The organism is uncultured Sneathiella sp. (genome assembly GCF_963976355.1).
Taxonomy (GTDB): Bacteria; Pseudomonadota; Alphaproteobacteria; order Sneathiellales; family Sneathiellaceae; genus Sneathiella.
In genome coordinates this window covers 1-57671 of record NZ_CAXBKA010000011.1, presented here as the reverse complement: position 1 = coordinate 57671, position 57671 = coordinate 1, and the positions used below count along the sequence as shown (strand labels likewise).

The window sequence follows — 57671 nt, the reverse complement described above, 5'->3', positions numbered from 1 at the left end:
TGGTTTCACCCTCGTCAAAGGTGACTTGAGCGGGATTGTTAGAGCCCGAGAACTCTCGGAAGCAACGATGCGCAATATCCGGCAAAACCTCTTCTTTGCGATGGTCTATAACGCAGCCGGTGTGCCTGTTGCTGCGGGTCTGCTCTATCCGTTCTTTGGCATTCTCATCTCACCAATGTTTGCAGCTGCAGCCATGAGCTTATCCTCGGTATCAGTCATTGCGAATGCACTGAGGTTACGTCGAGCAAGTTACTAGCATCCCAATATTGACTGATTGGGCGAGGGGTGAACCAGACAAGGCTGACTTTAATACAAGACAGTTCACCCCTCGCCCATTTTAAATGACATACCAGCCAGCACTCAGAACTTTAAATCTCTTCTGATCCGTTCCCAAAATTCATCTGTCGACTTTTTACACTTGGTAGCCAGAAATCTATTTTCATCGAATTAGTGTTGATGCACTTATCTTCTAACCACCTATACAATTTGACTGAACAGTTTTTGCGTGAACAAAAATAATAATACATTTGTATTTACTCTTTTGAATCAGAGCTCTGAATAATAACGAACTATATCAAATGTAATATAAACAATGACGGGTGCGCCATTGCACGGAGCAATGAGGCCAAGGCTCTTGGCATCAAAATGGGACAACCGTTGTTCCAGATCCGCGATCTGGTCGAACAACACGGCGTTATCGTAAAGTCGAGCAACTATGCTTTGTATGGCGACATTAGCCGGCGCGTTATGGCGGTCGTGGCATCCGAGGTTGCCGAGAGTGAAATATACTCGATTGACGAGATATTCATCGATCTTGCCGGCATGAGCTTCAACCCAGTTGCCTGGGCGCGCAATCTCAAAGCAAGGATACTGCGTGAGACCGGAATCCCGGTGGGTATTGGTATATCGAAAACAAAAACCCTGGCGAAGATTGCAAACAAGCTGGCAAAGAAGTCCACCAAAGCAAACGGGGTTCTGGTTCTCGATGACCAGAGATGGATAGACATTGCGCTTGAGCGCACAGAAGTTGGTGATGTTTGGGGTGTCGGCCGTAAATATGCCCGGAAGCTGTCGGGCATGGGCATTGTGACGGCCCGGTATCTGCGTGATATGCCCGATCAGGTCGCCCGCAAGATAATGACTGTTGACGGGCTGAAAACCGTTCGTGAATTGAAGGGCGTTATCTGCATTGATCTTGATGATAGCCCCGCTCCACGCAAAACGATATGCGTCTCACGATCCTTCGGAACGGAGATAACAGACAGGGAAGTGCTTCGAGATGCCGTTTTTAGCTTTGTGAGCAGGGCATGCTCAAAATTGCGACGTCAGGATCTGGTTGCCTGCGGACTTGAGCTTTTCATTTTAAGCAACAGGTTCCGCACAGATCAGCCCCAATTTTCTCTTGGATGTGAGATCGATTTAACACCAGCCACCAATGATACACGGCTCATCGGTGCAGCCATCTCGAAGAAACTGGACACACTCTGGCGAGACGGATTGTCGGTAAAAAAGGCAGGTATTTTGCTTTTGGATTTGTGTCCGCCTGCGGATGCTCCAAGAGATTTGTTTACGGCTTCCTGCCTTTGCGAAAACCCGCTCATGGAGGCCCTTGATCAACTCGACAAGAGGTTTGGCAAGGAAACAGTAACCGTTGGCCGTGTCGCGCACGCAGACGGACTGGACTGGTTCACGACATCGAGCAAGCGATCACCTTGCTACACCACAAGATGGTCTGACCTGAAATCTGTCCGCTAAATCTGTTTTAGGCAGGACGGTTGACAGCCGACACAGCGTCATTGGGTTGTTTCTGTTTTTCTTATATGGGGCGCATTGCCTCATTATCTTGTCATAAGGGAGACGATCATGAAACGACCCGAGACTGAAATTGTCGTGCTGTTACGTCGCGTTCACTCTCTGATGAAAGAGGATCCTGTCAGATACCGCTTTGCGGTCCTGTATCTCGCAGCATGCCTTGAAACCGTGCGAGAAGACGAGAAGTAGAGCGTTGATGCGGGATCGGCTACCGGTCCCGCATTCGTGTCGTGTTGTGCTGTCTAGCCTGCTTTGCAATCAACATCCCACTCAGCGGGAAAAGCTTCATCAACGGGTCACGCCTCGAACCATTGAACCCCCTGCTTGCCATCGGGCTCTACGACAAAGCAGTTAACACTCTGTTCGCTCAATGCATTCCTGTTTATTCAGAAGCGATAAAAAAACCGGCGAAAGCCGGCCTTTTTATTTACTATTAATTCCTAGGATACCTAGCGTTTAGGTCCCCCCTTGCGCGCGCGTTGTTGGCCCGGCTGCTCATTGGATGAATGTAACTCAATTCCCTTGTTACGCATCACTTCCTGAAGAGCGGTCCTGCCTTGGGTCAAGTGCTGACGTTCCCTAAGATCGCGAGGTGTGGCATTGCCCCCTTTTGGCAATGTTTCGAGCGCATTTTGCGTCTTCTTATACATCCCTTTCAAGTCTTTGGCAGACAGCCCTTCAAGACGTTTCCGCTCATCCCCCAACAGCTTGTCTGTCGTTACCTTGTATGCAACAGACACACTTGGATTGGTTGCAGGTTGGGCCGATACGTTGACACCGGCCGTCTTGGATTTCAACACGTCCGCAACCATTAACTTGCCACGCATTAAACCATCGCGCTCAGCAGGTGTACTGGCAGAACGAAGGGCTTGTTCCGTCGCCTTGTGAATTTCTGACAGGTTTGAGACCGAGATGTCCGAAAGATCCCGTCTGGCAGCATCCTTCAGCCCGTCGTCGTTTGTATCGAGCACATAAGGCTTTGCCATACCGACTGAAGCCGCCATCTTGTCCAGACTGGCCGCTGGTGCTGTCGGCCGTGGTTCAGGGACATCCATACGTGCTGCGCTTGAGGATGATGGCGAAGGCGAGGGGGTGTTGCCGTCACGGGTCCGCTCAAACGGAAGAACCTTGCCTGTGCTTTTGACAAGTTCATCGGCAGCTGCACGCATATGCTGATCACCAGTCTGTTTAGCCACAGCAATAAACTCTTCGCGTTTGCCTGCATGCCAACTGCCATCCGACATCTGGAAAATCACGTCACCGGTTTTGAGCGGATAAACAAAAGCCTTGAGATCTCGGCGTCCGATAGCTGCATCAAGATCCTTGTCGATAAGGTCGCTGCTCCGCAGAAGATTAATATCGGCATTGTTCAGCGCGCCTGCACGATTGATTTCCCCGACAAGCCGTTCTGCCATCGGGCTTTTGGGACCAGAAGTGACACTTTGAAACGACTGGATCATCGCAAACGCTCCTGCTTCGTTGGCATCTCCCGCCAGAGGAAAGCCTTTGCCGGTGTCCGGATCATGCCACTTTACATCAAAGCGGCCGTTCTGTTCTTGTGACGCTGAAACCGCGACATGACCCTCATGTGCAGGCATCTGAGCACTTTGTTGGCGGTTCATTTGATTGGCGAACTCCTCGCGCGGTGAAGACATCACATTACGCGCGCCAGGATCTGGCATCTTGAACTCCCCGGCAACATTGTGAGAAGCACGTTTACGGTGTTCAGCCATCAAGGCGGTAAGTGCCCGGGTTAATTGCTTAACCTCGGCCCGGTCGCGCCGCTTGTGCTTGTTGCCTTTGGTTTGGCTGTGGGTGGTCTCGGCCGTCCCGCTGACATCCCGATATCGGAAGATGCGGTTTACCAGCGAATACTGTGCCCTTCGTTTATCCGCGAGTACTTCTTTTTGATGTCCGATGGCCAGCGCCAGCTCTTGAGAGGTCATTTTGGCGATCGCGGTGCGCACGCCATCGGCCCCTCCAGGATTGTCCTTTGGAAGAGGCATGCGAATGCCCGGTTTTGCCGCAATCCGCGCCGCGCGCGCGCCTACAGTGCCGTCCTGAGCCCGTTTCAGGACATCCTCAACTGACTGGAAGCCGCGGCCGTGCAAAAGGTTGGCGCTGCGTTCGAAGAAGGTACGGAAGGGCTTGAGGGCCTGCTCGGCCAAAGGCGCTGGTTTGCGCTTGTCGGCGACCAGGGCACTAAAGGCATCCGCAGCACGCGTTATCGTCTTATCTCGGTCAAAGGATTCCGTGCGGATACGGATCCCTGCCTGAATAACGACACCGTCTTCATCGGTCAGAGTGCCAACAGACGGATCTTCCGAATCTGGTGTTACCTGACCACCTTCAGGCACTTCTTCCCAGGTCTTGCCAGCATCTCGTGAAATCCGGGTGGCCAACCCAAAAGCCTGATCGAGCACTTTGCGTTGTTTCTCAGTCAGACCTTCCGCAACACTGCGAAACAGTTCTTTGTGAACCGCCTTCTTCTGGTCGAACTGGGAGGGGTCAAGCGAAAGCGCAATGGTTTGGCTCAGGGGATCAATGGACGGGTCCTGCTCTGCCATAAAGCCGCGCTCAACACCTGCCAGAGACATGGCCGGGTTAATCTGGCGCACCATGTTGGCAAGATCGTTGCGATATCCTTCAAGATCGGTGGTCTGGGCTTCAAGTTTAGCAAACCGCTCAGGGGGAACAAAACGGGCAAGTTGATCGGTCAGCTGCTGATCTTGATGCTCACGCACCCGAAAGTCCCGCAATGAAGAAACAAACAAGTTAAACTGTTCCGGCCCGACTTCCTTGCGAATAGCTTCGAGATACTCCGCATTCGGAGAGGTCTGCATGGAAGGGCCCCGGGCGGAAAACGTATCGAAACCCGGCAGCCACATTGCTTCAGCACTTTCCACAAGACGTTCGGCATTTTCCTTTGGAAAGCGACCGGCTTTGGTCAGCTCGTTCAACAAGCCGGCACGTTTGGCCACATAGTTTCGGCGGGTTTCACCAAACAGCATGCGTGACTGCAAATGGGCCTTCTCTAAGCGATCAATGTCCTGGGGCAGCATCGGCCAATCCTCGCGTTTAAAGTAATAACCTTCTTAAAACTATTATATCACAAGAAAAATCCCGGGGCATTTGAAAACGATGCAGGCACAAGAAAAAGGGCGAACCCTGAGGTTCGCCCTTGTTTGGGGGAAATCCGCTTGAATCGTATTAGCGGGAGGGCCCTTTGCGACGCGAGCTCTTGGTGCGCTGTTGAGTGCTCACCTGCTGCTGTTCCGCGCTTTGGGAAAGGAATTGTCCTGCAGCCTGAAGGTTGCGGCGGTTCAATTCAGAACTGATAAGGGCGGTTCCCGCTTTGAAAGCCTTCTTGCGTTCCGGATCCGCAGCCAGCTCTTCGGACTGTTGCGTTTTTAACGCTGCTGAAGCCAGAACAGATATTGGAAGCTTGGCCAACTGTTCAGCAGTCTGGCGATCATTTGTGCCAGACATGACAGCGGGTACCTTGGATACGTATTGCGACAGCATTTCCTGACCTATATGGTCATTAACAGTTGTTGGCTGCGCTTTGCCAAAGCCCTGACCAGCGTCTCGCTTCGCGGACTCAAGAACACTTATCTTCACGGCATCCGGTACAGGCAGGTTGCTGGAGATCGCTTTATCAACAAGCGAAGCATGGGCAGCCGCAACAGCTTCGCGGGCAGAAAGCTTGCCACCAATTGGTGCGGCAGCCTCATATACCTTCTGGCCATCGCTTTTCCGCGTGATACTGATCCGGTCGATACCGTCGGTTTCGGAGCGCGCAATGCTGTAATGCTTCTTGGCAACCTGGCCGAACTGTTTGGATGTCAGCTTCCAGGGCATATCCCTGGAGTCTTCAGCCCAGATTTTTCGGCGTTCGTTGCGACGCGCCATGTAGACGGAAGCCGCCACACCGGCGCCAACCGCACCTGCAGATGCCGCTGCACCCGCAATTGCTGTTAGCCCAGCTGTCCCACCAATCGCAGAAACGGCCGCTGTTACTTTTGGACCAATCGCTTCGCGCATCACATCGACGGCAGGCTTGCTCACTTCTTTTGCCGTCTGAACCCATCCGTCAAATGTTGACGCAATCTGCGCCTTCATATGAGGCAGGGCGCTTTCAACAGTCGAGGTCCGCAATTCAGAAAGACCTGGAGCAAATTCTTGCACGTCGGGAAAATCACCTGAAGTGATCGACCCCAAGCTGTCAGAAGCCCAATCCTTAATTGAGTTTCCGGTGTTATATGCGACGGCCTTCAGGGTCTCAAGGCGCTCAATCGGTTCTTCGCTCTGGATCAAGGCTTCAAAGAAGTTGCCAGCGTCGATATTCTGCTGGCCATTGGCGAAGAACGAAACAATATGTGCCCGTGCTTCATCCAGTGAACCCGAAGAGGTAACCCGTTCAGTAAGCGTCGAATATTGTGCCAGACTATTGCCAATGTCGGCAAAGGCCTCAGCGAACTGATGGCTTGCCCGCTCGCCTGCAATGCCTGCCCGGCTAAGCGCCTCTTGAGTTGTCGATGACAGTGAGGACCAAACCTCCGCAGCAGAGTTTGCAAGTGAACTCTTATCAATGATTTCACGCCACTCAGCCGTTCCCAGACGCTCAAACATCATTTCGATTGAGCCTTCTTCAGGCGCAGTTGCACTGAGGACAGATGCTGAAGGGGTTGGCGTGCTGGCAGCGACCTGAGTTGATGCAGCAATTGCACCCCCCAAGCCGGCGCTGAACACAGCTGAACGCCCGATCTGTTTAACCGCCTCGTGCCCCAATTCACCGTCCATAGCGGCACTGTCTGAAATGGCAACAGAACGACGCTGGATATTCTCGCCGAATTGTTCCTTGCGCCAATCCTTGTAACGGTCTATCCGCTCGCCAGTCGGGCCAAAACGGTCGATAAGGTTCTGGGCGTTTTCGGAATTGCGGTCAATGTAATAGATCCGAAAATCTGGACGGTCATCAAATTGAGCCCCCTTGGATCGCGCCATCTGGACTTCGCTGGGCCCGATTGGAAAGACATATACACGTTCAGTTTCGGGCACTGGATAGGCGATCGTTGAGAATTCTTTGGCGACCTGCGAAAAAACTTCTGCCTGATCTTGCTTATGTCTGGACCACAGCTGCTGGGCTTGGACCGTGCCAAAATTCTCGAGCAGATGATCAATCGAAGGATGGCTCAGGGCAACATAATATGCCCCTGATGTCGCATCAAAAAGAAGGCCTTTATCACCTTCACCGACAATTCCAGCATCAACGAGACGATCCATATCGTCCGGCAGGATGTACACCGGACGTGCTGTCTCATCGATAATATCGGCAGAGCCACGTGTTGCCATTGGAATCTGGATTTCCTGTCCTGCTACCTGTTCACTCATTCCAGTGTCACCGTATCTAGCAATAAAAGGGTTACGTTGCAAATATTCTGATGACTTCAATGTGGGAAGTCCATATCTCTCTTGCAACACAATGTCTTTTATCATGGATCGAACTGGAGCGTTACTAGATGTACGCGCTGGAATGTTGTTTTGCAAGATTTCGCCATCCACAGCCTTGTAACGAATAACATGAGGGCGGTCCGCACGGCGTTGAATTGAAGGTGAAGGATGCACGGATGCATTTACACGTCGCGCTTGAGCTTGCGTGGTCTGGGAGATGCGACGAGCAATGTGAGGGTCGTTTGAGCCGATATCGATCGGTGTTAACTTGCGGTGTCTTGCCAGATCCATTTCGATGGTCGCATGGCGTGTAGCAGGAATTGTCGAAATACTCTGATCGTCATTGATCCGATGGAACCCGGCTTTTCTCACAGCCTGGGTGATTTCAAGATCATCCAGATGACCGGCCAGCAACTGGTAAAGCGTCTCCATTGGAATCGTTTTACCCTCAAGTCTTGCTCCATACCGTGATACGGCTTCACCCAGCGCAGGCAGGTTCGCGGCATTCGCCAACTTTTGAGCCGTTGCAATCTCGATATCTGACGACATTTCAAGAACTTTTGCCCGGCCAGCAACTTCTCCCACCCGCGCGGCCTGAAATACATCCTGCCAGGAGCGGAAGCCGTTTCCGTGCAAAATGTTATTCATCCTTTGATACAGATTTTGGATTGGGCCAAGACGACGCCCTTCCGCAGTTCCCATAGCCCAGTGAGCAAATGCCTCCGCAGCTTTCTCTTCCCCGCCAAAGCCAGCGGACACTACTCTGTGCTCCTCAGGGTTCAGCAATGGAGAAAGGGAGTGATAGAGCTCATGCAGGCCCGTAACCCTGGGATCACCTTTGCTGATGTCAGTTGAAATAGGCATGGCATCTGTGTGTCGGAAGTAAAGGCCGAGCACTGGCCTGCGGTCAGGGCTGCCTTCTACCGTACCATCGGCAAAAAGGCGTTCGACGAAACGCAAATCAACATCCGGATTAATTTCCGATACCATATCGGTCAGCTCTTCCTTAACCCGGGCAAGTTGAGGCTCAAAAGCTGCATCAAGCTGGTTCAGATAAAAAGCTGCATAGTCAGAAATCTGATCCGACATTTCAGGTGCCCAGCGACCATATAGATTTCCCGTTGGTCCTGTGGCTGAAACAAAGTCTCTCACCGAGGCATAGACCCACTTACCATTGTCACCCGGATAGATCACATAGCCTGGTAAAATTGGATAGATATCTTCCGTATAGCGACTTATCCGCCCGGCAAGACTGACATTAAGCAAACCCGCCTCACGAAGGTAAGCTGCACGCTTGTCAGCGGTACCGCCGTCGGTGTCAAACGCACGGGTGATCTCATCAAGCGCACTTTTAAGTTCCTCGCGACTTTGCGGTGCGGCTTGTACCGAAACTTGTAACCCCTCAAGCCCAAAGCGGTTTGGTGTGAAGGGAGCCGCAGACTGTCCAATTGTGTTAGGCATGCCGGCAGACTGAGCGCTACGCGGGATGTTCGCCGTCTGCTGCTGTGTCACCGAGACAGCTTGGACCGTCTGGGCGGGGAGGATTGCCTCAGGATCAAATGCGTAATTCACTTCATAGCCATCGGGATCAATCATAATCGCCCCGTCATGGCCTAGTTTGCGCAATTCATTAAAGACACTGCGTTGCAGATCCATCGGATCCCCACCGATGGCCATTTCGCTTAAGCGATCAGTCCACCAGCTGACCATCCGTCCATCTGATAGGATTTGCTTCAGCTGTTCGGCACTCTCAATGCCATAGGCTTGTTTCAGGTTGTCGACCATCTTCTGAAGAGGCGCCCGCCAGCCAAAGCTGTTCAAATCCGTACTGTTCAGGCGTGCCGGGTTCTTGACCCGTGTATGGACTTCAATCTGATTGCTGCCCGCAGCAATCGGATCTGAATAAAAAGCAACGCCATCAACAAGGGGCTTGCCCATGAACGCTCCGGAACCGCTGACAGGGGCATAGGATTTCTTTGAAAGATCGAAACCACGTCTCGCCGCGGCGTCTTTCTGGACCGCAGGGTATTCCGGTTGGTGGCGTGTTGCCCCATGTGCCTCAGCAAGAAATCCGTCACCCCCCCGTTTCATGACAACCAGGTCGACAGAGCGATTGCGCAGCTGCTCAATCGCTCGCTCCAGTACATTCGCGCTGAGGTGCCCAACAATGCGGGTTCGCTCCATGCTGTCGGTAAAATATTCCAGACGATTGCGAACGGGTTCAAAGTGACGGGCGACCAAACGGGCATCGCCATCAAACAGCACATATCCATCGCCGTGCTCAATCAGATGCACGGCTTCGCGGTTAATGCTTTTCTGTTCATCAAAACTCCGAACGACATCGTGCAGGGCGTTTGCGGTAGCAGTCGAGCTGGCCGCTTCGCGGTCCTGTTCTGTTAAGGTATGCTTGCGCTCGGATGTTACAGCTTCCTTATTTTGGCCGCTAATTGCACTCGTAACGTCGCTTTCGTTTACAACTTCTGTCATAGGGTCAAAGTTGCGAAGGGAAACAGAACCGTCCTGAGCCCGTTCAGCAATCGTGACATGCAACCCACGTTGAGACATTTGCTTGGCTTGGTAGTCCATCTCGTCACGCGTAAGCGCGATAGAGGGCGTGTCATGCACCTTCTCGAACTTGCTGGTCAGATGCGGATCAATCTTGGCGATTGTCTGCACATTGTCCGAGAAAGTTCGAAAGCCTTCACCATCCTCAACAAAGACCACCCGGTCGGGATGACGATTTGCGAGCTCGGCATGCTGTTCAATAGCGCTTTGAGCCGTCACTTCTTCACGTGTCTGGCTTTCCTGTGCCGCCCCGACACGCGATTGGCGCCATGTCGCACGGCTCAGGCCTTCAGCCAGCATTAATCGCTTATCAAGAGCTGCCAGTGAGGATGTGACCGTCGCCAGATCCTTTTGGCTAAACCAGGTCAGTTCTCCGTCGCTTTGAAGGTTCTCTTTGAGAAGAGGGACTTCATCACTGAGTTGGCGCGCGAGCAGCCCGGCGATCACATATCGATCGCCATCAACAAGGGCCGGAACTTCGCGATTACGTGCTGCAAGATGAACATCGGCATATCGATCAGCAATTGGTTTTTCCGCCCAAGTGCCGGCACGTTGACGGGCGCGCTTTTTCTCGCGTTCTGCCCGGATAGTTGGATCGTCGGCATCTTCGGCTGTGAGTGTTTCGAGCTCCACATGGTTGCCGACAAAGTTTTCCAGAACGATCTGGCCGTTTTCGTCGAGCCTGGCAATGACCACCCGATGTTTTGGTGCGAGCTGTTCTGCAACAGAATTTGCGTCACGTGCCGGCAACTCCATTTCGGCAATGTCGCCAATCTCGACGAGCGGCAATCCGTCGATCATCTGGTGCGCGCGCTTGGCATCGCGATCGAACAGTTGAGCTGTGTCGTTCTCAACAAAGATCAGTAAAGCGTCATTTCCGGCCAAGCGGCGGACTTCATCTGCCTGGAGGAAAATGCTGGTCGACCGCGCGGCCATTTCGGCATCTGCCCGACCTTCAGGTCCTGTCAGCAGCAAGCGAGGGGCAGCCAGTGCCGCAGCCTGCTTGGCTGCTGCAAGTGCAGGGCCGACCATCGTGTCACTTGAACGACGGTGAATGCTTTTGCGTTCGATCGCATCCCAGGCTACTGAAATGTCTGACGTATCGCTCAACACAGACCGCTTGGTACCTTCATCAAGGAACTGGATGTAATCCAGACCTTTGGCCCGAGCGAGATCGGTGGCAGCCTGGGCAAGCGGTCCGATGTCGCCGCCCGGAAGATTTGCTAGACCAGCCGTATCTAAACCCGGGATTTGTGAAAGCTGCTCGATAAAGGCCCGCGCACTGGCGTTGTCGCTTGTTAGATCAACACCTTGACCGCGGCGCAGATAGACCGGGATTGCTTCATCAAAGCGACCAAGACTTTCTGCGTCGGTCCTACGGGTGAACAGGACAGGGTTCGCCCCGGCGTAGGCTTGATCAAGTTCCGGATACTCTTTGTTTGGAACAGAGAGCCAATGGATATCATTGACGTTAAACCCGCGTTCTTGAAGAACCGCCAGGTCAAAGCTTTCGGTTTCATCCAGGCGCCATTGCGCAAGCCGCGCAACTTCATCTTCACTGCGCTGTTTTTGCCATTCTTCGCGCCGGGCTTCCTGTTCTGCCTTTTGGGCGCGAGCCAGTTCAATAGAGGTAGCAAGTTGATCCCAGGCCAGTTCGACATCGCGGGCATTGAAGATGACAAGTTCCGTCTGATCGTATTCAAACGGTTCCCAAAGTTTAACACCGTCGAATTTGTCTGACAGCCAGCCCATGAGGGCATCTTTGAGATCTCCATCATAAGCGCCGGCTGAGGTATAGTCTTGCCGACGGATCGCTTCTTCGAAGGCAGCGTAGTCAAATTCACTTAAGCGGCGTTCAACAAACTCGTTCAGGACCGCATCTTCATCTTCACCGGCCTCAACGCGCCGCTCTACTTCCTCGAATTCCGACCCGCGCTCGAAATAGGTCGTCGACAGACCCATCTTAAGCATGTCGTCGTGTTGATCGAAAAAGGCCCTAGTTATCTCCTGAACATCCGCTGACCATGGTTCTTGCGTAAGATCTGCAATGTTGCGCAATTTCGCCCGAACAGGTGCTGCATCTTCCATGCCGATATCGATCGCCGTGTCGCGATCCGGGTAGAGATAAAAACACCCGGACGTCTGCGACATCTCAGCGGCAAGATCGATGTCAGGATCAGCTGCGTTATCGACAACTAGCCAGTAGAGGTCGGACTCTCGAAACTCCGCTGTGACACCCTGGTTGAGATTGAACTCAATGTAAGCGTCCCGGTCAGTGCTCCTTGCGTTCTCGTAGCTGTCGTCAACGACTTTATTGGCATGTGCCCGCTCAGCCCGGCTCATATCGTCCGGAGCTTGAAGATTTTTAAAATCAAAGGCGTTTGCCATCGTCAGCGCGGCTTTTGCCGCACCATTGGCAGTGTACATGAACCGGTTGCCTGGGAGCAGCGCTTGCCCGCTCTCCTTATGAAGAACAACAAACCGTAAGGCATCCCTCTCATAAGTCCCTGGACGCAGCCCCGGGCGAGGGAAGGGGACAACTGCCAAACCTGGTGCTTCGGGATGGACAAAGCCCGGATACCTGACCGGCCCATTGGGCGACAGCAAGGGAACGTCAACGGTGTCCCAGCCATTCGGCGCCGCACCCCGACGCATTTGCCATGTCTCATAGTCGTGGTGTGGGGGAAGATCTTTGACTTCGTCGTCGTTATAGACGGTCAGACCGGTGTCATTGCTGCCGGTTGAATAGAAGACATTGCTGAAGCGATGGACATATTTTCCCTGTTCTCCATCCAGATGCATTTTTGCAAGCAGTTGATCTGCTGAAACATAATCTGGAACATCAAGCACGCGATGAATACGTGAGCCATCCGCCTGAGGTCCTGGTGCGCCCTGATGGTTGACAGGAACCAAAGCCCCAGCCTCCTCTTCGCGTAATGCGACAGGACGCCCGGTAGAGAATTGAATACCGGCAGCAAAGGGGGCAGCTTCCTCGCCGCGGAGTTCCCATGGCATGACAAACCGATCCATCGGTTTGGCAGATGAATGTTTTGGAGGACCTCGTTTGACCATTTCAGGAACCTGAGCGCCAACAATTTCTCGCGCATCATCAAGTATATCAGACGCCTTGAGGGTCATTCTCTTGCCTTCCATGAGGGAAAGAAGAGATGACAATTGGGCAGGCTTTATCTCAGCGACCATTGATGTTCCGCTTGAGACAAAATCTCCTGTAAGGCCACGGATGTCCTTATCAAGCCAGTATTTCCCGCCCGCTGATCTGGCTCGACTGGCGCGAAGTTCGATAGTGTCCTTTCGCTTGACGATTGACAGCGCATTGTCGGCCGTGACGGCCGTGCCCTTGGCGTCAAGGTATTTTTGGACATGCTCGGGTTTGCTTAGGATGACTTCGGCCCGTCCAAGAACCTCTTGAAGTGTTGCATCACGGGGCAGCAATAAACCTGCCTCGATGGTGCCCTGGGTTGTCGTGAAATACATGACATTGGCTTTTCGGAACTGGTCCGCTGCAGCCAGAATGTTGCCTGTGGCAACAAGACGTTCTTCACGATCGTTTTTTGAGGGCCGGTCAAAGGCTTCTGCAATCGGGCGCACTTCCAGTGTGCCCTCTACATCAATTGCGGCTTTGTCAGCCTTGATCAAAGTATAGTCCTTTGACATTGGCTTTTCGCCGGGCAACGCCAGTTCATTGAGCCTCAGTTCAATTTCCTTGGCACCATCGGCGACAAACATTTTGATTGTCCAGGCGGCCGGCGCTACCGGATTGACGGAACCGCCACGTTTGGACAGTCCGGCGACAACCCCGTATATATCTTTGCCGTCAGGTGTTTTGAGAAGGACTGAACGGCCAACAGGGAAGTTATCGACAAGTTTGGTAAATCTCTCAAAGTCACCCGTCAATCGCGTGTCAACTGATTGCTTGTTTCTAGAGCTGGCCCGTTCTACCGAGGCGGACCTGTAGCGTTCAAACTGTTCCTTGGCCCGCTCCTTGAGTGCTTTGGCGTGCTCCCGACCGTTGCTCTGCGTGTCAGAAAGAACGGTTCCGTCACCCAATCCTAGGCTCTTGTTGATCTCGGCAAGAACCCGGGCGAACGGATAGGGCTTTTCGGTGTTGCGGACATTCATCTGCTTGATGTGGACAGGTCCGCCGAAGGGTGATTCGGCCCTTACCGACTTTGTCAGCTGTGCGCGCGAAAGTTCCCTCGCATCCAAATCATGCACCCGCGCTTCATCACGGATGAGACCCATACGCTCGGCTTTTTCCTGCTCGGCACGAAATTCGGTTTCGAATTCGCCATAGAGTTTCTCTTGCAGCGCGACAGGCAACATGATCATTCGGCCCGTCACTTTGCGGGCAGCCCCATCGGTCTCGAGGCCGCGGGCGCCAGAGGCCAGTTTAAGGGGAAAACCAAACCGACGATGGATCGCTGGATTATTTTCCATCACGGTTGCCGCAGCCCGATCGCCGATGGCATTGAGCATGTCGATCCCGCCAGACTGGAATAGCCCTTTCTGGTTTGCTGTTGTATTGGCATTCAAGGAGCGTAACTTGCGCTCAAGGCGAGCTGCATTACGCCGTGATGCAGGGATATCGGTCATCAAATGGAGGTAGCTTGGTGTATGCACCTGACCAGTCCGATTAACCCGGCCTTTCATTTGAACGTGCTTGGTCACATCCGGGTGAGGCTGCCATGTGATGTCAAGTCGAGGTCGTTGATCTGCAAAATTCGCGTTGGCCGATAGCGTAATTCCGCTTGCGACACTTTCATTGCCAACGGCGACATCGATCGATCCATCATTGAAGGCAGTTTCGGTGCGCACATCAGCTGCTTTTGATCGTTCTGCTGCAGTGCGACGATAGTAAACTGGGCGATCACCGCTATAATCGATCCCTTCAGAGCGCCCCGTAAACTCACCAAACTTATAACCAGCCTGCTCGAGGCGCCCTTTTACATGGTCAATCGGGCTAACAGGCATTCCGGACCAGTCGGCATCTTCGATCAGCTTTTCAACCCGGTCGAACAGTGCTTTGGCGCGTGAACCGAGTTGTTCATCGGTTAAATGAATACGTTCCTTTTCGGAAAAAGGCGTTCCGATCGTGACATCCCGAGATCGCTCAAGATAGCGCTTAAGAACGTCGCCAAAGTTCGCATCGATCGCGTCGCCAGGCTGCAATTCATTGGCCGAGACAAACTCGGACATAAAAGCACCCATGGTGTTGGCAAGAGTAATGAATGGCTTTTGGCCGTTTTCAAGCGATTGAATTGCTTTGTCTGCGACCGTATCGGCCATGAGTGACAATTCAGCCTGTTGGGCGATATTATGGAGCAAAGAGGTGAAGATGATAGAGTTGATCCCAACTTCGCCGGTCGCCCCATCACTCATGGCTTTCTCGCCGGATTTTTTAAGCTCTTTGCCAAGTGGCCCTTTTAACAGTCCTTGTTTTGCGTCGTCAAAGGCGGCGATCGCTTCAAGGATCTCTGCGAACTTGTCGAATCTCTTCGGATCGATATTGACCACAGAGAACTCATAATCAATACCCTCCATTGATCGTTCGAGACGCATGTACTGGCCGGACTCCGAAAGCATCGAAGCCACCATTTGTTGCATCGGCAATCCATGTTGGGCGATGATTGATCCGATCTCTTTAGGATCGCGAACAGCGTAGCGCAGATCCGTGCGGCCAAACAAATCCATAGTATGTGGTGCTTTTGCCCAGGTTGCTGAGCTATCGTAGACACCTTTGGCATCCCACATAAGTTCCCGGGCAAACTCAGCGCGGTTGGGGGGGCCTGGTTGCGAGAAGAGCTGATCCTGTCCGCCGGCATTGTGGCTTTCATCCCGCACCAGCAGTGCGTTCTTGCTGAGCCGCTCAAGCAACATGCGCCGAAGGGTTTCTTGCCCCTGAACTGTTTGGGTCTGCGCCCAACTGGTCATGACAAAGTCGTAGTCTTTGCCCAGATGCCCCTGATCACGGATACGGATCAGTTCAGCATCATGCTTGGCTTTGTTGGGTGTGGAGAGAACCCGGCCGTCTGGCAACTCCAGCGCTTGAGCACCTGTCAATCCGTCGTTTGTGATCAACGGTCGCAGATGGCCATAGCCGATATCGGCAAGATCACGCATGATTGCAGGGTAAAGGTTCGGACGCTCGGTGATGAAAATCGGGGTTAACCCATTGAGATGGGCATACACCAGCATGGCTGAAGCAACCCGGCCTTTTCCGATCCCCATCAAGTGACCATTGATAAAGGATCCACCGGTTTCGTGCTGATGAATTGCGAACGCTGTCGCATCAATCTGTTCACCCGCCAAGGCGTTGTAAAGCGCCTCCTTTGTTTTGTAACCAAGCTTTTCCTGAACAAAGTTATCAACATTACCTACCGCAGACACCAAGCGCGCTTTTGCGGCATCGAAGCTGGACACAAGGTTTGCGGGCATTAATGTTTCAAGCGGCTTGGCCCCCGAAAGAGGCTCGTAAGGGACAAGGCTTTCGTTCATGCTCCGATCTCCAGCATCAGGGCGTCCAGATCCAGCAGTTTCTGTTCCACCGGGATTTCCGTCTGAGGGGAGGCGGGAAGTGTCCAGGTCAGTGGGTGCAGCCAGGTCAGAAAATCGATGTTGTGGATCATTGCCACCGGATCCGGACTCAGGTGATCCACTGGCAGACAGGCGATAATCCGCTCCAGCGCCCCCGGTTGAGCTTTCTCGATCGCTGCCAGTTTGTACTGGATCGCGGTCTGATAAATTCGCGGTGTCAGTGACTTTGTCTCGCTCGGAAATACCGTCGTTCCGAACAGCGGTTTTTCCGCTGGCGTAAAGCTTTGCACTGGCTGAAAGGGAAGTTCGTGGAGCCAGTTGATTCCGGTTGGCATCGAAGACATGACAAATCTCCTTGAGCTCTTCAAGCGAGGTGATAACAGGCGGCGTCGAAAGCGTGGGCAGAGGCATTGAAGAGCGGCCCTTGCCATCGATCACAATGAGATCGATGGGCCAGCCCGCCCCTTGTTGTCGATAAAGGTCGCCAGAAAGGGTGATGTGATCGACAACATTGAAGCTGTCGTAGAGCTTCCAGTGGAAACGACGCAGTCCAGCCTGGTCGTAGCCTTGTTCGCGCGCTTCATCTGAATGGGCCCGCACAGAAGGCAAGATCAGCACGGCACGGCCATCATCGGGCAAACCCGTGAGACCGTTCCAGACAATGGCGTGATGCAAGCGCGATGTCGCGACAGCTCGCGGATTGGTTCGTTTTTCAGCCGACACCCCCTCAGACGCAAGAAACAGGGTTTTTCCTTGCTCTTCGCTCAAGGCCCCAAACGGGGGATTGGCAATAAGGTGCTGATGTGCGCCGGGTGGACGCCCCTGCGCGGCATCAAGTGTCGTTACATACTTGGCATCCAGCCCGCGGGCTCTTGAGTTGTCGAGTTCATTGGCTTTGCGGTCCTCACGGTCCTGTCCGATAAGAAGCGCACCATTTCCTGCCGTTGGATCGTAGGTTACTTCACCAGGCTTTGCGCCCAAAAGGCGGGCGGCAAGTCCCGCGATCGGAAGCGGGGTAGAATAGGCCTGAAGTTCCGCAGACCGGGACGTTCTTGTTGAAAAGTTGGGTAACTGGTCTTGCAACTTGGCAAGCTTGTCGATCAGTTCGCCAGAAGATCCGGTATGACTTTTGTAGATGCCAGCGGCCAAACGGACCATTGCACGTTCGCCAACCTCCTCAACAGCCCGTCTGAGAGCGTGCCGTTGTGGTATCGGAAACCCAAGAGTGTCTTCGCAAAACGTCCTTAAGGCCCGTGCTGACGAAAAAACGTGTCCGTTTTGAAGGTAGGTTCCGATCGCGTCGCTCAACCGTTGTTCGTCAGAAGGGATTAATCCACTTGAGATTTCAGTTTTGAAGGCAACCGGGCCTGAAATGCGGCCACGTGTCGTTTTGCTGTCATGCAGCCTGTTTTCAACCCGACCTTGTTTGGCGGCATCGATAGAATTTTCAATGTGGCTTTCGATAAGTTCAAAACATGCACGCCGCATGTCCTGATTGGAAGGATTGTTGGTCCATTCGCGGACATCGCGCCGCGTGATGTCCCAGCTGCCCATCTTTTCAAGTTCGACGACGCAGTTACGTGCGGCTTCTTCGGATGCAAATCGCTGGGCGAGGGCCACACATGAAAAGCCTGAAGGCAGATGAGTGATATACCAGCCAGGCTTGGACTGAAGGCTGCGCGAGACCGCAAAATGCCCGCGAACGACAGGATCCACAAGCCTTCCGACAGAGTGGATATCGGATGTGACCACAGGTCCAGCATGATACACGGTATCACGCCGGATAAACCGGTCAGCGGGGCCGAGCGGGTTAAGCGCAACGTCTGGATTACGCAACATGTCGATATCTGCGCCTTGCGCATGTGCGATGGCCAGTGTCTGGGCTTCTTTAAAGGAATGAGCCGAGACGATGGGGGTGTTGTGGTAGTTTAGAACAAAGGCTCCGTCCTCTGGAACATTCCGAATTTCATACCCAATCCCATCCTTGTCACGGATCGAAACTGGGGCTTCCTGCATAAGTTCGTTAAACGCCACTTCCCGGGCACGTTCTTCAGCTGTGGCAGCAATGGAATCGCCGTGGACACGCACCAATTCACGCTCATCCGTATCTCCTGTACGCAGACCTTTCGATCTCATTTCATCAGCGACGATTCCAAATGAAGCAGCTTCTATCGCGTCTTCGGTTGCCGGGCTTGCCTTGGCAATAAGCTTTGCAATCCCGTCATCCTTTCTGTCTTTCGCAAGATTCTGGATATAGACATCATCGATGATGAAGTCCTTTCCAAAACGCGACAGATATTCAGCTTTCACTTGTCTTTCATAGAAGGGGTAAAGCTCTTCCAGCTTGCTGTAGATCGCATCGTCATCGGGAATATCCGCTTCCGAAACGCGCAATTCATCCAGATCGCCAAACACAGGCATCTGATCGGCGACTTTCCAACGCGGCGTGGTGAGTGCCTCATAGTTGGTTCCGGGGGCGCCGTAAGCGTCGACATAAGCATCAAACATTTTGACGTGTTCAGCAACTTCGTCCAAAAGTGGTTGCGCTTGTCTAACTGTAGTGGGATGAGCAATGTCGAGGTTTTCAAGGAATGATCCGACCCGCGCGCCAAGCTCTCTATGGTAACTGTCATAAAGCTTATGAGGAGCCATACTGCTGCGTTCTGGATGGGGTTCGGACAGCCCGAACTTCTCGGCTTGATCAAAAACAAGGTTGGCCTGCCAGAGTAGTTCTTTTACATCCTGCAGCCGTGCATATTCGCCCGGTACACCTTTGGCCGGATCGTTGGACGGAACAAATGTGTGGTCGAGAAGGTCTGGACCTGCGCCAAGGTGAACCAGGCTTTCTGACAGGCTGCGATAATCGCGCCCGGTTGAGAATTTGGGGTCAAGCAGCCCACTTTCCTGAATGTCGCGACTGTTTACCGCCTTCCTGTCCTTGATTATGTCTTCATAACGCGCCCGCACGAAAGCGGGTGTCATGCTTTGAGAGTGAATCTCTTGTGTCAGTGTATTGCCATGGGTGACAAGTGCAGGGATATCGCGCAGCGCCATGTTCAGATATGACATATCGCAGGCGCGATGATCGATATCGGTCAGATATGCACGCATATGCTGCGTTGGATCCAAGTGTTTCCGAAGGAGACTTTCTGCCTGTGCAATCGCCATCACGCCAGATCCACTTGTAGGATCGGAAAACTCAACAAACCCTTTTCCGCTATTGAGTTGTTGCATCTTCTCAGCTTCAAGAGTGCTGCTGGTGAGCTCCGTCATCAGCAGCGCCATTTCGTATGGCGTGAATTCTTGACCAAGAGCGCTATTTGGCGCGATTTGCATGTGCAACCGGCCCAAAGTATCGTCTTCATACTGCCGACACGCCGCTGTCAAATGGCCAAGCGCGTTCGGAAAATTCTCTCGAATGTCCGAAAGGCGTTTGTTTCTGCGATAACGATCGACAACATCAAGATAGCGACTTTCGTTCTCGCGCCATGCATCACTATCTTGCGGCAATGCAGCACCACGGTGCGCACAAGAAGCCAATGTCAGAAAATCTTCCCACTTATCACTTATGCGCCGGGAGGGATCCGCGTCATCAATGAGTTTGTAAATCTCACGCTCATGTTTCTCCGCAGGCATTACCTTGAAGGCCACGGCCCCGGCAAATGCGTTATCCAAACCCTGTGGTTTTCGCGAGGACCGTTTAAGTTCCGCACGCGATACTTCCTTGATTGCCGCACTGGTATCTCGGGCAATCGACCGCAGGTTTGCGCTTTCACGTGCGAAGTCTTCATGACTGACAATCGCGTGCCAGTCTGCTTGCATTTCAATCATGTCCGCGAACGCCTGCGCATCCTTGTCACGCCGGAAGAAGGGCTTGATCGGCGTACCGCTGGCAAGGTGGATGACGGCCGCCCCGGGCTGCTTTTCGCCGAGATGCCAGTCGGTGCGGACAATGCCAAAGCTTTTTTGGGCAAATCCGTGGGCCAGTCGGGAAACACACGGGGTGTTTTCCGAAAGAATGATCACGCGAGAGCGCCATTCTTCCGGGCCTTTGGGGTTCATTTCCTTGAACAGACCGCCCCCGTCAATTGCCCGCAGACCACGGAATGCATATTGACCGGCTATTTCCTCGGCGTCCGAAATTGTTTCTAGAGCGTCTTCACCACGGGCATAGCCGAGAAAAGTGCCTTCGCTGATCGGCCCCGGGGCGAAGACCTCCATCGTTGATGGGCTGTCTGGATCGAAGAATACTCGATATCCCTGTCCTGTAGTGTCTTCGAGGACAACTGCGTTGGCATAATGGCTGAGTTCCACATCGACCAGGTTGTTGATATGCGCCTCAAATTCGTCTGCCATATCTGTAAAGATCAACTGAGCTTTGATGTCTTCGTCGTCAGACATGTGATCGAGAAGATTGGACTTCTCTTCTTCCGGCATGGTGTGCCACTGCCAATGTGTCGCGGCAGCCCATTGGCGCATTGTTTCCCGGCCAGGTTGGTAGGTTTCAATGTGCGCGTCGAAAAAGTCTTCGGCAATCGACGTCTCGAATGCGCTTTCACGCATGCGCGCCACAAACCAGTTACGGTCTTCATCTCGCGGTTTGAAGGCACTGTATCTGTCGATCTCAAAACGTGGCGGAGTGACATCAAGCATGTTGGCTGAAAAGGCGACCGGGCCCCCAAAGCCGATGCTGGGGGCAGGGGCGCGTGATAGACGCTGGTTGCGATTTTGAGTTCTGATAACTTGCCGGGTTTCTGTTGCCTCAACGCCGGCCTGATGCTCGAGCGAAACCACCAAATCACGAACGTCATCAATTTCTGAAGACCGAAGCTCAGCCCAATTTCGCATTGGAGCAAGAAGATCGACAAATCGCTTTGCTTCCTGATCCGTCCCCCATACCCGGCCGACGGGAAGACCGGTCGGAAGGTGATGGGCCTGAAAACCGGGGCGGCCCTTGAAGGGCGCAACAATTGCGAAACTCCCACGGAGCCACGCCGGTTTGCACCAACGATCAAACCCTGATCCAGTGGCGATGGCGATTTTTTTGGTTTCTGAGTTCGAGCGCAACCATTTGGTATTTGGCCGCCCTTCATTTACAGGCCAGGTGCGCCGGATCTCTCCGTATCGGGCATGCTGACGGGCCGCTTCAGTCGCTTCGTCAAAGGTGGGAAAGTCACCAAGATGTGTGGCTTGATAATTAGAGTTGAGGTCTTCATAGAGATGATAGTCATTATCTTCATTACGCAGGATACTGTAGTCGACGATTTCGTCGTCGTCCTGCCCAGTAATGATGGACATGTGCTGAACAGCCTCTTCAACTTCTTTCAGCGCATGTTCATACTCCAGCTCGAAAACGGTCTCCATGATGTCGTCGTCTTCGAAAGCCGTATATGAGTCCGATGGGTCTTGCCATTTCCAGATATCGTGATCCGGGTCGTCCGTTGCGTCGTCTTTGCAATGTTCGATCAGGGCGTCTGTAATCAAATCTGAGAGTTCTTCAGCCATATCATCGGTGATTTCGGCCTTACCATCGAGACCTTTGTCACTGCGAAACTCCGCCTCTGTCTCTGCGACCACCCGGTCTGCATACGGAGCACTCTCAGCGATCTCTAGGATATCGCCATCGGATCTGTAGTAATCGTCAGGGTATGCCTGAATTGCCCGCCTTTTCGCTTCGTCGTAAAAGTGCTGCTGAAGATAAAAATCATCTTGCATGCCCTCGCGTTCTTCATCGAGCAAATTGGCAAAAATGTCGTCACGATCGTCATGAGTAGAGACGGTGATCATGTCTTCTTCAGGACCAAACTCGGGGACTGGGCGTTGATCCCCGGCCAAATTCGGAGACTGCATGCGACGAAGAGCTGGATATTCTTCAAGGACTTCGGCCGGTACGGGCAGTTTCTTCTCAAGTGCAGTGCGAATGATTTCCCGATGCCCTGAAAGGAGACTGCTTTCGCACGCATTACTGTAGGCTCTGATATTACCAAATTTCTTCGCCGCGGCATCAAGCTGGTGGGTCTCACCATCGAAAACATGCAGCATGCCATTGTGACGGACGGCAATCGGCACGGGCCCTTTTTGGTCTAAAAACCAGCGTTTTCGATACGCTATCAGCGTTTCTGGGCTGTCGATGTCTTGAAAAACGGTAAACTCGCCTTTCAAATCGGAGTGCTCAGCTTGAGCAAGGTTGCGTCCAGCGATTTCGCGAAGCTCTAGCTCCGCTTCTCCATCGAGTGGAACAATGACAAATTTATCGAGATAGTGTTTCGATGTCATCGCCCACTCGGGCTGGCCGGTCGAAAAATACGCATCGTTGGCACGCAATGCATCTTGCGCCGCCAGACTTCTTGGCGCCAGTGTCGAAAGAATATTGGGATCGGCAAGGTCAAGCTTTATCGCCCAATCGCGAAGCAAACCATCGACACCTGGCGTAATCTCATTGATCGCCAATCGTGAACGGTCAATAAGGGCATCCTGCATCATGACTGGGTTAAGCAAGCTCAACAGAGCAGTCTGGTCAACAGGACTTGCGGGCCATTCGCGCTCAAATATACGCGTGGCATGTCCGTTTGGAACACCATTTTCAAATACAGCGACATCAATGAATTCACCGGATCGCCACGCCCGGAGAGATTGACCGGGCGTGGTTACATACCGACCCGAACTCATCTCATCTACCGTACCTGTTGAGTAAACTGGCTGGCCATCAGGTTTGCGCCATTGCGGAGCCAAACCGATAGCGTTATGGCCAACAAGGTCTTGCAGGTTGAGAAAGCGGTCTTCAACTGCTTTGCCGACCCGACGTGTGCGCGCGGCTAGATGAGTCTCCAGCCGACGGAATTCCGCGAGATCTTTACTGGTTGCCGCAGTCGGGCTTGCGAGAAACTCTCTGGAATTATTCACATCGGTCGCCATTTGCTCACCAAAACTATTATACTGCAAGAAATACAAGTATAACTTGGAAACGAAGGGCGTTAAAGTTATTTAATTGCAAGAATTAACGTGATGGAACGCATTTGCAACCGAACCGCTCAGGCACCCGCAATGCAAGGCTGGGCACTTACAGGAGATTGCTGCACTTTTGGCGCCCAATCCTGGAATATTTGCAAATAGCGATCCTTTACGATTGCAGGGGACAGCACAAGATGCGGGGCAGAAAGCATGTCGATATCCTCCAGACAGGAAATCGCATGATGTGCAGTACGTGGCAGCGCCTCAAGGGGGTATTTACCAAAGCGGATCAGGTTAAAATAGTGCTCCGCCTGCACGGTGAGGCGATGTTCATCTTGTTGCAAAGCTGTCATTTCTGGTGGCGTTTGAAACTTTGCCAAAATCTTGTTTTGCACAGCCTCCTGAATGTCACGGAGCTGGTCGATACAGCCCCGTTCAAGAATATGGGCCACAGGAATGCGGACATTCTTCAGTACGTATTGCCAGGCATTGCGTAACAGTAAGTAGTGAATGATATGGATGTTTGGATCTCTGGCGATCCTTTCATAGATTGCAACCGCATTTAATGCGGATTGCCCAACTGAGATCTCCAGTGTAAGAGGTCCGCAGTACACCGGCATATGTGCAAGGTTCTCGGCTATATCATCGATATTGATCTGATTGGAGATCGGCCTTTGCGGATCTATCTGTGTGCCACTTGGCATGGTTACCGTGCCGACAATCATGACATCCCCAGCGCACGTTTATAGACTTCCAGAATCTGTTCCTGTTCTTCGCGGGTGTGGTCTTCTATCTTTCGGAGGCGGATGATCTGACGCAGAATTTTCACATCATAGCCCAGGGCTTTTGCTTCGCCGTAAACTTCCTTGATGTCGGCCATGAGGTTGGCCTTTTCTTCCTCAAGCCTTTCAATCCGCTCGACGTAACTCGCCAGCTGGTCTGCGGCAATGCCTCCTACATCCGTCATACGCGGATCCTCCGTGATTTTCTCTTTGCTTGGGGGGCAGCCTCTCCTGCGGATGTTTTTGCCGCTTTGGAAGGGGCTTGTGTCTTCTGAAGGAAGGCCGGATAGGTATCTTTCATCATCAGCGCCATCCGCTTGCCAAGCGTACCGTCATAGCCCTTTTCAAAAATTGCATTCACAGCGTCTTGACCAGCGGGCAGCAGCGAACTTCTCAGTTTTGAGGCTATGCTACGCGCCGATAAGGAGGAGGAGGGGGGGGCTGGCAGGCGATCTCTCAGTTTTGCCCAGCGCGCAAAAGCAACGGCAACTCGTTCAGGGCTTGTCATGTGCTGATTGGAGGGAAAGGCTTTTTGAAGGGCCTTGGCTTCTGTCTCCGACAGCACCGGCTCGATAGAATGCCATGCTTCATGCCATGCGGTGTCTTCGCGATCAAACCGCGGAGAAACAGAGATTGTGGCAAGATGCTTTAAGGGCTCATACATTCCCGCAACTTCGGCTCGGTCTGTGCTTTTTAATCCTGATGCAACCAAACCAGGACCTTCGGCAAATATCTCTTTGGGCAGATGGACGTCCAATGTTGGGTTGACCCGTGCCGCGATCGAGACCAGGCGTTGCCGAAGTGCACCTTCATTGCGCAAGCCTTCGAGATCAAGTCGGGCATCAATGCCGGCATGATCAGCGAGTTCAAGCCCAACCCTGTGGGTCCGACGGCTGGCCTCTTCAAAATCACGATAAGCATCAAGCCATTGCGCCGTTGATTCAGGGCCAGCCCATTTCGTGATTTTCTCGATGATTTTTTGATTGCTCGGAGCTGAGATTGTTTCGGAGCCGCTTTCAAGAATGGACATCCATTTGCGTGCCGTAACCGCCGGAACGTTTGCGCGACTGGCGATTTCGCCGCGGGCAGCCGTAAGCGTCTCCCAGTGTGCGTCTTCACGTGCACCGGCTTTGGCAAATGAGCTTTCTAAAATCTTGCTTAAATCGTCCATGATTTTCTTGCGTTATAATAACTTATTTTACTATACTCTGCTTCGAACTGATTTCAACCTTCAACGAAGGGCGATTATCGGTTTTCCCCGAGCGAAGCCGGCTTCCTGACCCCAGGGGCCGGCTTCTTTCATATATCGGTCAAAAAAAAGACGCCCCGTTAAGGGCGCCAGGGGGCAGGGTGGGGAGGCATATTAGAATCAGAACGGTATTTCGTCATCGAGATCAGGGTTGGTCGGGAGCGGATCAGGACCAGCGTCCCCCTCGCCTGGCGTGCCGGAACTTTGCCCGTCAGGGCCGGGGTCGCGGGTGTCAAGCATGGTCAGGTTTGAGTCAAAGCCCTGGAGGACAATTTCAGTGGTATAATTGTCTTTGCCGTCCTGCCCCTGCCATTTACGGGTCCGAAGAACGCCTTCAATGTAAAGCTTGCTGCCTTTTTTAACAAAGCGCTCGACGACATCTGCAAGGCCTTCGTTGAACACAACAATACGATGCCATTCGGTACGCTCGCGGCGCTCACCAGACTGGCGGTCGCGCCACTGGTCGGAGGTCGCAATACTGAAGTTGGCGATTTTCTTGCCAGCCTGGGTGAACCGGATTTCAGGGTCGCGGCCGAGGTTTCCGACAAGAATGACTTTATTGACACTGCCAGCCATGGGGTATCTTCCAAAGTTTGTGTTTGTCCATTGCCCTGTTAGCGCAGGGCCAGTGAGGTGTCAGCGCGCAAACCGTGCGCTCTAATGACGTTACTTCATGCATTCTGGGAAAAGGAAAACATAATAAAATATGCTTTGCAAGAAATCTTGTGGTTTGCGATTATGGCGCTTCTCTCTTTTGAAAGGAAGCGATCATGGCTTTGAGCGCTGCATGTTCCGCAATGCGCACCCAGGAGGAAGCAGTCGAGAATGCCCTCTCACTCGGCATTCTTGTTCCACGGACAATCCCCTTATTGTCGGCCGTCGCGGTGACAGACTGCCGTTATACCCATTGCGATGATAGTCATGACTGGTTTTGTGATCTTCGCACCGACACCTTTTTTTCAGTGCCTTTCTTGGCGCCAGATCGCCATCGCCACTTGTTGCGTGAGTTCGACCGCACTGCGGCTGTACTTGCGGCCAAAACGCGATGGAACGGACTGTGTCGGGTTTCAGTAGCCCAGCATGGTGTCATGCATGCACGCAAGGCAGCACAGCCATCCAAGCCCTACGGTCTTACACACGATAATGAAGAGGCCGATGTCGGGGATATGATCACGCCTCTTAAGCGCGAGATGCGTCGCCTGGACGTATGGGACACCATAGAGCACAACATCATTCTCCCCATGCGTGAACGTCAAGCCCGAATGGCAGGGCTTCAATGGCCCTGGCCGGCCGACGTTCAGGCCGAGGTTGAGACGATTGACGAGAGACTGAAAGCAACAGAGGCGCGCGATCAGGTTGACGTCTCATTGCTTGATATTCCGTTTCGCGGGTGGGCCGAACCCTACAGTGAACATCTGGACGTCTGGTCGGAAACTGAGGCGCGGGCAGCCTTCATTTCAGCCTGTGTCGAGCTTCTTCCGTCTCTGCAAGGGGCCGCCATGGGTGATTGTGACGCCAGCTGCAACGGTTCAAGCCGGGCCATCGCCTAAGACAGCCCGTGGCCATCCAAGGCGCAATTCACAAACTTGATTGAATAGATGGAGACCACAACATGTCGGGTTGGTACTGGAGAGATCTCACACCTTTCTCCTACGGGGTAATCATGATGGATTTCCCATGGCGTTTTGATACCTACAGCGAAAAGGGGCAGGGCCGATCGCCAAACTACGACAAAATGACGATCGAAGAAATCTACAACTTGCCGGTGGGTGATCTCGCATCCAAGGATTGTGCGCTTTTCATGTGGTTCACTTCGACCATGGTCGGTGAGGTGCCATCGATTATGAAGCACTGGGGGTTCAAGTTCTCCGGAAAGGCGTTTTGTTGGGCAAAACAGACCAAGCAGGGGGTGCGTAAACCAGTCCCCTCTATCTCCGACGATTACAATTGGCGCATGAATATGGGGTACACGACCAGGGCCAACACCGAAGATTGCTGGCTTGGTTTTACGGGTTCTCCCAAACGTCTTAGCGCCAGCGTACGAGAGCTTATTGTCTCCCCGCTGTATGAAAACTCTTCAAAACCTGACGAAGCATACGCACGCGCCGAACGTCTTTACAGCGGCCCATATGCAGACGTTTTCTCGCGACGCAATCGTCCGGGATGGGACGTCTTTGGGGATCAGGTTGGAAGTCTTGATGGATCGCCGCGACTGGAATCTGGTTCGCCATCATTTACGCCCGTAACGGCATGAGTAGAAAGATAATGAGATCAGATGGGTTAAAGGGTAAAGGTTGCGGGGTAAATAATCATTTAATATCAACTAGTTGGAGAGTCATAATCTATGTTATGACAAAAGTGAAATTCTTAATACGTTATCAAAAACCAAGAATGTAGACTTTCAACCGGGTTGACCTGATAGATTGATCCTTTCACGCCAGCCCTTTATTTCCTTCCTGATGAAGTCCAGACGTTTGCCCTTCCCCTGTATCCCTGCACGAAGTTCCTCGGTTTGACTTCGCTGCTGCATCAGGACCTCTTTTTTCTCGTTGGTCATGCCCCCAAGTTCTCGTTCTGTCGGGATGTCCTGTCGCGGCAAGGTCTTGAACTTCTCCTCCATGTTGGCAAGAGCAACGATTGTCTGTTCTTCTTCCTGAGTAAGGGCAGCTATGGCATATTCTGCGTCTATGATCTCGATACTCGATCATGCTCCACCTCCGCGACCCTTCGCTTTTTCTCAACAGGCGACTATCAGCTTCACACCGAACTTCGGTCAATTACTGCGCTGCAGGATAGTCTGGTTCGATGAAGCGCCGTCCAAGAACACCCTCAAGATGATACAAGACTAATTTGATATCTTGTGTTTCCATCCCCAGATAGAGGCTGTCTTCTTGCTGATTATGCCAATCTGTCCACCACTCACAATACCGACCGAAGGCAGATTTATCTCCAAAGCTGGTTAGAAGTGGATCATCAAGCGGGTTTTTTGTTTCTACCGCACAGTCAATCACCTCCTTATTCATGAGTGAGAAGGAGCTCAGTCTTAACTGAATTTGTCGACTGAACAGGAACGGTCTTTCACAGATATCGTCCGGCGTTGCGAACACAGGAAAGCAGCTGCCATGTGTGACGGTGCCAGATGTGATTCTTCTATCTGTGATCTGACCTTTGTTTATTAATTTTAGCATTCCCCAATATACCTATTCGTCTTTTCCCCAAGTCGGAATTTGATTACACATGCAAGGTGTGCTTTTAAAGGTTGGTATAGGAAACCCACCTTAAGTGCAGGATACCTATACCAAGAGGGAGTAACTGATCTCATGAAACAGGTACTCATAGTTGATGACGATAGCCTGGTTCGTGAATATCTCGCAAAGGAGGCCTACAACCTGTTTGGCGATAGTGAAATATTCACCACATCAACGCTCGTGGACGCTCTGACGATCTGCAAGCAAAAAATACCGTCCACGATACTGCTTGACCTTGTTCTGCCTGATACAACTGGTCTGAAAGGGCTTTATGCTGTTCGTGAACTCTGCCCTGATAGTTGTATCATTATGATTTCAGGGACGGTCCCTTCCAAAAACGTTCTCTTGGAAATGAAGAATCTGGCAAATGGTTTCCTGACCAAATCCAGCCATCATCTCACCCAACTTGCCGACGCTATTCATGCGATTGAATCAGGTACTGAGATTTTTGAAAATCCCCATCCCCCGCATGCTTCCATCACACACACCTACAGCGGCCTGTCGCCAGTGGAAAATCAACTACTCCAGATGTTCCGCAACGGCCTGCGCGTCAAGGATGTGATCGAGCAAACACGTCTGAGCGAAAGTTATGTCAAGAGTGTCAGGCGTAATATTAAGGAAAAGCTTGGCCCTGACATCTTCGCCCCTTAGGGCTTCTCATTTTCCGATAAGACGGGGAACCTTTTATAAAAGGCATCGAATGTCGTTCCTAACTCCACATCGGCCTCGACAAGATAAAAACCAGCAAGATTGACATCAGACACATAGGCAGGAGCAGCCGCCATTGTATATTCAACGGAAACGGTCCTCTCATCGATCCGGCCGTCATCAAGCAGCAACCTGAGATCGGCAGTACCCCGGTACTTCCAGATTTCAGCTCTTTCCCGGGTGAGATCACCTGCAACATTTGTGACAGATACAATCGCTTCCTGATCGTAGAACCACTGTGCATCATAACTTTCATCGATCTGCAAACTTATCGTATTCCAGATATCTGTGTCGAAATACCCACGATAGAGCCCCTTGGGGTCCAATAGGTATCCGATGAATTCAGGATGCCAAAGACGTGACCACAACACATCGGTAATGGCAGCCACCTGGCGCGTTGCTTCAGCAGTCAGATCAGAAGTGACGCCCGCAATGTCCGTTTCAATTGTCTCACAATAGGCGCGCAAGGTCTCCAACGCCTGATCGGCGCTGCGGATCTTGCTTTGATCTTCACTGTCAATTGCTTCTGCCATATCCTCAATCAAAGAGCGCCGCAGCCCTTCATCAAGACAGGTCATGTAGCCTGTGGCACCTTCCGTTTCAGAAGCAAAAAAACCAAAGAAGCCTCGGTTTCGTTCGCGACACTTTTTTAGATGCGCAAGGCTTTGGCCATAGTTGGCTGGATCTTGACAATCAAGTGCCTTAGCTGACGTGAACTCCTGCGCTTCGAGTGTTTCTGCACTACACGCCATGGTTGAAAATGCGATCACACCGACCGCAAGAAAGTGGGGGATCATCGCCTTTTCCTTTTCGCATAGCGTTTTGACTTACCACCTTTGCTGCCACCTTTACCGCCACCCTTCCCACTTTGGGCCTGATATTGCGCGAGATGACCGTCAATAAATTCAGAGCATATGTCGCTACTTGCCCGGATTTTTTCAGGAAGATCTATACTGAGCGCCGTGGCGATGGTTTGGGCAAACTGTAGTTGTTTGGGAGATGGCGGTACCGGGTGCTCTACCAACCATTCACGGAGACGATCAGCAAATTTCTGGGCATTCATCGGCAACAGAACACCAATCGCTTCCGCTCTGCTTTGGGCAAAGGCAAGCATTTTCTCAGAAGGCGGATATCTCGCATCCTTCAGATGTGCATCCAGAAAGGCCGAAACCTTGTCGCGGTCGGTCCGGTCTTCCTGCGCAAAAGACAAGTCCTCGTTGCCACTCAGGATTGCATCCAAACCTTTGAGTTGCTGATCTGTGGGCTTTGAGAACTCTTCTTTGAGCTGATCTTCGCGCTGGTCGATCCACTCAGAACACAAATGAGAGGAAGCCAGAGTTTTGGCCGACACCTTTTCCCCAAGTCTGTCAGCAGCTCGCTTGACGTATTTTTTAAGTTTCAGGGAAGGAGGGCGTGACACCTGAATAAGTGAGAGATCGACAAAGCCGGCTGGGGCGCTCTTAACAGAGCTGACAAGCTCCCTTGCCATGCCTTGCACATATGTAATGACGTCGTGATAGGTTTTCTCTCCACCGGCAACCTCCTCGAGCATCTTTTCGATTTGAACCGTGAGATCGGGCGAGGTCAGTTGGGGTGTGAAATGACGCCAGAACTTTAGTGATTCCTCTCCACGAGGTGTCACAAGCACCCGCTTGGCGTTGCCCCCAATATAGTCTCTAGCGCGCAATATCGTTTCATAATTGGCAAAAGTTGACGGCGCGCCAAGCCCCAGTTCCGCCATTTTTGCCAACATGGACGCAACAGAGAAGTAAGCAGGAGGCCGGGTCATTTTGTCCAAGGTTCGCGAAGAGATATCGGTTAACAGATCCCCGTCTGCGATATCATGCAATAGCTGAGCCCCTTCTACTTCGGGCTCGCCGTCATCATCATCCCCTTTAGGTTCTTGATAGATTGATCGCCATCCATCGCTCACTGGCTTCTGAACTGTCGCCTTGAACGCCCGGCCTTCATGGATCGCGCTCACAGTTGTAAGTTCATAGACATAGTCTGGCAGATGCGCAGCTATGAAGACCTTGGCAACCAGCAGAAATATCTTCTGTTGGTTTTCGGTCAGTGACGATAAATCAAGGGTCGTTGCTTCCATCCTGTTTGGATTTGGTATAATGGCGTGGTGAGAACTACCTGCCATTTCCCTGTCTGAATAGACCTCGCGTCGGTACTGAAATTGATGTTTATCGATCAGCTGGGCAAGCCCACCCGTTTCAAGTTCTGGCATCCTGGCCAGATGGTAAAGAAGCGCTCCGGTATCAGAGCTCATAGCCTCAGGCAAAACCCTAGGATCAGGTCGGGGGTACGTTAGAATACCTCTGAGATATAACTCTTGTAGAACGCTGAGTGTCAACGCAGGAGCAAAGTCAAAGGCAGTTGATGCCGCTCCCTGTATGCTGTTGAGATTAAATAACCTCGGCGGCGCACGACGTTTTTCGACACTCGTAACTGAGAGAGGAAGGCTCGCACTGATTGATTGAAGCAACAATGTTGCCTCTGACTTGTCAAAAATCTTGTCCTCAGGAGCATATGTTAGCGAGATCGGCGCTCCTTTAACGGTGCCTGAAATCATCAGTTCGTAAAATGGTTCTGGCGTGAATCTTGATATCTGATCACACCGATCGCCAACAAGATTGAGAATGGGGGTCTGAACGCGCCCGGCAGAGGATGGTAGATCACGACGGGACTGACCAAATGCCAAAGTTGAAGCTCGCGTTGCATTCATGCCAATGACAAAGTCTATGACGGCACGGGCCATACCGGCGTAAAAACGCCCCTTGAAACTTGCACCGTCCACCATTTTCTGGTTGGCAATTTTTAGGGCCTTCACGTCAATCTGGGTATACACAATCCGCTTTACCGGCCCTTGATATCCCAGCAGGGTGATTGGAAGCCAACCGATGACTTCTCCTTCACGATCGTCGTCGGTCGCTACGACGAACTCGTCATAATGCGGCAAGGATTCCTTGATCACCTGGAACTGGCGGTTTTTCAGTTGTCCCAAATCACCATTATCATCGACAACGTAATCAAACCGATCGAACGCCAGAGGCAAGTCATCCATGCGCCATTCCGCCCAATCGGGGTTATGCTCCTGCGGTTCTTTCAGGCGGAAAAGATGTCCGTAGGCCCAGACAACACGATGACCATCCGTGCAGTCATAATAGCCTGATTTCTTCTGCGCAGAACTGTATCCACCCAATGCTTGCGCAAGTACGGCCGCCTGATCATGCTTCTCTGTGAGATAAAGGCGCTTGATCATTCTGCCCTTCTCTGCAACGCAGGGGTCTCATCTGACGGAAGCACTCCGCCGAGGTCTGTCGAAAAATAGCCAAGGATGGAGGCTTCTGAAACGGTTCCACTGAAAGCTGCAATAAAGCGATATTCAGCATGTCGCTGTTGCGCTACTGATTTTTGGGCTGCCATCGTCCAGTTGGGCGCTGTCCAATATTCCAGCACCGGCAACAATGCCCGGTGATCAAACCCCATAATGCTAAAGGTCTGATTTGGACCAGTAAACTTGCGCCAGGCATTCGGTGTCAGCGGCATTGTTTCCCAGCGGCCGACAGGATTGAAACCTTTGTTCTCAGGCGCCAAGTCATCATTCAGAGCAACGACAAACTGAAGCTCACCACCGTACTTTTGTATGCAGACTCTTACAGCCTCCTGCCAGTTCAGAGCTTGCACACGCTCGGCAATTGTTTCTTCGGTGTTTGCGCTCCAACCGATGACGCGAATGTTTAACATAACAGATCCCTACCGAGTTGGTTTGCGTTTGGGCCGAATGAAATCAACCACCCGCTGAAGAGCTGGTTGCGGAATTGACTGTGCTTGCTCTTGTGCTGGCACGAAGACACGAATTTCTGTCATACGATTACGGACAAGGTCACGATGGGCGGATGACACACTCTCTAATCGTAGCCGATGCCGTAAACCGCCAAGACCCCGTAGCATGGTGGTTCGGTCCTGGTCGCGTTGGCGCACTTTATGCGTCAATTTACTGGTGAGCTTGTCGAGATCCGCTGGGGGCTTTGCCCAGTTAACCTTTGGAAATGTCTGACAGGCGCGCGCGGCTTGTGCGGCTGGCTGAAGCATCGTCTCCGCCCCTTGGACCAACTCGCCAAAGGCCAATGGCTGCCGGGTGAGATACCAGATGGCCAGGGCCTTATGCTTGGCAGATTGTCCATCCCCATTGACCATTTTGAAATAACTGGCCAAAGCCCGTTCCGGGTCGCTATAGATCCCGGCAAAGCACGCCAGCAATGTGTGAAATTCAACCGGGATGCGACCTGTATCTTTGACTGGCTGTGACAAGGGACGCTGGCCTTTAATGAATGCGCTGCGTTCTTGCTTGGGGAGATCTTTCGATTGCTTCTTGATGGCTGCCACCCGATCTTTACGTCGCAACCACCCCTGGCCCTCCTCGGACAGCCAGTAAGGAACTTGTTTAGCTAAAGAGGTGTCCTTGTCGTAGGCGACACGCGGGACGTTCTCTCTAAGAGCGGCCCTGCCTTCCAGAATGTCGCGTAAAAGATCTGGTCTGTCTTCCCTGCGCTCAGAATGAACCGGTAAATCCAAGATACGAGCCTGCTTTGCCAAACGTGCGCGCATGTCCTCGAGGATCTGGGGCGTAAGTCTCAACTGCCCCTTCTTTCTTCCATTTGAGCGGGCTTTAACGATCAGATGAATATGAGGACGGCCCGGCTGATCAAGATGAAGCCCCCATAGAACCTGATGCTCTCGTTCAGCGAATTCCGTGAAAACAAACTCACGTGTTGCCTCGCGCATCCGTGATGCCAGCTCAGTCTCTGAAAGGCCGGTACCTTCCGCCGTTTGGGACCAGACAAAATGATATGCCTGGTTCCGCCAAAACCTCTCGCGTTCAGGAAGCAAGGAAACTCCGTTGTCTTCTCCAACCAGATCTCGCGCCCCGGGGCGCATGTTTTCCTGATTGCGGAGCAAATCCCATCCCTTGATTGTCGCCTTCAAGTCCTCGACCGCGACAACTTCGCCCATCTCGTCAAACAATTCTAACCGGGCATGTTCACCTTGCCCCTGTGCCCGGGCGACGTAATGCGCCAGGGCCATGACACCCGCTGCAGTTTTGCGAGGTCCTGAGGTGACTTTGAGCAGCAGCTGCTCTCCCGAGCCCGCAAAAGGCTTCCAACCGCTCATTGTTTTGAGCCGGGATACGTCCCCTGCTGATAGCATCAGATATTAACCCCCCAAGCCGAAACAGTCTTCTGGATGTCCTTGACAGTCTTATCGGCAGTCCCGATTGCACTTTCACAATCTTCGAGTAAGGGCGGCTCGCCTGACTGCGTTGCGTCATAAACGTTCAACTTTTTGGCGATCTGATTAAGCAAGCCGCGCACACCGCGAAGATTGATAACCAGACCGCGGATCATTTGCTCCTGATCTAGGCTGAGCAGAGCCAGGGTCGGTTCTGTCCGGGTCGGTTCTGATAATCGTGAACGCACCAACGCGGCCTCCCGAACAAAGGCAGATGGCCTTTTACCTTGTTGCTCAGCAGCTGATTTGACCCGCGCAAAGTCCGCCTCACTCATTCGGTAACTGCGGACTGTTGTCTCCCCACTCATCCTTAAAACCCCATAACTGCAAGATTTTTGAAGCGTATTACGCGCCCATTTTTCTTGCAATAGCTTTTTTTGTGTATTACAAAATGCATATCCTGCGAAAAATAATTAGCAGGTAATCATATTCCGTTAAGGGGCGGTAAAAGCGTTAGTTTTGTTGGGGTTTTGCGGTTTTTTGCCCACAACCTATATGCATTACTCTTTGTGATTTCTGGTAAAATCAGCAATATTGAAATGTGACTGCAAGAAATTTTCCTGTGATCCTGAATTCTTGCAGCGTGATGGGATTAACGGAGTTTGTGATGTCCTCGCAAAAGAGTGTGATCGAGAGATTGAAGTCCGGTATAGCCACCGAAGCGCAAGCCCGGGGCAATGCCTTGCGCGAAAGCTTCACGGTCCGGCTGCCTGTCAGTGGATGGAAAGGATGGCTGCGCTGGCTGTTCTGGAAATTGTTGATCATCACGCTGATTGCGCTGCGCGGGTGGGTCTACATCATCGCGATAGCGATCGCGGCCGCATATTTTATGTACGACTTACCCCCCACCCGGTTGCTCGAGAACTGGAAACAAATGCGAGGGCAGTAAAATGCGTAGGTCGGTGCAAGGAGCGGTTGTTCTTATCGCGATAATGTGGCCTGCCCTTGCGCAAGGCAGCGAGATCTGTCGTATCGCTGTGCAGGCTGCAGAACGTGCCTACGACATTCCTCCTGAGCTTCTTCTGGCCATGAACCAGGTTGAAACGCTTTGGTCCAATCAGGCATGGCCCTGGTCGCTTAATATTGCAGGCAAGCCCCGGCGCTATCAGTCCGGGGATCAGATGGCAAACGCGCTTGGTGAAGTGGTCAGGCGGACAGAAAATATCGACATCGGGTGCATGCAGATAAACTGGCGATGGGTTGGTAAGGTTTGCGTTTCAGATCCTGCCGAGTTGGTGGATCCTGCATCCAACGCCCAATGCTCGGCGAAATACCTCAAGAGCCTTTATACGAGACTTGGCAGTTGGCATCAGGCGGTTCAGGCATATCATGTCGGGCCAAACCGCAAAGAGATCGCTGTACTCAAACGCGCAGACAGCTATGCTTGCAAAGTAGGTCGCCAGTATGCGTTGCTTCTCGGGAAAAAGGATCCCTGTTGATGAGAAAACCGGACATGGGTCACCGTTCAGAAGATCAGGATCTTGATAACGCGCTGCTGGAAGTGACCCGGATTTTGCTGCCCGGAAAGGTTCACGAGCTCGAAACCACTTTTCGACAGGAAGCCCCGGCGCAATGCGCGACCATTCTTCCTTTCAAGCGGCCGACCGGGAACCGTTAGCTGCAGCTGGCTTCGAAGTTGCTGTCATTGTTCGAGAAATCCCACCCTTCCCCTGCCCTGCTTTCAAGAATATTGCCGCTAAAGGCAGGATAAAGCTGCAAGCTTGCGTGATTTTCGATGACATCGATGGACCGGATCGCATCCATCACTGCAGGCTGAACATTCCGCCAGGCGCTTCCGTGAGCAGCATTGTTGTTTTCAAACACAAAACTGATCGCGCGCAGATCCGAACCATCCTGACGCAAGAAGGTCTTGTAATAATGGCTCGGGACGCCAACCCGGGATTTTCCATTGTTGCTTCGCATCCGGATGGCATTCTGATCCGGATCACGCCCCCCTACCCCATCCCGATCAAAAAGAGCGCCGGTTGTGACGAAAATCTGACCGTAGCGTTCTGCCCAGTGTCGGGTCAGGCTTTCCATGGACAACCATATGCCGCGGTTAAACCTGCAATACTGTGGGGACATGTTCGACATGACATAGCTGTTGATCTGCTCGATAAGATTGTCTTTCAAATCTGCATCATTGGCCATATGGCCCTGATCAAATACGGGCTCACGATAATCTGTCGTGGAAGCTTTCTTGCCACGCTTCAAACGTGGATCCGCCCTGAAGCAGTTTACGCGATCCTTGCCTGTAGCATTGGTAGTGTCTTGTTCGGTAAGTTGGTAAGACACCCAAAGGCTGGTCATCAGATCGACGTCATGGGCCATGATATAGCCGCCCTGATACAGAAGCTGTTCGTTTCCGCCAGCACGTGCTCGAGGTAATCCTAACGGGGCATGGTAATCGGAGAGCTTTGCCTGAATGCGACTATCTTGCGCTATAACCATCAGCTGCTGGTTTGCCAGCGCCTTTTCGTCCGCCGTGCAGTTTCGCGATGCAGCTTGCGCTGTGCCAGAGCTGCAGGCCAGTATGGCGGCTGTGAAAAGCGATGTTATCAGTTGATTACGGATCATCGTTGAATTACCTGCCGTTTAGTTTGCTCCCGATAAGTCCACCGATGATAGCGCCAAGTGGGCCGAAAACATAAGCCCCGTTTAGTGCACCACCAAAACCTGCGACACCGGTGGACAGCCCAATCAAGATTCCCAATAGGGACCCAGCTAAAATACTGATCGCAATTTTCTTCATGGTTTCGCCTTGAGGAGGATGGTGCCAGGATCAGGCAAATCCTTCCCCTGCCCTATTTCCCTGCAAAGCACCTTGTCTGGGCTCTTCCAAGGGTTGAGCGGAATGGATCCATCAGTCTTCTTGCTGGCCGCGATCCAGAATTTATCATGAGCGATCTGGCGGGCTTCTTTTTCGGTCGCGGCTTCGACATACACGACATCCTTATGCGTGCTGGCAGACCAGTCTTCGTCATCAAGGAAAGCGGGGGCTGGTTCAAGACCGTATAGGGGCATTTTTGTTTTCCTTCTTGGCTGCAATTTCAAAAATCGATTTTCCAACCCGGAAGGGGAATACAAATGTAGTTATGAGAATTGGGACGAGAGCAGCACCTCTAACCCTACTCGCCTTGATATCCACTATGTCTTCCAGAACATGAGTGTTTATGGCCCAGTTGTAGACAAGTCGTTTTAGAACAAAGGCCGTATCGAATTGAACGTTATCACGTAAGGAGCCGAGAGGTCTGAAGGCATCCCATCTCTTATCAGGTTCATCGGTAGCATCTCGCATAACTGTTGATAAGAAGTGGAATATTTCACTCAGAAATGGATCATCTAGCGGTTCTGATGCCGCCTGCTTCGGAAACTCTGAACCTCGATTGAGCTGAGCAGCGAACGTACGAATAGTCCCGTACCAGTAGTCGGAATAGGTCTCTTCGTTCTCGGTCAGACCGGCCAGATGACTATCTAACTTACCGTTCTCAATCCGGAGGTATTTTGTGAGATCTAGATACCATCCAATAGTTCCATGTGGGTTGCGCCCTCGATACAACCAATCCGGAGTTCTTTTGCTCAGATATTGCAGATTGCTGCTGTGTTCCGCCCGTGACGGTGAAAGCGCAGACAGCCTCTTCTTTTCATCTGTGATAAGAGTACAAGCCCGGCTGAGCGGCCTGCTCTTGCAGTGTAAGCTGAGATACTGTCCAAAAAGTTCAGAGTCGAATTCATTATCAAAGTAAGTCAACTCTATGAATCGATCGATGGAGTGTTGTGTGCTGCTTTGGGTATAAGTGAAGACAGATATTGCAAGTGAAGGCACGAAACACAGCACCCACACCAGATCCACAATCTTCCAGAAGCGCGCAGATTGATGTCGGCATAGGTTGACGAGTGTGATGCCAGATAGCAGGCACAGAAGAGCTGTAAGACCAGCATACTTTGTAAGCGGTTGGTGGTTTCCCGTCGCCAAGGCGAAGATCAGGACTGAAACATAAGCAAATCCTATGCCAGCAGCTGTTGTGTATAGGAACTGAACTATCAACTCACCCTTGGATGCCGCCTGCTTTTCCAATAACCTCACCCCTGCCCTTTTTTCCGGAAAATGTGCCACACCGTTTTTTACGTTCTTCTAAACAAAAGATATATTTATCAACACTCATTTTGCCGTTAGAGCCGTTACTCCCGTTATCAAAGAGGCTAGAGGGAGTTACCGCCGTTACGGTTTGTGCTGACTCGCCGTTATTTGAAGAGTCGAGGCAAAGCTGTTGTCCGTGAAATGCCGAACTTCTGTCCGCGTTGTATCGTATTGAACGTCCGCGATAACACGACCGCGAAGTGACGAACATCTGTCCGGGATATACCGAATAAGTGTCCGCGATGTGCTGTAGATAACTTAAGTTATCCACATGGGAGACTATCCCTCCACTGTTCTGTTTTCTGTCCAGCGCTTGGCAAAGGCGAAGAAAGCGGCTTCAGGGTTCTTGAGAACCTGGCCCTTTTCCTCCGTATAGCTGATCCAGGCGCGTTCTATCAGTTCAATATCCCATCCCGGGAAGCGTTCACGGGCATCATTCATAACGTGGATGCCAAGTTTCTTGGGTCGAGCAGAGATGGTTTTGGCATCTGCGAGCAGGTGTTGTTCACTCTTGGGGTCGTCAACCTCTGGGGCAGAGAGTTCGTCACTTCGCGGACGTAGCGGCCTCACTTCAAGCATCCAGTCATTGGGATTGCGAGATTTAAAATGGCTGTCAAAACTGGAAGCTTTGTCGAGGCGCAAGATATAGTCGGGAACGTTACCGTCCTCGATGATCTTCTTGAGATCGGCCCGGAACTTGCGTTCTTCACGGTCCGAACCGCATTTCTCCTTGAGAGACGGAATGCCGATCAGCCAGGAGCGCTGCTGGCCACAGTGCTTGCGTGCCAATTCATAAATGCGCTTCTCAAGCCCTTTGGACAGCTCAAAATATCTCGGGCTGATGGTCAGGACACGCCGGTCGACAACAATGGCTTTGAACATCCACTCATTGAGCGTGACTTCAACCGCGGCCATGACACTTTTGCCAGCCTTGGTTTTGCGCTCAATAATCTGGAAGCTTTCAATCCAGCCAAAGCCTTTCCTTGTGCGCTCTTTGGCGGATGTTACGTTCGTTCTGATACGTGTGCCATCGAGCCTCTCAAGACAGTTGAGAAACAGGTCGTAACCCCGTTTTGAGGTTTGACGGCGGGTTGCTTTGAGGAAATCATGGGCGGAGAACTTGATTTTGCGATCTTCGGGGACGGGTTGACCGCGTTCGATCTTGTCGTTGATGATTGAGCCAAGATACATCAGAAGATCTTTGTCCCAGATGGTGGCCATGCCCTTGGCACCGGGTTCAATTCTTATTTCGACACCGCCCCTATTGTATTCAAACGGTGTTTTACGCGGTTGCTTTGTCAGAGAGAACCACGGATGTTCCATCAAGGCTCTATCGTCCTTGAAGGGGGCGCCGTCGACCAGCTGGTCGAGGAACAGATCTACCTGTTGTGAATCACCCATCTGTCTTTTCCTGATTGCTTCTTGTCCGCGAAGTGACGAGTTTGGGCAAAAACAACCTATAGATCAATGTCTTGATTCATATTTGTCCGCGAAGTGACGAGCGAAAGTGTCCGCGAAGTGACGAAAAGAATGCCCGGTAAAAGCCTGAAAACACGGTATTTCGCGGACATTGAACCCGAAACGATAGCGTTTGAATTCTTTTATCGCCTTCAGATTGACGGAAACCGTCCGTTACTCGTCGTAATGTCCGCGATAGAACGAATCGAGCGTGGTCGTTGTTAAGGCCGGTTTTTAACGTATGTTTGCTAAGCGATTGAAATCGTGGGAAACTGAGGCTTTATGCAATGGATTAAGATTCATAACTCAAATCTTAATGCTGGTCTGTCCGCGTTGTGCCGAATCGGCACGTCACTTCGCGGACATTTTCGGGGGAATGCGAAATGGCAGACGGACCATCAACCGCGGTTGTGACCCTATCAGTGATGGGCCTTGCTTTCGATCTGATCGGGGCTTTCCTGCTCAGTATTCCGATGGTTTGGAGTGCCAAGGGGGCGGCACAAGCGTTAAGGAAGTTTTCCCTATGGCTGATTATAGAACGTCAGCCTTACATGTTCATAGTGTCTTGCGCTTATCCATGCGCTTTCTGGGGTGCTCTTATTTATGGTATGTACGCAGGCAGCGATTTTTTTATTTGGCTGGCTGTATTTCTGCTCTTCCATGGATTTGTCTCTATGTTTCTGCACCATTTTATCTATAAAGCATCCGTCAGCCACCATGAAGAGCGCATAGGTGCAATGGGTCTTGTCCTGCTCAGCATCGGCTTCATCCTGCAGTTCATCGTCAACATGCAGTGGGTGCATTAAAAAAGGCAGGGTAAGCCCCCTGCCCTTTCTGACCAGTCAATCGCGAGACTGGCCGTGAATATCGAGTTCGGTCAGTTTTGCGATTTGCCATCCTTCGCCCTTCGTTTCGACCCAGAGCTGAAGCATCTCGCTCAGAAGCTCCCCTGCTTTAGCGCCCTTTCCACGCGATGCAACGATATCGTCTATCAATTGCTTGCAATCCGGCGTGACACGAACTGAGAGAAGTGCTGTGCGTCCACTACGGCGCAAAGACCGACCATCTATCTTTCCGGTGCCGTCTCGTGATGTGAACCCGTCTTTCGCTGCTTCTCGTGCTATATCTGCCGTGGAAGGTTTTATGCGCACAGGCGCCACGGCACTTGCGCTGGATGCAGGCTGAGAGGTTGGGGTGTCAGTGCGCCGAAGCGCGGACACATCAAGGGCGAACCCGTCTTCGTCATCGAGCACTTCGAATGGGTCTTTGGCCATTAGTTTACTCCTTTGCGTCCGCGGTTGCCTTCGCAGCGTCTGTCGCCTCATCAGTTTCCGAGCCATATGACGGGTCTTTAAGAACAGCGATCAGCTCCGCAGCAAGAGCGTGGAGGACTTTGAGTGCACCTTTGAGGTTTGGCGCTTCTTCATCCGTCAGACTGTAAATTGATCGACCCTCCCCTACGAACACCTTGAAAGCTTCCAGATTGTTGAATTCGGCTTTCATGAACGGAAGTTTCCGTTCGCGGAGCTGCTCGTATGCCTTACGGAGTGATCGTGGTGTAATAGCTTGGCTGGTGCGTGTGAACAGAATACGGAAAGGAATTTCGCGCCGCTGAAGCTTAGATTGACTTCTTATCAATCCAAGGGTTTTCGCGGCTTCTTTGTGGTCAAGGCTCGATCCTTGGCTTGGGACAATGACGAGGTCTGCACTAGCGATTGCCATTGCCACGCCGAGGTTTGCTGAACCTTCCATGTCAGCGAGAACAATATCGTGTATCTCTCGCATTTTATCGAGAGTATCGAAGACTTCGGTGTCGGAAACTTTTGGTGTCGCGGTGATGTTTTCTACCGGATTTTCCGACAACCACTCTATGACGGGTTGGTTGGGATCATTGTCAAGAATTCCGACATTCAGGCCACTTTTTGCCAATGCAGAAGCTATGGCCATTATGTAAGAGGATTTCCCAACGCCACCTTTTGAACTAGCAACAGCGACAATCTTTCCTAGCTCTGCCATTTGGCCATCTCCGTAAAATGAGGATAACAGTCATCTGAATTGTGTCCGATGACTGTTAGATATCTTAAGCGAAAACAGTTATCGCATATTTATACGATAACAGACATCAAATAACAAGGCGATAACTGTTAACATATATTTGTTCGATGACCGTTATCAGTTGATCTAGCAGATTTAAATTCCTTGCTATCCGATAGCCGTCATCGAAAACCTGTTTAACTCCCGAACACCGGGAACATGAACGCATGATGCTTGTCTTTTCAACCCGCTCGAGGTTCCTGGGGATAGAGTATTTCCGATAACAGTTAACATACTCTTTATAGATAACCGTTATCGGTTGCATATACGATAACGGTTATCGCTCATATACAGGATGACAGTCATCGCATTTCTTTGCGGTCAACAAATAAAGTGCCTCAGTCATCATTATCAATTGCTATTAGTGCCTGAGGCATTATAGTGCCAAGTAGAAAGTGACTGAGGCATGGTGAAATGACGGTCGAAAAATCCGTATCTGAAAATGCATACAGCATTACAGCCGATGAGCTGTTGGCCATTGGGCTTACGCTCAATGATGGTATGGAGCGCGGTTGGTTGCGCACATTGGCCATGCTGCTGAAGAAAAATCCGTCAGTGGTGTCAAAGTGGAAAAAGGAAATTCACCGGGTTTCTCATGATGATGTTCAGCATATGCGCTTGTTGGTCTTGCTCAAAGAGGCGGGCGTCCTGCAGGCAAGCTTGATCGCTGCCAGATCGAAAGTTGCTCTAATCGATACCGCCACGCAGGAAGGGCAGGGGAGGGCGGTGCGCCGGTCTGCTCGCGATGAGATTGCACAAGCATTAGGGAAGGTGCGGTGAATTGCCAGAAAGCGTAAAAATCACGGTGTGTCTGGCCACCCAGAGATCAGGAGAAAGGTGACTGAATTTCTCAAGATTACCGTTGAATACCAATTTCTCGACGGCCACAGGAAGCGCAAAGACCCGACTGCAAGCGGGTGGCGCTTACGAAGTGGCTTCTATTTCAATGTGACCGAGGACATTCGCAAGTAGCAGATCAAGCTCTCCGAGCTTATCGAGCGTCGCCCACTGCGCAACGTGCGTGCAATTTTCGGCACTGATTCATGTGCGAAAAATGACGACGTTTTCGTGCGTTGATTGTGAACACATTTACATTCACAAAAAGGTGCGTCGTTTGTCGTGCGATTTTATTGACGATTTTGTCAATTGCAGTTAAAACAATACTTGTGAGCTGAGGGATCGTTCGCTCTTGAGTGCGCTCTCGAGTATAACCCCGCAGTCAAAGATATCAAAAGGAAGCCGGTTTGCAGGTAACTGCAGGCCGGTTTTCTTTTGTTCTATCCAACCATCATGAACTTGCAATGTTTGCGCAACGAACGTGCAATTGTTGGAGCCGATATACGTGTGAAAATTAACGACGTTTTCGTGCGCGCGGTGTGAGCAAAATTGCGTTCACTAAAATTTGTGTCGTTTGTCGTGCGTTTTTATTGACGGTTTTGTCAATTGCAGTTACAACAATTCTTGTGAGTTGCAGGATCAGTTCCCTCGCGCAAGCGAGAAAACCCTGCGGCAAAAGAATTAAGGCGGGTGGCTTCGGCTGCGCCGCCTTTCTTTTTGTTATTTACCGTTTTCCACATTAGCTTGCAATGAACTTGCTGTTCTGCTGATCTATCTGAGATAGCAGAAAGGCGGGGATATGAATTTTTCAAGACAGGCTGGTCCATATCTGGTGGACGGGAACGGGCAGGACTTTGTTTTCGCTCAAGCGCAAGGTTTGAAAGACCTTCTGTCTGCGCCAAGAATGGCTGTCTATATCCGGGAAGCCAAAGGCGATCCGGAACTGGCCTTTTGCTTGTATCGCTGGAATATTATTCTTAGTGAAAGCCTGTTGATGCCATTTCATTTTTTAGAAGTGGCTCTGCGTAATCGCCTGTCAGACCTTCTGAATGCCAGAACGAATGTGAGCTGGCCTATCCTGTCTACAGGTCAGCGATCCTGGTTAAACGGGGTAAACCCGATTCCCGGATTTCCCGCCAAGCCACAGTGGGATATCGAGAAAACGAGAAACAAGCTCAATCGAAGAACTGTGGGAAGAGCGGTTACCGCGGATTGTATTATCTCTCAAATGATGTTTGGTTTTTGGGTGAAGCTCTTTAACCATAATTGTGATCAGTTCCTTTGGACCGGCGGAGTCAGGTCGAACGTTTTTCCGTATGCGCCAGCCAATGTTGATCGGAACTATGCCAGGCAGCAGCTGGAAGATCTTCGAATCATGCGCAATAGAATCGCTCACCACGAGATCATTTTCACTAAGCGCCCCGTTGCCATAAACGATTTGATCGAGGAGATTTGTGGCTGGATGGATCCGGAGCTTTATCATCTGGTTCGGACGACTTCGGACTTCCGCAAGGTGAATGGCGGGAGGCCCCGGTAACAGATGGCACGGCCTGTTGGTAAGAGATATGACCATCCGCTTGGCGCCGATCATCCCCCAGTGACGCCTTCACGTATTCGCAGACTTGGCCGTGAAGCTCAAGTGCAGTTGATTGCGGAATGGTTTTTTTCCCTTCATCAGGATCCGGCCAACGGAACGCCATATAATGGTCGCGAGGGGGGATACCTTTACGTCCATGGCGGCCCCTATGATGCGCGTGAGCAGATTGAAGCCGAATTCAGCGATTATGTAGATGAAGACATAATTGAAGCGGCAACCGACTTCGTTGAAAGCGACGGGACGCTTGAATGGGCACCAGGCTCCAATCATCCGGATCAAATTGCTTATGACAGGGAAGCAGCAGCCTCTCTGGATGATCGCTTCTTTGATTTCAATGCCGGCTTTGAGCGAAGCCCGGTTGGTTCCCCAACGATAAGGGAGGGTGGCTTTTACGCGGCACCCTGGGATAAGGATGCAAGACTATCCCCCTCCGAAGTCCGCAATCTTTCGCGACAAAGACAAGAGCAGCTGATCGAACATTGGTTCTATCAGTTGTTTGAAGCGCTTTCCGACGACGTGTCTGATCCGGTAAATCAGCTTGAAGATGCTTTTCATCTGCGCCGGACATACAAAGCCGAAGACGCAATTTTTAACGAATTCGTCGAAATTGCAGATCCGGACGCCATTTCCGACGTCATTGCGAAAGTGAAAGCTTTCGCAGGTTCAGAATGGGGGCCAGGCCCTTACCACCCGGACCGGGCGGGGTTGGTGGCTGGCGACCGCCGGGCCCTTGATCCCGCCGAACTGGGCCTTCCTTTCGGCGAGCCGGTAACAGATCCGTTCGGCAAGAGGGATCCGATCGCCGATCATGCTCAAATCGATGCCAGGCTCGCGCGTGGGGTCCGCACATCCTTCGGGACGACCTATGAACGGGCTGTTCGTCGATCGACACTGGCCCATGCTGCAGATCTGCAAGCACTTCTTGCTAAACCCGCGACAACGAAAGCCAAGCATGGTGGCATCGGCCATAACCAGCCACCTGCAGAGGTCACGCTTGACGAAGAGCACAGTGAGCAACTGAAGGAAGCGGTTGAGACCATCAACGAAGAGCTCAACGCTGAACTTCGCAATGAGCAGCCGGACGTCCGTAAGGTGTCAAGTGCAGCGCGTGCCATCCAGTCGATCGGTAAATGGGTGGCCCAAAAGCTGGACATGACATTGGATGCATTTCTCAAAGCCATGGCAGCGGCGTTGGGAACAAGCGCTGCAGGAGCGTTAACAGCCGTTGGCCTGTTCGGCTATGACACGGTTATCCATAAGGCAATAGAGCTTTACCAGTCTGTCATTGATTGGCTAAATGCAGTCGTCCTGCCGATGTGACGTAAAACGCTGGAAACATCGTTCCAGCTTTTCATGTCTTTCCAGTTTAATACGTCATCAAATTCCCTGATTAGAAACGACTGGCAAACGTCGTTTAAGTGGGCTATCAAATCAGAGGGACCCGGTCCGAGCCTGCTGCAGAGCTGAAGCCGCGCATATCTGATCTACCATCGCCTATCCACCTGTTTTGTTTGTCGGGTTGGTAATCTGCAGTCAGCCAGACGGTTAAACAAAAGAGGTTAGCGATGAATGACCAGGTCCTCCGTCTCCTTTCCAGCAAAATCACCGATATCGACTTTCGCCGAGATCTCCGACAACAGCTGCGTGCATCTCCATTTTTGTCTGGGGCGAAAACGGGTTGGCTTGATGAAGCGATTGCCCGGGGATTTGGTTGCAAAAGTCATGCCGCACTTCTTGAGAGCACAGATCGTGACGTCAGGGAGATCTCGGATGTCGGTTTTCGGCATCGCATGATCGAATTCGGATTGGCTGTTCCTGAGAACCTGTTTCGCCAGAACGTTCTTAAGTTAATAGGTTGCAATTCTGATGCCAGTTATTCCGTGCCGTTACCGGTAAGTGTGAATGAGGCACAGGAAAGGTTACTTGAAGAGCTCGTGATGCACCCCGGCAACGTTCTTGTTTGTGGATCAGACCCGGATGCCAATTGTGCCATGCTGATCGAGCTGATCAGACTTAGTTGGCCCAACATGAAGCCTGCCTATATCCTCGCTCCGGAAGGGGATCACGCAGAATGGCTCAGGGGGGATGGTGCCTTTGTCAGTCATCTTCATGAGGATGAAGACAAACAGAGGGAACTATTCAATCACGTTTTAAGAATTCCAGGCCTCAGATGTGTCGTCGATGGAATCACCCAAGCGACGCTCCTGCAGACCCGCTCTCACATGCGAACAGGAATATCTTGTCTTGTTTCCATGGCCCTTGCAAATCGGAAGGGTGGAATTGAGGGTGCGATCGACTTCTTTATGCAAGGGGCAAAGGTAGATAGTCTTCGCTTCTACCTGTCTGGAATAGTTCATGTGGAGCCAGTCGATGGCGCTGTTCTCATCATTGATATGAAGACGCAGCAGTTCTGAGTTTTCACCCCGTCTCTTGCATACAGTCGATCAATGATGTGTTTGGCTGGCCGACAACCCGATTTTCTAAAGTAGGTAACGCGGCCGGTCGGTAGAATGGTTCAGTAACCAAGACCATCTCAAACAATGGAGAAACAAATGATCGATCTGGCGAATTTATATCAGGCGGCGAGAGAGCTTCTGGTATCGCAAGGCAATAGGAGACCGGGTGAGTTGGAGATATGGCAGCAAGTCTTTTCTTCCCTTGCTAAGGATACGGCGGACTTTCGGTATTTAGACGTACAAGCTGAAGATCCTCCTAGAGAGTTTGCTCCTGTCACTTTGCATAGAATTGCGTATCGAGGGTTTATCATTGTCCTCAAGTTCGAGGGTTCCCGGCTTTCTTGCTGCTACCTTGATGATTACCCTACCTGCCGGTTTGATTCCATTGAGGAAATGTTCGCATGGATCCAAGAGCAGCTAAAAATGAAAAAAGGCCCGCCGGAGCCTGAGCCAGAAGATACCGGGCCGTCATTCCCTTGATCCAAAAACAAGATCCCCGGGCATCATCCCGGGGCTATTTCATTTCAGTCTCATAAAAGGATGGTTGTGGAATTATGCCGGCTGACTATTTGAAATATCTTCTGTTTCCAGAGCCTGCTTTGGGGCGATCAGGATATCCTTCGGATCGTAGCCTACCACGCCCGCCCCAGCCATTATCTTGCGCCGTCTTGGCAGATCCTCATGTATCTGTACTCGAAACACATTAAAGGCGAGGGCGCAGAAGGACGCAAACAGCGTCACACCAAAACCAAATGCCAGCAATTTGTCGATCATCTCGGGATCAGTCAGTTCTTCCAAGCTGGCTTCGCCGAAGTAAAAGAGTGCGAAGGTGATCAGTGCCGTCATTGTAAGGGTCCTGAGAGGAAGGAAGATTGCGTAGCGTATTCCTGGGGCGATCACACTGACGAGGTCGCCAATCCACTTTCTTGTATCTCGAAGGTGGCCAAGTTCGATTTCGGCGAGTTGAGCTGCTGTCATGGATCCCACTACTTTGCCGAAGTAAATCAGCTCGATAGTTTCCTCTTTACCATGCGCCATCATATGTCGGTGCCGATAGCAGCCCAGGGTACAGATCAGTAAAACCCAGATACCGAGTGACAACCAGCCCGGGATGAGCAAAAGCCACATAGATTTCTGGCCCATTGCGTCATTGATGCCGAGCAGCAAAACGGTAGCTACAGGAAGGGAGATCAACAGTGCGATAAGCCAATTTGGCGCGTAAGGGTGTATCTCCTCTTTGGCTTTGAAAAAAGTCCTGGTCAGGCCTTTGGTGAGGCTGGATAGATAATGCATTGCAATCTCCATTACATGTTGCTTGGAGTTATGGGTTCGACAGGAACTGTCGTCATCTGCCTCAAAAAGAGGGTGATGGTGGCGATGTCCTGGTCGATTTTGCGACGTTGTTGCCAAATCTCGCCAAATGACGTCTGACAGCGCAGCGTCCAGACAAAGTCACCGCCAGGATCCTGATCGTTAGCAAAAATGGGCCTGAAGGATCCGGTCAGTGACCAGCAGTTATTCAGATCATCTGAGTGTAGAAAGTTCGAAAACTGCTGCATTTGGCTGGGGTTCTCGGATCTGAACATCACATAGGGCCCGGTCCTCTGAAATTCAGGCTTTACACCGGAGAAATACGGACGCAGATGTCCCTGGCACGAATACAGGGTCTCACTGCCAGAAAGTTGATTGAGCGCATCACAAACCGGAGCAATTCTACGTTCGATCACTCGGTCAACCTGCCGTGGGTCCCAACCCGTCCAGTTCTTGAGCGCCTGATACCCTTTTAACGTGATGGGTTCGAAGTGATGAAGATCTGCCCAAACCTGTATAGCGGTCAGTGCAAGCCAGCACAGCAGAGGAGCCGCAAATCCAAACCGAACACCAGCGAGATCAGCCAGCATAAACATTACCATAACGATCAGGCCGTTTTTGAGGTGATAAAGGGCAAGTTCAACCAGTGGCGGCAAAGGCGAAACCTCGGCGGTAACAGCATTCCTGATAGATGTTTTGATCATCATGAGGGTCCTTTGTGACTATGGCGCCACGGTCAGCTGCAGGCCGTGTTTGCGGCAACAGGAGGAGAGAAGTTCGTGGAAGCGGTTGCGCAACTGATCGCGGACCAACGGGGATTGTGGCGTAAGTTCGATGAGCCCATCGCCGATGCACGCAGTGATCTGTTTCAACCAGGAGAAGGGAAGGGGGCAGTCGAGCAAAGGATGGCGAGCGAAGTCTTGCGCGATCGATGCCCAGACATCCGGAACATTGCCGAGCAATTCCACACTATCGCCCGGCTGGGGAGCTGCTTGGGTTGTACCTATTGCTTGCAAAATGTCCAAAAGAGCTGTTCGGGGCAGGGTTCGATTGCCACTGGAGACCTCGTTCAGTCTGTCGTTGACCGCATCGATGCCGGCACGGCTGACGGCGATATCGACATGTTGCCGGGCGCTGGCGTTGGTCCATGGGTCCCGTGACAGCTGCTGCCAGCGTTTTGTCACCACTTCAATCAGCTGTTGTTCTGAAATGTCGCCAGCAGTGTCAATGTTGTCGGCGGGCGTTGTCCTTCCATCCGTATTCCTTATATCCGTGTTCTTAAAGAAGGAACCGGAATCTGATACCGGTGCAGAACCGGTATCTGTTGCCGCTTTAGAACCGGAATTCACACCCGCTTTTGGCTTTGCACCTGCTTGAACCTGTTCTTTGGGGGGTACCTTGCTGTCAACACCGAGCAGCTCGTAGGTATTACGGTTCCGCATAAAGCCAGTAGCGTGTGAATTCTTTTTGACCAATTTGCAATTGATCAGCTCATTGATTGCATTTCGAACAGTACGCTCGTTTAGCTGGGCTGCTGCGGCGATGGTCGACAATTTGGGAAAGCAAGCCAATGTCTTGTCATTTACGAAACTCACCAGGACGCAAGCGACCAGTCGAGCAGATGCAGATAACTCTTCTGCCTTGAACACATTTGCCTGCAGCCAGCTAAATCTGTTAACGGCCGATGTGGAAGGTGCGTGAACTGTTTTCATTTTATAGTGCCTCAGTCATATATTAGGGGTTGATCTCTACCGTTCACGCCCTATATACTCAGGCATGTTCGGTCGCTTCTCGCAGCAACGGGGACGGTCAACACCAAACAAGCCGGGCTTGTGCCGCTGAAATGAAGGCGAGCAAGTTCGTTCAGACAAAAACTTCTGTCTGGCGAATAAGCAAAGACCCAACATTCAGCACCAGCAGAAGACTGGTCTGTTGAAAGAGTTGCCGCTCTTTTCTTGGATTTCTAGGCCCCGCTGAAAAGCGGGGCCTTTGCTTTTAAGGGCTCATAGATACCTCTCGACAGTCGTGATGGTTTCCGTGATCCAGGCATCCGTGCCCGGGGCTGGTATAGGGTCCGCGAGATCCCAGCCCTTTGGTAAGGGAGTCTCGCTCACAGACCTCCATGTGCGCTGTGGATCAGCGACATAGAACTCTGGCCATGGGGAAAGCTGAGACAGCAATTTCCCAATCTTCTCCATGGCCAGCATTCCCGGTCGATACAGCTTGCTGTTAACATCATCGGCGTCTGGCCATCCTATAACCACCTTGGGGGTGTTCGATTGTGATGTCAGGGGAGACCAGTCCACGTGAGCAATCCTCTCGACCCCTCCATACCATGTTGTTGCCATGTCAAAGCCTGCTAAGGGCCCTGTCTGGCGTGCTATCATGGCTTGGGCAGCTTCACGGGTTGTTTCACCTTCAACCAGCAGAATGCGTGAGGCCTGTAGCAGAGTCGGGGCGTCAAACAGGGGCTGAGGCTGGGGGAGGCCTGCATTATGCCAGGCTTCCCATTGCAGGCCAGTTTTCCTGTTGCGCAGTTTGCACCATGTCAGGGGTAAAGGGATTTTCTTAAACTCACCTGTTTCCTTGTCCTTGAATTCCAGACGGTAGGAATAGCCAAGGATCTCGCCAGATGCTTTGCGCCAGGGCCAAATGCCTTTCACAGCATGGCGATGGCGTTCTGGAATGGTGGGGCTTGTTTCCGGGGCAGGGGTGATGACCTCAATAACCTCGATGGGTGTCTCTGGGCCATCCCCCCGCCTCCGTCTGCCGTGCTCGTGTCCTTGAACGGCTTGTGGCCGTTCGCTGACGGGCAGTTTAAGAAAATCTCTTGCCAGCTTGATGGCTTCTGTCTGGTTGCCATCTGAGTAAGCGACGAAAACATCATAGATTCCGCGCAGTCCCCGATCACCAGACGCATAATCCTTGCCAACAAGTTTCTTGCAATTGAACTTGAAAGAGCCATCCTTTTTGGGAGAGGGGGCTTTGCCGAAAACATCGCCGCAGCAAAATTGATGGCGGATCATCCGGCCGTTGGGCATTAACCACGTCAGGGCGCTGGTCGGGTCCTGGTTAAGCCGGTCCTTGATATCTTCAAGCGTTGTCATGGGCGCGGCTCATTTGGTGTCACGATCCGCAATCCCTGCTCAACAATCCGGCTCATCAACTGTGCAGCGCTGATCGAGCTGTCGGCGTTGGAAAGGACTTCCTTGAGGCGTCGGTCAACAGACTGATGAATGTGTCCGGCAAGCGGCTTGTAACCATTGATTTTAAGCGATCTTTGCTCGCGCGTCTGATCGCAGACATCGGTGTCGGTAAAAATCACACCGGCTTCTTCATATGTTTTGCGCAGATGCAGGGCGATATTCTCACCAACCAGTTGGCCATTCTCAATTTTAACGATCGTGCGATAATCAAGGCCTTTATCCGCTGGATTACGGGCTTGGCGCCACGCAGTACAGGCTTCTGAAGTTTGCTTGTAAGACCAGTCGAGAATAGCGATGCGTGCCCGCCTTGCCATGATTGGCGAAAGCGTTGCCAATTGATGGGATAGTCGATCTGGCTTGGGCATCGTTGGTCTGGCTTTCATGAGACACCTCTCTCTTGCAGAAGTATAGGCATAGCGAAATGAATATTGTGTTGCAAGACGTAATGGGCGGAATTGGATGATTGATAATGAAATGTTCTACTGTTTCTTCGCTGTATCCCTGCGGTTCCCTTGTGGTTGCGAGAACTTGAGCACGATTGAAACGCCCGATACTTATAACGGGTTAGGCGGTTTAGAGATGTCAGGCGGATGATTTTGGGGATTCGAATCGTCCGAATCCTCAATATCGACAGAATCGAGCAACCCGGTTTCACTTTCAAAGAGAATGACCCCCAATGCGCGCCCGGCAACAAACGATATCTTGGAACCTTTCGTTCCAGGACCACGCTCGTATTTATTGATGATGGAACGCGACGCCGGGATGTTAAACTCGGCAAGTGCGTGTGCGAGATCTCGCTGGGAAAGCCCGAGCTTTTCGCGCCGATCACGCAAAGATGCCGCGATCAGGCTTTCCAGCTCGGATATGGGCAGGTCTGATAATGGACTTGATCGCGTGTGCACTGTGCAGCCCCATCCGTGGTTACTGATTGTTCCAATGATGGGGACTAAAAACCCAACAGTCAACTTCTATTGTCCCAATAGGCATTGCAAGTTGGTCCGGCTATGGTTTCGAAATGGTGCGTAATCTTACAATTGATGAAATACAAAACCTTGTGGACCAAGGGCTTAGGCGTACAGGGCTTTCGCAGCACAAGGCATCAATGCTTGCTACAGGCAAGAGGGACGCATTGCGCGCAATCGGCTATGGCAAAATGCCGTCTGTCGATCGCTGGCAAGCTATTTGCCATGTTCTGGGCATTCCGTTCCATACTGGATTCGGTGCCGGGGCGTCAGACAGCCAAATTCTCTGCCATCAGATACTCGGCGCGAATGGTCTGGAAGACGGTGAAGGGCAAAATCGTCCCGATCTTCCCGTGTATCTGACAGGTGGGCGTTGGCATGTCATCGAGATCGGGGAAGATGGCTGTGCCGGGGGCTGGCAACCGGGAGATCGTCTTTTCTTTGAGGAAGCTGATCCTTTGGCTCAAATGCCCGAACGTCTGATCGGGCTTTGGTGTCTTGTCGAGATGCCAGCCCCCGAGTCACGCCAGTTGCTCGGAAGATGCCGCCGATCCGATGATGGAAACAGTGCGCACATAAATCTCGAAGATCCGGCAGGCGGCCCCACACGCACCAATCTCAAGCCCTTGAAAACCAGCCCTTTGCGTCTGGTCGTGCCAAAGGTGTGACGGCGAAATGTGTAATAAAATACACAATTTCTTATTGACGGTTGTGTCATTAAGCGTAAATTGAGCGGATGAGTAAGGAATATTTCTTACCTGTTGAGGTATGTGTAAATGGCAGTGCTTGAAGAAATTGCAACGGTAACATCCAAGGGGCAGTTCACGCTCCCGAAGCCTTTGCGTGATGCCCTGGGCGTTACGAAGGGCGCGCGACTGGTTTGCTCATTCAACTCAGATGAGGGATCCATTTTGCAGATCAGAAAGCAAGAAACTGTCCACAGTGACCCTGCGATTGCGGCTTTTCTTGATCTTCTGGAGGCAGATATCGCAAATGGGAATATCTATGCCATGCCGGTCGCGCTTGAGCGAAGCATGCAGGCAGCGGCGACGCAGGATGTCGATTTCGATGAGGTCATTGAGGGTGATGTTGCGCTTTGAGCAAGGTGACTTTGACCGAGGTGAATGGATGGAAAGTTCTTTTCCATCCCCTGATCATCGATCAGATGCAGAAGCTTAAGGTCGCTCAGACTGGGGTTCCTCCGACCAATGCAAATGCGAAGCTGTATACTGCGATCTCCAGGTTGATCTATGAGATCATACCCAATAATCCAGGCGGCCCAGAGTTCCGTCAGGGAAAGACCTTATCAAGCGCGTACAAACATTGGCGCCGCGCCAAGTTCTTTGGCCGGTTTCGCCTGTTCTTCCGTTATGACAGTCGATCAAAAACAATTGTCTATGTCTGGGTAAACGACGAGAACACGTTACGTCAAAGCGGGGCAAAAACAGATGCTTATGCTGTTTTCAAGGGCATGCTGAATTCTGGAAACCCGCCGGACACATTTGCCAAGCTAATGAGCCAATCCAAACCAATGCCGAAATAGATTGATGGGAGAGTCAAATGTCTCTTGATAAATTCAAATCACGGCTCTTCAAGATGGACGGGATTGACAACAATAATCCGATGTTCAATTGCATTGTCACATATACGTCAAAGCACGGCACGGTGAGTGATAATACGTCTGCGCGAATGGATGTGGACACGATGAGTCATGGAAAGATCCATTTGGATGAAACAGATAAATTGACCAGTGACGATTATCATCTGGATTTTTCAGAAGACTGGCAGACGTACTCGTCAACGACTGATGGACTCAAAATTACCGGCAAGTCACCCAAGATGGGCGCTTACACTGTTATCATTGTGCCGACATCAGCCAAATAAATGTTCAGGACAACAGGACTTCCAGCCTCATGCCGTTAACATCGATATCCAATGGTAAGGCGCAAGAAGGAACTTGAAAAATGAGCAAGCATAATGGTTCTTCCTTTGATGATTTTCTGGAACACTATCTGGCCCGTTTCAACCGGAGTGCTGACCTTATTGAAGCAAAGCTTGATGCGATTGCTCCTGATCTGATCGATAGGGCGCTGAACAAGGCAATAGGTCTTTTGCTGATAGGAATTGCTGTCTTGCTCAGTCTGGTTCCGATCGTAATCGCTTTTCGTATCACCTGAAGCCGTTCACCGCCTCCTGACAGTCCTTGGTGTAAAGTTTACTTAAATATGCGAATGAAGAATAAAAACTGCGAAAACGTGCAATTAAATGTGCGAATTAATGGCAGTAGATGAGGCTTTACCCAGCGACAACACACCAGAAGCTACTAATGTGAGACTCATTGCAATCCTCGGAAATGTGCACAAAATATGAGACTGACTGTCCAATTTATTGAAATACACAGCTTTTGTGTAAATGTAAACAAATTATGAGACTGGAAAATAAAATATGAGACTATGTTTTTAAGTGATTGAAAAGAAAATTATATTCATCAAATCAGCCTGATTTTGCGGTCAAGGAAATGAGTATCATTTGGCTCCAACCCCTTGTAGGTCGGCATATCATTTTGGAATGCCGTCTGATTTTAATTTATCTCTGCTGGTGGGAGACTGATCTTTTGAGCAGGGTATTGGCAGTGTGTAAAACATAGCTTTGAAAGCTCGGCTTGTCGTGATGCAAACTGTCACAGGAAACCGGATCATGTCTAAACTTGACTACCAGATCGCTTCCACCCATCAGATTCATCAGGATATTTCAGAACGACTGAATCGATATCGCATTCATCTTGAACTTACCCAGCAGGAACTCGCCGATGAAGCCGGTATATCTGTTCCAACCCTCAGCCGATTGCTCAATGGCAAGGGCGCCACACTCGATACATTCTTGCGCGTTCTCAAGGCAATGAACCTAGTTGAGGCAATGGCAGCCTATATTCCGGAACCACGTGACAGTCCGTTTGCGCCACGTCGTGCTCGACCGATTGCGGATCGCCAGCGTGTTCGTGGCAAGAGTGAACCGCCTGTTTGGAGAGGTTTCGATGATACCGCTCCGATATTCGATGATGATTAAATGCCAGCAAGCCGCATCCGAGCAACGAGGCTTTGACGGGTAGGTATCTGACAACGATTCTGCAGGCGCTCTGACAAGCTATTAGACACCCGATTTAATATATCAACATTGATACGTTAATGTTAAAAACCCTAGTTAATATATCAAAATTGATGTGTTAGTGTTTGGGATATTACCTTATTAGCTTCTCAAGAAACTGTCCGGCAGCGAGAAAACCTCGCGGCAAGAGATTAAGAGCGGGTGACTCCGGTTGCGCCGCTTTTTTATTCATATTGCTTCTACAATGGTGATGCCTATTTTTCGGATTTCCGCATATTGTAGCTTGATGCGGCTTTGATCAGCTCGAATATCCGGCTGCGCAATATTTCATCTTCGATGCCGTAATAGCTTCGAACCAGCTCCAGCGTTTCACGGCGCTGCATCGGGTCTTCGCGCGAGACGACGGAACGGGTGACGGTTTCAAGACGTTCGTGGATTGATGTGTCGGTCAGATCTGGTGGCAATAGGTCAAAGAAATAGCTCACCGGTACCCCTAGAGCCTCTGCGATGTCGTATAGGCGCGAAGCGCTGATCCGGTTGGCGCCACGTTCGTACTTTTGAACTTGTTGGAACGTAGTACCAATAAGCGTGGCAATTTCAGCCTGTCCCATGCCTTTTAGCATGCGTAATTCCCTGAATCTTCTTCCAACATGAAGATCGATCGGATGCGGACCGGATGCTTTGGTTGTGCGTCGCCCGTTGCGCCCTGGGTTTTGCTGCGTATGTTCTGCACGCTTCTGGTTTTTAGAAGGCATTTTCTGGGACGTCTCGCATTTCGTGATTGTGTGGGTAAGACTAGAACCGGATTGATCATCGGCTTTCTGTCATGTACGGCAAGAAACTTTTCCATTGGCCGAACCCGATCTCCCATCTGGTGAAAGAGCGTAGCATCAATCAAACACTTGTAGCGGTGTTTTTGGGGATAACACATGCTGGGAAGTGGCTTACGTGTGAAGTGCTTTGGAAGGACAGAGAAGCTGCGTCCTGTGTGGGATCTAATTCCTGCCTCCCCCGAAAAGAATCAGATTCGGTCAGCGCATCGGCAATAACGAAAAATTCTTTCATTCATGCGGACTAGAATTTCCGGGGCCGGCCGACATCAAGGCCGGTGGAACGTCTCGGGGGCAATCCCTCACATCTTTGGAGATAGACATGGTTATAAATCACAATGACCTGACCCGGCGTATTGAAACCCTCCTCCTGGATCTTCGTCAGGCAGAAACCAGCAATGCGGTTTACCGGGAGCCAGCACTGTATCTGCATACGGCGCAAAAAGCCCTCGGCTCAATTGCGGATCAAGACACGAAGGACAAAAATCGCTTTGCGTCATAGAAAAAAACTTGGTTGGACCGCAAGCATGTGCGCCGTTGAGGGGGAACTAAGGAGTTCCCCCTCTTCCCAAGCTCACTGAAGGTTTCGTATTTTAAACTACCGTCAGCTAATCATTGCGTCAGCGACGCGGTATCAATCACAAAGCGATATTTCACACTGATTTTATCATTACCGACAGCACTGCGCACGGAACTGATTGAAGGTAAGTCGAGGGCGCTCGCCCCGCCATTTCCATGACAAAGACAAATGAATCACAAGCAACGGATATCACTCAAATAACATTTATCTCGGCTCTGACACTTCGAAAGGATGTTTGACAGTTAGACTGCTCGAACAGAACTCAGGAATGCTTGCACTTTCTCACGCAGTTTGTCTGTTTCATGTAACAAACTGCCCGAAGCATCTAATACTTGTTCAGCTGCCCCACCTGTCGAAACCGCAGCTTCATTCACACTAATAATACTACTAGTGACTTCGGTGGTCCCCCCAGCAGCTTCTTGGACGTTGCGAGTGATCTCGAGTGTAGCAGCTCCCTGTTGCTCAACAG

Annotated in this window: 50 protein-coding genes (1 of these 50 running past the window's edge); 22 read left to right on the top strand and 28 right to left on the bottom strand. The window is 51.5% G+C overall.

Annotated elements, in window-relative coordinates; all coding sequences use genetic code 11:
• The 3 genes from AAC599_RS18610 to AAC599_RS18600 form a co-directional block, all read left to right on the top strand.
• Positions 1-256, top strand: the 3' portion of a protein-coding gene (locus tag AAC599_RS18610) for a S24 family peptidase (protein ID WP_340151908.1). Its footprint begins 248 nt before the window's first position; the window shows 256 of its 504 coding nt (coding positions 249-504); its start codon lies off the left edge, out of view; it ends in the stop codon at positions 254-256.
• A gap of 302 nt (positions 257-558) precedes the next feature.
• Positions 559-1755, top strand: coding sequence for a Y-family DNA polymerase (locus AAC599_RS18605; protein WP_340151960.1), 1197 nt, complete (start codon positions 559-561; stop codon positions 1753-1755).
• Positions 1756-1863: 108 nt separating this feature from the next.
• Entirely contained in the window at positions 1864-2001 is a 138-nt protein-coding gene (locus AAC599_RS18600; RefSeq protein WP_340151907.1) for a hypothetical protein, read from the top strand.
• Between the two features lie 260 nt (positions 2002-2261).
• Here the strand turns inward: AAC599_RS18600 and AAC599_RS18595 are convergent, their stop codons facing one another.
• The 6 genes from AAC599_RS18595 to ssb all read right to left on the bottom strand — a co-directional run bounded on the left by AAC599_RS18595 (position 2262) and on the right by ssb (position 25944).
• Complete coding sequence (locus tag AAC599_RS18595) at positions 2262-4874, bottom strand: hypothetical protein (RefSeq protein ID WP_340151906.1); 2613 nt, start codon at positions 4872-4874, stop codon at positions 2262-2264.
• Between the two features lie 148 nt (positions 4875-5022).
• Entirely contained in the window at positions 5023-23301 is an 18279-nt protein-coding gene (locus tag AAC599_RS18590; protein ID WP_340151905.1) for a strawberry notch C-terminal domain-containing protein, read from the bottom strand.
• A gap of 116 nt (positions 23302-23417) precedes the next feature.
• Positions 23418-24062, bottom strand: coding sequence for a hypothetical protein (locus tag AAC599_RS18585; protein WP_340151904.1), 645 nt, complete (start codon positions 24060-24062; stop codon positions 23418-23420).
• Positions 24059-24304, bottom strand: a complete 246-nt coding sequence (locus AAC599_RS18580; RefSeq protein WP_340151903.1) for a DUF2312 domain-containing protein — start codon at positions 24302-24304, stop codon at positions 24059-24061. The genes AAC599_RS18585 and AAC599_RS18580 overlap by 4 nt, the downstream gene beginning before the upstream one ends.
• On the bottom strand, positions 24301-25290 hold the full coding sequence (locus AAC599_RS18575; RefSeq protein WP_340151902.1) for a hypothetical protein: 990 nt from the start codon (positions 25288-25290) through the stop codon (positions 24301-24303). The genes AAC599_RS18580 and AAC599_RS18575 overlap by 4 nt, the downstream gene beginning before the upstream one ends.
• A 198-nt stretch (positions 25291-25488) precedes the next feature.
• Complete coding sequence (ssb, locus tag AAC599_RS18570) at positions 25489-25944, bottom strand: single-stranded DNA-binding protein (protein ID WP_340151901.1); 456 nt, start codon at positions 25942-25944, stop codon at positions 25489-25491.
• Between the two features lie 194 nt (positions 25945-26138).
• Between ssb and AAC599_RS18565 the strand changes: the two genes are divergently transcribed.
• Positions 26139-26918, top strand: coding sequence for a hypothetical protein (locus AAC599_RS18565; protein WP_340151900.1), 780 nt, complete (start codon positions 26139-26141; stop codon positions 26916-26918).
• Positions 26919-27031: 113 nt separating this feature from the next.
• Complete coding sequence (locus AAC599_RS18560; protein WP_340151899.1) at positions 27032-27622, top strand: MT-A70 family methyltransferase; 591 nt, start codon at positions 27032-27034, stop codon at positions 27620-27622.
• A gap of 147 nt (positions 27623-27769) precedes the next feature.
• On the opposite strand, the gene AAC599_RS18555 is transcribed toward AAC599_RS18560, so the two are convergent.
• Positions 27770-27925: a hypothetical protein gene (locus tag AAC599_RS18555; RefSeq protein ID WP_340151898.1), complete on the bottom strand. Its 156-nt coding sequence runs from the start codon at positions 27923-27925 to the stop codon at positions 27770-27772.
• 220 nt (positions 27926-28145) lie between these two features.
• Positions 28146-28556, bottom strand: a complete 411-nt coding sequence (locus AAC599_RS18550) for a hypothetical protein (protein WP_340151897.1) — start codon at positions 28554-28556, stop codon at positions 28146-28148.
• 132 nt (positions 28557-28688) lie between these two features.
• Here AAC599_RS18550 and AAC599_RS18545 point away from each other — a divergent pair, with 132 nt between their 5' ends.
• Positions 28689-29267: a response regulator transcription factor gene (locus AAC599_RS18545; protein WP_340151896.1), complete on the top strand. Its 579-nt coding sequence runs from the start codon at positions 28689-28691 to the stop codon at positions 29265-29267.
• On the opposite strand, the gene AAC599_RS18540 is transcribed toward AAC599_RS18545, so the two are convergent.
• Genes AAC599_RS18540 through AAC599_RS18520 form a run of 5 tightly spaced genes read right to left on the bottom strand, consistent with a single transcriptional unit; the run spans position 29264 to position 34900 of the window.
• The gene (locus tag AAC599_RS18540; RefSeq protein WP_340151895.1) at positions 29264-30121 is read right to left on the bottom strand and encodes a hypothetical protein; all 858 of its coding nucleotides are present in this window, start codon (positions 30119-30121) and stop codon (positions 29264-29266) included. The genes AAC599_RS18545 and AAC599_RS18540 overlap by 4 nt on opposite strands.
• The gene (locus AAC599_RS18535) at positions 30118-32595 is read right to left on the bottom strand and encodes a DNA topoisomerase (RefSeq protein ID WP_340151894.1); all 2478 of its coding nucleotides are present in this window, start codon (positions 32593-32595) and stop codon (positions 30118-30120) included. Before AAC599_RS18535 ends, AAC599_RS18540 begins: the two co-directional genes overlap by 4 nt.
• Positions 32592-33080, bottom strand: coding sequence for a hypothetical protein (locus AAC599_RS18530; RefSeq protein ID WP_340151893.1), 489 nt, complete (start codon positions 33078-33080; stop codon positions 32592-32594). The genes AAC599_RS18535 and AAC599_RS18530 overlap by 4 nt, the downstream gene beginning before the upstream one ends.
• A gap of 9 nt (positions 33081-33089) precedes the next feature.
• Positions 33090-34508, bottom strand: coding sequence for a hypothetical protein (locus AAC599_RS18525; RefSeq protein ID WP_340151892.1), 1419 nt, complete (start codon positions 34506-34508; stop codon positions 33090-33092).
• A 35-nt stretch (positions 34509-34543) separates the two neighbouring features.
• Positions 34544-34900, bottom strand: a complete 357-nt coding sequence (locus tag AAC599_RS18520; protein WP_340151891.1) for a hypothetical protein — start codon at positions 34898-34900, stop codon at positions 34544-34546.
• Between the two features lie 332 nt (positions 34901-35232).
• On the opposite strand from AAC599_RS18520, the gene AAC599_RS18515 reads away from it, so the two are divergent.
• The 3 genes from AAC599_RS18515 to AAC599_RS18505 are packed head-to-tail and all read left to right on the top strand — an operon-like array spanning position 35233 to position 36243.
• Complete coding sequence (locus AAC599_RS18515; RefSeq protein ID WP_340151890.1) at positions 35233-35514, top strand: hypothetical protein; 282 nt, start codon at positions 35233-35235, stop codon at positions 35512-35514.
• Between the two features lies 1 nt (position 35515).
• Positions 35516-36064, top strand: a complete 549-nt coding sequence (locus AAC599_RS18510; RefSeq protein WP_340151889.1) for a transglycosylase SLT domain-containing protein — start codon at positions 35516-35518, stop codon at positions 36062-36064.
• Positions 36064-36243, top strand: coding sequence for a hypothetical protein (locus AAC599_RS18505; RefSeq protein WP_340151888.1), 180 nt, complete (start codon positions 36064-36066; stop codon positions 36241-36243). The genes AAC599_RS18510 and AAC599_RS18505 overlap by 1 nt, the downstream gene beginning before the upstream one ends.
• Here AAC599_RS18505 and AAC599_RS18500 read toward each other — a convergent pair.
• The 5 genes from AAC599_RS18500 to AAC599_RS18480 all read right to left on the bottom strand — a co-directional run bounded on the left by AAC599_RS18500 (position 36240) and on the right by AAC599_RS18480 (position 40167).
• Complete coding sequence (locus AAC599_RS18500; RefSeq protein WP_340151887.1) at positions 36240-37202, bottom strand: DNA/RNA non-specific endonuclease; 963 nt, start codon at positions 37200-37202, stop codon at positions 36240-36242. The two genes, AAC599_RS18505 and AAC599_RS18500, sit on opposite strands and share 4 nt — an antisense overlap.
• Before the next feature lie 7 nt (positions 37203-37209).
• Positions 37210-37377 carry a hypothetical protein gene (locus tag AAC599_RS18495; protein ID WP_340151886.1) on the bottom strand — a complete coding sequence of 56 codons (168 nt, stop codon included), beginning with the start codon at positions 37375-37377 and terminating at the stop codon, positions 37210-37212.
• Positions 37374-37649, bottom strand: a complete 276-nt coding sequence (locus AAC599_RS18490) for a hypothetical protein (protein WP_340151885.1) — start codon at positions 37647-37649, stop codon at positions 37374-37376. The genes AAC599_RS18495 and AAC599_RS18490 overlap by 4 nt, the downstream gene beginning before the upstream one ends.
• Positions 37630-38703, bottom strand: a complete 1074-nt coding sequence (locus tag AAC599_RS18485) for a hypothetical protein (RefSeq protein ID WP_340151884.1) — start codon at positions 38701-38703, stop codon at positions 37630-37632. The genes AAC599_RS18490 and AAC599_RS18485 overlap by 20 nt, the downstream gene beginning before the upstream one ends.
• Positions 38704-39045: 342 nt before the next feature.
• The gene (locus AAC599_RS18480) at positions 39046-40167 is read right to left on the bottom strand and encodes a replication initiator protein A (protein ID WP_340151883.1); all 1122 of its coding nucleotides are present in this window, start codon (positions 40165-40167) and stop codon (positions 39046-39048) included.
• Positions 40168-40607: 440 nt separating this feature from the next.
• Between AAC599_RS18480 and AAC599_RS18475 the strand changes: the two genes are divergently transcribed.
• Positions 40608-41030 carry a hypothetical protein gene (locus AAC599_RS18475; RefSeq protein ID WP_340151882.1) on the top strand — a complete coding sequence of 141 codons (423 nt, stop codon included), beginning with the start codon at positions 40608-40610 and terminating at the stop codon, positions 41028-41030.
• Positions 41031-41066: 36 nt separating this feature from the next.
• On the opposite strand, the gene AAC599_RS18470 is transcribed toward AAC599_RS18475, so the two are convergent.
• Both AAC599_RS18470 and AAC599_RS18465 read right to left on the bottom strand, forming a co-directional pair.
• Entirely contained in the window at positions 41067-41498 is a 432-nt protein-coding gene (locus AAC599_RS18470; RefSeq protein WP_340151881.1) for a hypothetical protein, read from the bottom strand.
• 4 nt (positions 41499-41502) lie between these two features.
• Complete coding sequence (locus AAC599_RS18465; protein ID WP_340151880.1) at positions 41503-42240, bottom strand: ParA family protein; 738 nt, start codon at positions 42238-42240, stop codon at positions 41503-41505.
• A gap of 492 nt (positions 42241-42732) precedes the next feature.
• Here AAC599_RS18465 and AAC599_RS18460 point away from each other — a divergent pair, with 492 nt between their 5' ends.
• The 5 genes from AAC599_RS18460 (at position 42733) to AAC599_RS18440 (ending at position 47688) form a co-directional block, all read left to right on the top strand.
• Positions 42733-43098, top strand: a complete 366-nt coding sequence (locus AAC599_RS18460; protein ID WP_340151879.1) for a hypothetical protein — start codon at positions 42733-42735, stop codon at positions 43096-43098.
• Between the two features lie 856 nt (positions 43099-43954).
• Positions 43955-44692 carry a hypothetical protein gene (locus tag AAC599_RS18455; RefSeq protein WP_340151878.1) on the top strand — a complete coding sequence of 246 codons (738 nt, stop codon included), beginning with the start codon at positions 43955-43957 and terminating at the stop codon, positions 44690-44692.
• Between the two features lie 3 nt (positions 44693-44695).
• On the top strand, positions 44696-46072 hold the full coding sequence (locus AAC599_RS18450) for a hypothetical protein (RefSeq protein WP_340151877.1): 1377 nt from the start codon (positions 44696-44698) through the stop codon (positions 46070-46072).
• Between the two features lie 245 nt (positions 46073-46317).
• The gene (locus AAC599_RS18445) at positions 46318-47166 is read left to right on the top strand and encodes a hypothetical protein (protein ID WP_340151876.1); all 849 of its coding nucleotides are present in this window, start codon (positions 46318-46320) and stop codon (positions 47164-47166) included.
• Positions 47167-47304: 138 nt separating this feature from the next.
• The gene (locus tag AAC599_RS18440) at positions 47305-47688 is read left to right on the top strand and encodes a hypothetical protein (RefSeq protein WP_340151875.1); all 384 of its coding nucleotides are present in this window, start codon (positions 47305-47307) and stop codon (positions 47686-47688) included.
• A gap of 72 nt (positions 47689-47760) precedes the next feature.
• On the opposite strand, the gene AAC599_RS18435 is transcribed toward AAC599_RS18440, so the two are convergent.
• The 6 genes from AAC599_RS18435 to AAC599_RS18410 form a co-directional block, all read right to left on the bottom strand.
• Positions 47761-48501: a hypothetical protein gene (locus tag AAC599_RS18435; protein ID WP_340151874.1), complete on the bottom strand. Its 741-nt coding sequence runs from the start codon at positions 48499-48501 to the stop codon at positions 47761-47763.
• 11 nt (positions 48502-48512) lie between these two features.
• A complete protein-coding gene (locus AAC599_RS18430; protein ID WP_340151873.1) occupies positions 48513-49226 on the bottom strand; it encodes a hypothetical protein in 714 nt (237 codons plus the stop codon).
• A 15-nt stretch (positions 49227-49241) separates the two neighbouring features.
• Positions 49242-50231 (bottom strand): helix-turn-helix domain-containing protein, encoded by a 990-nt coding sequence (locus AAC599_RS18425; protein ID WP_340151872.1) that lies wholly within the window; start codon positions 50229-50231, stop codon positions 49242-49244.
• 291 nt (positions 50232-50522) lie between these two features.
• Positions 50523-51626 carry a hypothetical protein gene (locus AAC599_RS18420; RefSeq protein WP_340151871.1) on the bottom strand — a complete coding sequence of 368 codons (1104 nt, stop codon included), beginning with the start codon at positions 51624-51626 and terminating at the stop codon, positions 50523-50525.
• A complete protein-coding gene (locus AAC599_RS18415; protein ID WP_340151870.1) occupies positions 51623-52108 on the bottom strand; it encodes a hypothetical protein in 486 nt (161 codons plus the stop codon). The genes AAC599_RS18420 and AAC599_RS18415 overlap by 4 nt, the downstream gene beginning before the upstream one ends.
• A 171-nt stretch (positions 52109-52279) precedes the next feature.
• Positions 52280-52690, bottom strand: a complete 411-nt coding sequence (locus AAC599_RS18410) for a hypothetical protein (protein ID WP_340151869.1) — start codon at positions 52688-52690, stop codon at positions 52280-52282.
• 137 nt (positions 52691-52827) lie between these two features.
• Here AAC599_RS18410 and AAC599_RS18405 point away from each other — a divergent pair, with 137 nt between their 5' ends.
• The 6 genes from AAC599_RS18405 to AAC599_RS18380 all read left to right on the top strand — a co-directional run bounded on the left by AAC599_RS18405 (position 52828) and on the right by AAC599_RS18380 (position 55753).
• Entirely contained in the window at positions 52828-53355 is a 528-nt protein-coding gene (locus AAC599_RS18405) for a hypothetical protein (RefSeq protein ID WP_340151868.1), read from the top strand.
• Between the two features lie 108 nt (positions 53356-53463).
• Positions 53464-53787: a type II toxin-antitoxin system PrlF family antitoxin gene (locus tag AAC599_RS18400; RefSeq protein ID WP_340151867.1), complete on the top strand. Its 324-nt coding sequence runs from the start codon at positions 53464-53466 to the stop codon at positions 53785-53787.
• A gap of 65 nt (positions 53788-53852) precedes the next feature.
• A complete protein-coding gene (locus AAC599_RS18395) occupies positions 53853-54230 on the top strand; it encodes a type II toxin-antitoxin system YhaV family toxin (protein WP_340151959.1) in 378 nt (125 codons plus the stop codon).
• Positions 54231-54247: 17 nt separating this feature from the next.
• Positions 54248-54571 (top strand): hypothetical protein, encoded by a 324-nt coding sequence (locus AAC599_RS18390; RefSeq protein ID WP_340151866.1) that lies wholly within the window; start codon positions 54248-54250, stop codon positions 54569-54571.
• A gap of 80 nt (positions 54572-54651) precedes the next feature.
• Entirely contained in the window at positions 54652-54864 is a 213-nt protein-coding gene (locus tag AAC599_RS18385) for a hypothetical protein (protein WP_340151865.1), read from the top strand.
• 520 nt (positions 54865-55384) lie between these two features.
• Positions 55385-55753, top strand: coding sequence for a helix-turn-helix transcriptional regulator (locus tag AAC599_RS18380; protein ID WP_340151864.1), 369 nt, complete (start codon positions 55385-55387; stop codon positions 55751-55753).
• Positions 55754-56046: 293 nt separating this feature from the next.
• Here AAC599_RS18380 and AAC599_RS18375 read toward each other — a convergent pair whose 3' ends face one another.
• Positions 56047-56547: a helix-turn-helix transcriptional regulator gene (locus AAC599_RS18375; protein ID WP_340151863.1), complete on the bottom strand. Its 501-nt coding sequence runs from the start codon at positions 56545-56547 to the stop codon at positions 56047-56049.
• 397 nt (positions 56548-56944) lie between these two features.
• Between AAC599_RS18375 and AAC599_RS18370 the strand changes: the two genes are divergently transcribed.
• Positions 56945-57124, top strand: coding sequence for a hypothetical protein (locus AAC599_RS18370; protein WP_340151862.1), 180 nt, complete (start codon positions 56945-56947; stop codon positions 57122-57124).
• 320 nt (positions 57125-57444) lie between these two features.
• Here AAC599_RS18370 and AAC599_RS18365 read toward each other — a convergent pair.
• Positions 57445-57671 (bottom strand): hypothetical protein (locus tag AAC599_RS18365; protein WP_340151861.1); only part of this gene is annotated, 227 nt, incomplete at its 5' end.

Bases quoted from the DNA above. Each gene is read 5' to 3' on its own strand.
- AAC599_RS18500 (WP_340151887.1), bottom strand. From the start codon at position 37,202: ATGATCCGTAATCAACTGATAACATCGCTTTTCACAGCCGCCATACTG.
- AAC599_RS18405 (WP_340151868.1), top strand. From the start codon at position 52,828: ATGCTTGCTACAGGCAAGAGGGACGCATTGCGCGCAATCGGCTATGGC.
- AAC599_RS18585 (WP_340151904.1), bottom strand. From the start codon at position 24,062: ATGATTGTCGGCACGGTAACCATGCCAAGTGGCACACAGATAGATCCG.
- AAC599_RS18480 (WP_340151883.1), bottom strand. From the start codon at position 40,167: ATGGGTGATTCACAACAGGTAGATCTGTTCCTCGACCAGCTGGTCGAC.
- AAC599_RS18420 (WP_340151871.1), bottom strand. From the start codon at position 51,626: ATGACAACGCTTGAAGATATCAAGGACCGGCTTAACCAGGACCCGACC.
- AAC599_RS18525 (WP_340151892.1), bottom strand. From the start codon at position 34,508: ATGAGCGGTTGGAAGCCTTTTGCGGGCTCGGGAGAGCAGCTGCTGCTC.
- AAC599_RS18370 (WP_340151862.1), top strand. From the start codon at position 56,945: ATGGTTATAAATCACAATGACCTGACCCGGCGTATTGAAACCCTCCTC.
- AAC599_RS18540 (WP_340151895.1), bottom strand. From the start codon at position 30,121: ATGATCCCCCACTTTCTTGCGGTCGGTGTGATCGCATTTTCAACCATG.
- AAC599_RS18545 (WP_340151896.1), top strand. From the start codon at position 28,689: ATGAAACAGGTACTCATAGTTGATGACGATAGCCTGGTTCGTGAATAT.
- AAC599_RS18415 (WP_340151870.1), bottom strand. From the start codon at position 52,108: ATGAAAGCCAGACCAACGATGCCCAAGCCAGATCGACTATCCCATCAA.
- AAC599_RS18530 (WP_340151893.1), bottom strand. From the start codon at position 33,080: ATGTTAAACATTCGCGTCATCGGTTGGAGCGCAAACACCGAAGAAACA.
- AAC599_RS18445 (WP_340151876.1), top strand. From the start codon at position 46,318: ATGAATGACCAGGTCCTCCGTCTCCTTTCCAGCAAAATCACCGATATC.
- ssb (WP_340151901.1), bottom strand. From the start codon at position 25,944: ATGGCTGGCAGTGTCAATAAAGTCATTCTTGTCGGAAACCTCGGCCGC.
- AAC599_RS18535 (WP_340151894.1), bottom strand. From the start codon at position 32,595: ATGATCAAGCGCCTTTATCTCACAGAGAAGCATGATCAGGCGGCCGTA.
- AAC599_RS18510 (WP_340151889.1), top strand. From the start codon at position 35,516: ATGCGTAGGTCGGTGCAAGGAGCGGTTGTTCTTATCGCGATAATGTGG.
- AAC599_RS18390 (WP_340151866.1), top strand. From the start codon at position 54,248: ATGTCTCTTGATAAATTCAAATCACGGCTCTTCAAGATGGACGGGATT.
- AAC599_RS18560 (WP_340151899.1), top strand. From the start codon at position 27,032: ATGATGGATTTCCCATGGCGTTTTGATACCTACAGCGAAAAGGGGCAG.
- AAC599_RS18435 (WP_340151874.1), bottom strand. From the start codon at position 48,501: ATGCATTATCTATCCAGCCTCACCAAAGGCCTGACCAGGACTTTTTTC.
- AAC599_RS18425 (WP_340151872.1), bottom strand. From the start codon at position 50,231: ATGAAAACAGTTCACGCACCTTCCACATCGGCCGTTAACAGATTTAGC.
- AAC599_RS18465 (WP_340151880.1), bottom strand. From the start codon at position 42,240: ATGGCAGAGCTAGGAAAGATTGTCGCTGTTGCTAGTTCAAAAGGTGGC.
- AAC599_RS18475 (WP_340151882.1), top strand. From the start codon at position 40,608: ATGGCAGACGGACCATCAACCGCGGTTGTGACCCTATCAGTGATGGGC.
- AAC599_RS18520 (WP_340151891.1), bottom strand. From the start codon at position 34,900: ATGAGTGAGGCGGACTTTGCGCGGGTCAAATCAGCTGCTGAGCAACAA.
- AAC599_RS18395 (WP_340151959.1), top strand. From the start codon at position 53,853: ATGCAGAAGCTTAAGGTCGCTCAGACTGGGGTTCCTCCGACCAATGCA.
- AAC599_RS18470 (WP_340151881.1), bottom strand. From the start codon at position 41,498: ATGGCCAAAGACCCATTCGAAGTGCTCGATGACGAAGACGGGTTCGCC.
- AAC599_RS18450 (WP_340151877.1), top strand. From the start codon at position 44,696: ATGGCACGGCCTGTTGGTAAGAGATATGACCATCCGCTTGGCGCCGAT.
- AAC599_RS18515 (WP_340151890.1), top strand. From the start codon at position 35,233: ATGTCCTCGCAAAAGAGTGTGATCGAGAGATTGAAGTCCGGTATAGCC.
- AAC599_RS18380 (WP_340151864.1), top strand. From the start codon at position 55,385: ATGTCTAAACTTGACTACCAGATCGCTTCCACCCATCAGATTCATCAG.
- AAC599_RS18495 (WP_340151886.1), bottom strand. From the start codon at position 37,377: ATGAAGAAAATTGCGATCAGTATTTTAGCTGGGTCCCTATTGGGAATC.
- AAC599_RS18565 (WP_340151900.1), top strand. From the start codon at position 26,139: ATGGCTTTGAGCGCTGCATGTTCCGCAATGCGCACCCAGGAGGAAGCA.
- AAC599_RS18460 (WP_340151879.1), top strand. From the start codon at position 42,733: ATGACGGTCGAAAAATCCGTATCTGAAAATGCATACAGCATTACAGCC.
- AAC599_RS18555 (WP_340151898.1), bottom strand. From the start codon at position 27,925: ATGACCAACGAGAAAAAAGAGGTCCTGATGCAGCAGCGAAGTCAAACC.
- AAC599_RS18550 (WP_340151897.1), bottom strand. From the start codon at position 28,556: ATGCTAAAATTAATAAACAAAGGTCAGATCACAGATAGAAGAATCACA.
- AAC599_RS18580 (WP_340151903.1), bottom strand. From the start codon at position 24,304: ATGACGGATGTAGGAGGCATTGCCGCAGACCAGCTGGCGAGTTACGTC.
- AAC599_RS18590 (WP_340151905.1), bottom strand. From the start codon at position 23,301: ATGGCGACCGATGTGAATAATTCCAGAGAGTTTCTCGCAAGCCCGACT.
- AAC599_RS18490 (WP_340151885.1), bottom strand. From the start codon at position 37,649: ATGCCCCTATACGGTCTTGAACCAGCCCCCGCTTTCCTTGATGACGAA.
- AAC599_RS18400 (WP_340151867.1), top strand. From the start codon at position 53,464: ATGGCAGTGCTTGAAGAAATTGCAACGGTAACATCCAAGGGGCAGTTC.
- AAC599_RS18600 (WP_340151907.1), top strand. From the start codon at position 1,864: ATGAAACGACCCGAGACTGAAATTGTCGTGCTGTTACGTCGCGTTCAC.
- AAC599_RS18455 (WP_340151878.1), top strand. From the start codon at position 43,955: ATGAATTTTTCAAGACAGGCTGGTCCATATCTGGTGGACGGGAACGGG.
- AAC599_RS18430 (WP_340151873.1), bottom strand. From the start codon at position 49,226: ATGATGATCAAAACATCTATCAGGAATGCTGTTACCGCCGAGGTTTCG.
- AAC599_RS18595 (WP_340151906.1), bottom strand. From the start codon at position 4,874: ATGCTGCCCCAGGACATTGATCGCTTAGAGAAGGCCCATTTGCAGTCA.
- AAC599_RS18385 (WP_340151865.1), top strand. From the start codon at position 54,652: ATGAGCAAGCATAATGGTTCTTCCTTTGATGATTTTCTGGAACACTAT.
- AAC599_RS18440 (WP_340151875.1), top strand. From the start codon at position 47,305: ATGATCGATCTGGCGAATTTATATCAGGCGGCGAGAGAGCTTCTGGTA.
- AAC599_RS18505 (WP_340151888.1), top strand. From the start codon at position 36,064: ATGAGAAAACCGGACATGGGTCACCGTTCAGAAGATCAGGATCTTGAT.
- AAC599_RS18575 (WP_340151902.1), bottom strand. From the start codon at position 25,290: ATGGACGATTTAAGCAAGATTTTAGAAAGCTCATTTGCCAAAGCCGGT.
- AAC599_RS18375 (WP_340151863.1), bottom strand. From the start codon at position 56,547: ATGCCTTCTAAAAACCAGAAGCGTGCAGAACATACGCAGCAAAACCCA.